Genomic DNA, 48,286 nt, shown 5'->3' with positions numbered 1-48,286 from the left:
TGGTCGCATCAACGCCGGCCATTGGCTCATCAAGAAAATAAACATCAGCCTTCTGAACCAGGGCGCGAGCGAGAAAAACCCGCTGCTGCTGGCCACCGGATAGCTGACTGATTTGACGATCCGCTAACGCGCGCATCCCCACCATATCGAGCGCCTCAAGCGACTCTTCGCGTTCCTTGCGTCCGGGCCGTTTAAACCACCCCAGCCGACCATATAGGCCCATCGTCACTACATCGAGTGCGGTGGTCGGAAAATCCCAGTCAACGCTTGAACGCTGGGGCACATAGCCCACGCGCTTGCGCTGCGACTTATACGACTTTCCATCTATAAAGGCCTCCCCGGAAAGCGAAGGCACCAATCCCAGCAGGCTTTTAATCAGTGTGCTTTTGCCCGCACCGTTAGGACCGACAATACCGGCCATAACACCTGATGGAATATCGATATTGATATCCCACAGCACGGGCTGGCTGTGATAGCTAACAGTCAAATCATTAACACTTAACGCGACACGCTCATCACGCACCATAAACGCTCTCCGCAGCTAAACTGTTGCGTGCCTTCACTCGGCTATCTCCCAACGCTCTGCCCATTCAGAAAGCGCGTCTGGCATGGGCGCTAAGGTGCCTCCCAGCGCCTCTACAATATGCCGAGTGTTGGCGTAGATCATGCCGATATAAGTACCGTCTGCGGTATTGGCATCGCCCATTGCATCGGAATACAGCTCGCCGCCGATAGCAACCTCATGCCCGCGCTGGCGAGCTGCATCAATGACCGCTTGAATGGTACGCGGATTAATCGTGCTTTCTACAAAGATAGCGGGGACTTCACGCTCCACCACCACATCGGTCATGCTCCGAATATCTGCGATACCGGTTTCGGTTTCAGTGCTAATCCCCTGAATGCCTTCCACCTCAATACCGTAAGCGCGCCCATAATAGCCAAAGGCATCGTGGGCGGTTACCAAAATGCGCCGACGCTCTGGAATGCTTTCAATACTTTCAGCCACCCACGCGTGCAGCGCGTTCAACTGCTCTTCGTATTTCGTGGCATTGGCTTCGATAGATGCTTGGCACTCAGGCCTTGCCGTCGTAAAAGCGTCGCTGATTGCAGGTATTGTTTGCGCCCAAAGCGAAACGTCCATCCACAAGTGGGGGTCAATGCCGTACACATCTTGAGACGTCATAAGCTCAGCGGGATCAATACCTGAGGGCCCTACCGCTAGCGTCGGTTTACTGTGCGAAAAGTTTTCCAGCACAGCGCCTAACTGGCCTTCCAAGGAATAGCCTGCATAGAGAATTTGCTCTGCTTGTCTCAGCATGGCGACATCGCTGGCATTCGCTTGATACAGATGGGGATCAACGCCAGGGCCCATCATCGCTTCTACTTCAACGCATTGGCCACCCACTTCTTGGGCAACATCGGCAATCATGCCAATAGTTGTCACCACGTTTAGCGGTGACTCATTGGCTGAAATTAAGGGTGCAAAGGACATCATCCCCAGTAAAGCTACTACTCGCTTCATCGCTCTCTTCCCCCAAGAATGTCCAAATCTTATGTTCACAACACATCGATAAAGCTCTCGATGCTGAAACCAGAACGTTGAGGCTAGTCAACAACTCGCAACAAGATAAGCTCAAGCAATTTATATTCACACATGGAAACAAACATAGCAATGGCTAACTTTTGGCAAAGTTGCGCTCTCAGTAAAACGCAACGTCTCTGTGTATACGCCCAACATACCGAGGTGAACTTATTCGCTAAGCTGGCCTCCAAAGCGTACTGTGCACTCAATTGTGCAAGTCAATGATGGAGGCTCTAATGCCACAGATGAATCGCGACCAACGTAATGCTGCATGGCAAGCGGCTAACCAATGGCGTGCTCGCGCAACGCAAACTCAGCCCACCGGTTTAGCCGGCAGTTTAAAGCTGCTCTTTACATGGTTGGCGTTTGGCGCGCTAATGATCGTCGGCGTGGTGCTTGGTCTGTTTTTCTTATTGATTGGCTGGGCGATGATGCCGTTTATGCGCCATAAGATGAAAAAGCGTATGGAGCAAATGCGCGCAGAACAAGCGCAAGACATCGGTGGCGGCTATGCTAACCCACATGCGCCATCACAGCGCCCAGGCCACCAGGACGCATTAGACGGTAGTTATGAAGTAAAAGATGATCGCTAATTAGCCTGTCACTTTAAGCATCTAAGCGTCAGGCATCGCTGTTATTGGTTATCGTGCTTGCAGCGATGCTTTATGACACGGGGCTTATGAGATAGGCCTTATGATACGGGTGCGTATATCCAGGTAAATGCCGCGGCTAACGTTAGCGGCATTACGACCAAACTCCCTAAATTACCAATCAGCACCAGCGAAGCTACCTTTTGCGGTGCCAGCTGGTATTGCTCTGCAACCAAGTAATTCAATACTGCAGGTGGCAACGTTGCAAACACTAGCAGCACGGCCGTTTGCAGCGCATTCAGTGGCAGCAGCCACATTAACGGCAAGGCAATCACTAATCCGGAAAGCGGACACAGCACCGCCCCCAGCATGCCCGTGCGCCAATCGCTAAAGTCGATTTCCAGCAGCCGGACCCCTAATGCAAACAGCATGAGCGGAATACATACCCCGCCCAGCATATGCATGGCCTCTAGCAGCCAGCCCGGCAGCGCTAAATCACCAATATTCACGGCTAAGCCCGCCACACTCGCCAAGACAATCGGCATGCGCAGCATGCGCCACAGCGACGTGCGCGGATTGAGCATGTAAATCCCTATCGAAAAATGCAGCAGCATTTCGACAATAAATACCACGACCGCCGCGGGCAGCGCCTCAGGACCAAAGGCCAGCACCAATAGCGGCACGCCCATATTGCCTGCATTATTAAACATCATCGGAGGCAGGAAGGTTTTGATGTCTAACGATAGCCATTTAGCCAGTGGCCACAGTACCAGCCCCGACCCTAGCACCACCGCAACTGCCGCCGTGGCGAGCCAAGCGTATTCGGCTAGCGGCGCCTGGCGGTCGGCCAGCACGGCAAACACTAGTAGAGGGACGAACAGCTCCATGTTTAGCGTATTGAGGCTGCGAATATCCGGCGTGCGGTAGCGCCCGTAAACAGCGCCACAGCCGGCGATCAAAAACACCGGCAGCAGCGTGCCCAGAATATGCCCAATCATGTGGCTCGCCCTGCCTTGCGCCTTAGCATCATTTATTCTTCCAGATTATGTTGATAGCGACGGCTGGCTAGAGATCGTTAGCCATGGGCGGCTCAAGAAAACGCTGCCAAAGGGCCGTCACTATTTCACGCTGACGGCTAAATTCCTCACCATCGCTACGCGTTTTTTCACCGGTCAGCGCTGCACGATGAGTAGCGCTACGATAGGCAAGGTAGGCTTCTCGAAGGCGCTCTGCTTCATCGAAAGGTAAGTACCCACTCTCTGTCAGACTCTCTAAAATCCGAACATTATCACTGTAGGTCAGCAGCGCCGGAGTTTGGTTAGCAAGCGCTAACACCGCGTACTGGCAAAGAAACTCGATGTCGACCATCCCGCCCGCATCGTGCTTAACATTGAACGTATCGCTGGTGGCTTTACTGCCCAGATGATCGCGCATTTTCTGACGCATTTTGACGACTTCGTCTCGCAACGCGGCGTTATCACGCTGACGAGATAAAATGTCGCCCCGAAGGCTGCCAAATTTTTCGGCGAGTAAACCGCTGCCTGCCACGACCCGTGCGCGCACTAATGCCTGATGCTCCCAGGTCCAGGCATTCTGATGCTGGTAATCGGCAAAGGCTTTCAATGATGTGACCAATAGCCCTGAATTGCCCGAAGGTCGCAGGCGCATATCAACCTCATAAAGACTGCCCGCCGGCGTCACCGCCGTCAGCAGGTGAATAATGCGCTGACCCAGGCGGGTAAAAAACATCGTTGTATCAATGGGCCTGGGGCCGTCAGTCGCACCTTTGCCGTCGCTATCATGCAAAAACACCAGGTCTAAATCGGAGCTGTAGCCCAACTCAATGCCACCCAGCTTGCCGTAGCCAATAATTAAAAACTCGGCCTCACTGGCATTGACCCCCTCAGGCACGCCGTGCTTACGCGTAATGTGCTTCCACGCCATCGCCAGCACCGCGTCAAGAATCACTTCGGCAATAAAGGTTAAGTAATCACTCACTTTCATCAAATGCCGAGTACCCGCAACATCGGAGGCGGCGACGTGCAGCGTTTTGGCATGCTTAAAGACCCGCAGCGCCTCCAGCTGCGCCTCTTCATCATCTTCGGGCAAGCGGTTCAGCGTTTGGCGCAGCTCGTCCGCCAAGCGTGCCTTATCGGCAGGCGTATATAGCGTCTCTGGCGTCAACAGCTCGTCGAGCAAAATGGGGTAGCGCGACAGCTGTTCGGCAATCCAGGGGCTGGCAGCGCACAGGTGCATAAGGTTCTCAAGCGCATGCGGATTTTCGCGCAATAGCGCAAGGTAAGCGGTACGCCGTAAGACGGCTTCAATTAACGGCTGCACGCGCACAAGGGCCGTGTCCGGCGCATCGTTACTCGCCACGGCATCCAGTAAGAGCGGCATTAGTGCGTCCAGCCGCTCAAAGCCAATCCGCTGCATGCTTTGTACTTGGCGCGAGTGATACAGGCTCTGCAGCCGCTTAAGGGCTTTTTCGGGTTCGTGAAAACCTGCCTCGGTAAGATGCGCGATGGCCTCGTCTGCGTCTAACTCGCCGCGCCACATTAGCCGCCACTGAGCCAAACCCAACTGGCTGGCATCATTTGCCTCGTCGACATCGTCTTCGGGGTCCGCGATCACCGCATCAAAGTGCTGGCGCACCCGTTCACGCACTTCATCAAGCTGCGCCATCAAGCCAGACCAATCTTCATGGCCCATGGCAAAGGCCACCCGCTCACGATCACTATCATCGATAGGCAAGGTCTGTGTCTGGCGATCTTCCAGCGCTTGAAGTGCGTGCTCAATATCGCGTAAAAAAGCGTAATCGGGCAGTAGCTCATCAACCACAGCTTGAGGCAACAAGCCTAGCTCGGGCAATCGGTTGAGCGCGGTTTTCAGCGACGTCACCTGCAGCTCCGTATCGCGACCGCCGCGAATTAGCTGAAAGGCCTGCACTACGAACTCAACCTCGCGAATGCCGCCAGGGCCAAGCTTGATATTGCTCTGCATACCTTTGCGCTTTACTTCGCGATTAATCATCGCTTTCAGCTCGCGCAGCGACTCAATCGCGCCAAAATCCAGATAGCGGCGATACACAAAGGGACGCAGCCCTGCTAGCAGCTCATGCCCTGCATCTACATCGCCCGCCACCGGGCGCGCCTTCAGCATGGCATAACGTTCCCACTCGCGGCCCTGATCTTGATAGTAGCTGGACAGCATCGCAAAACTGCCTACTAGCGGGCCTCCATCGCCTAGTGGCCGCAGGCGCATATCAACGCGGAAGGCAAAACCATCGGCAGTCATAGCATCCAGCGCGGCAATTAGCTTTTGGCCCAGCTTAGTAAAATACTCCTGATGTTCTAACGGTTTCCGCCCGCCCTGGGTTTCGCCTTTTTCGGGAAAAGCAAAGATAAGATCGATATCAGAGGAAAGATTAAGCTCCCTGGCCCCCAGCTTGCCCATCCCTAAAATAACCAGCCGCTGGGGCGTCCCGTCTTTGCGTGGAGCGGGCGTGCCCCAGCGTGTGGCGTAAAACTGCTCAAGCCAGGTTAGCGCAGCTTCAAGGCATAGCTCGGCAAGCCCAGACACCGCCGCGGCGGTATCCCACATGGAGTGGTTGGGCACTCGGTTAAGATCACGCCAGATAATGCCCAGCATACGCTGACGGCGAAAACGGCGTATTACTCGCTGCATACCTTCTTCGTCATCGATCCGCTCAAGCGACTCATTCAGCCAGTTTTCCAGCGCTTCGCGCCCTGGGTTTACGTCTAGCTCGCCGGCGACATCAAGCTCCGTCAGCCAGTGCGGGTATCGGGCAAGGCTATCCACCAAGAAGGTTGAGATCGACAGCACTCTAGCCAGGGCCTCGCGACGGGCTTCAGAAAGGCCCTGCCAGTTACTTGAGGGCAGCTCCTGCTGAGTCATCTCGGCGACATTATCCGCCTGGGCTAGCGCCTCAACCAAGCGCTGCCAAGCAGATTGGGCCACTGTTTGTAACGACGCTGGCAGCGTCGACAACGGTAAAAAATCGTTGTTCACTTGCATGATCACCTCGCTGCCAAGCACGTTTATCGGCGTTGAAAAAGTTCGTCTAGTTAGCTAGTTATTAAACTTGGCCTTCCAACCCCGACTTAGCTATAGAATTTTTCCCAACCTAACAGCCCCCAGGTAAGCCCGGCCATAATCAGCGACAGCATAACCGCCGCAGAGCCAATGTCCTTAGCCCGCCCAGAAAGCTCGTGATGCTCGGTGCCAATGCGATCGACCACGTTTTCAATCGCACTATTGAGCAGCTCTACTATCAGCACCAAAAACAGGCTTCCCACGAGCAGCAGCCAGCTAACAGGGCCCTCACCAATCCACCAGGCAAACGGCAGCATAACCGCCGTGATGCCAACTTCCTGACGAAAAGCCGATTCGTTTCTAAACGCGGCTTTAAGGCCTTTCCATGAATAACGCGTGGAGTGAACCAAATGTGTTAAGCCGGTATGCCCTGGTTTCATACACGTTGCCTCACCTTGTGAGCGTAAAGTTGAATCAGTTCGCTAAAATCATTGCATCTAGATCAAGAGACAGCGGATCCAGCACCTCGGGCCAGCTTAGGTAAGGCGTACTGCCGTTACCGTTGACCAGAACACTAAACACTCCCCAGCGCCCTTGCGCCGTACGAAAGTAACCCGCAGCAGCGCGAACCGCGAAGGGTTGGTTTAGCGTACCTGTTTTTAACATGACATTGTTTTGAAACGTCGCTGAGCCACGTCGAATAAAACGCATCACCCCATTAGCCGGCGATTGAAACGCCGCGACAAAACTTGGAAACAGAGCGCTCTGATGAAACATGTCCTCTAGCATCACGTTCACACCTTGCGCAGACGTCCGGTTTTCCGTCGTTAGCCCACTGCCGCTGTATAGCGTTAACGGCCCGTGCCCAGGCAGGCCCTGAGCGTATGCTGCGACCGCTTGGCCCGCTTGGCGCAGCTGCGCTTGTGGTTTCTCGACTAGATCCAGCGCCAGCACATCAGCCATATAATTATTGGAGTAATTCATGATGCGCAGCAGTATCTCTTGTAACGGCTGACCGTCGATCGCCGCCAATCGCTGGGCCGTGCTGGGCGGCTGGGTGGAGCTAACCCGCCAAGGCTCACGCACTTGAATACCCGCCTGATTGAGCATATTCAGCAATACTTGTGCTGTTTTTTCAGCCGCATCGCCCGCACCGCGATAGATATCCTGGGCGCTGGCATTGGTTGAAATCTGCCCGGTGAGACGCATGATATCGCCGCGTTCGTCCGTCATCCGTTCAGCACTGATCTCTGTGCCGCTGTTCGCCGGGCGAGTCGTCACTTGATTATCAATGGTGATCAACGGTGCCTGGCTGTCGCACAGGCCAACGCGTGCAGGCTCACCGGCAACGGCGGCGGGGGCAACATTAACGCACCAGGTGCCGAAATCAACGCCTGCCGAAGAAAGCGGTGCGCTGTAAGCGTTAGTGACCTGGGTCAGGGCATTGCAGCGGTCAGTGGTAATGCAATCGACAGGCCCAAAGCGCCACTGGCTAACCACCAACGCACCGTCAACGTCGCGAACCCCTGCTAAGTGCAAACGCTGCACCAAGCGCCATAAATTTTCAGTGGTCAGGCCCGGATCTCCCCCGCCCTCAAACACTAAATCACCGCTCAGCACGCCATTATCCACCCGGGCAGAACTCACTAACTGGCTAGTAAAGCGATGCTGTGGACCAAAACGATTCAGCGCCGCCGCGGCTAAATACGTCTTGGTTACCGACGCTGGAGACATCTGACGGTCAGGATTCAAACTGCCTAGCAACGCATTGGCGTTTGAGTCAGCGTCGAGTAGTCGCGCCTCAGCGCTGATCGAGAACCCCTTATCTTCTAATTGCCCTAAGCGATTAAAGTCGGCAAGCAGCGGGGAACTGGCCAGCAGTGCCGCGGTGGTGATGCTAACAACAGAAATACCACGCTGCAGACGCGCAGCTAGGTTAAAAAAATGCGTCATGTTCGCTCCAAATCAACGCGTAAACGCCACAGCGCCTGGCCGCTTTGCGAATACTTAGCTTCAAACGGGGTTAAATAATCACCGTCGGGGAAAATTTCGGCAATGCTCGACTGCTTACCGGTCACCTGAGCCACCGCTGAAGCAAACTCCTCAACGTATATTGGCCAGTTGGAGCGCAACTCAAGGCATCCCCCAAGGGCCAACAGTGTGGGTAAAATAGGATGACCATGCCAGCGCATTTTTAGGTGGCCAGACTTAGGATAAGGATTAGGGTAAAGCAGATAGTGCCGCTCGGGTGCCCAGCCAGCCTGCTGGGCGAGCCGCCAGAAATCCACAAGGTCCGCTCGAACCAGCAGAGCGTTTGCCGGCAGGTCACCGTGATCACGACCCAGCCTATGCTCACTACGATCAATGCCAATCACCGCTCGGGTTGGGAACTGGATCGCCAACTGACGTGTCGATAGCCCTACACCGCAACCTGAATCGAGTATCAGCGGCGTTTGGCGGGCCTGAAACCACTCCGCTGCCAGCGCAAAACTGTGCTTGGTATGGTCGGCAATTGGCTTGCGCAGCGGATACGCTAACGCTCGGCTGACTTGGCGCGCTAGATCGTGGTGGGGGCCAGATTGATTAGAAACCACTGATCGAGAATTATGCTGCATGCCATCTCTCGGCTGAAAAGCCGTGATTCTATCAGTCTAGAACGCTTGCGGCATGACGCCATTGCACGCCCGGTGCTATCATCACGCCTTAATTGCTTATGAAGCGCATGACTCTGGTCATTATACGGTCCGAGTATTGCCAAAAACCGTCATTACCACCATCGCACCACGAGGAACCCGGCTTGTCACACTTACCGGTGATTGTCGGCATGGGTGGCATCAATCCCGCAGGCAGAACATCTGGCCATCAGGCCTTCCGCCGCACCGTGCTTGATGCTCTTCCTGCTGACCAGCAACGCCAGACACTGGAAGGCTTGGCGGCGCTTATGCGTCTTGTTCAGCACTCCGACAAAGGTTGGCTTGATCAGTCTGGCCAGCCCGTAGATGCCCCTGCTGAGTCGCTGCGTGAACAGGTGCTTAACCATACCCTGATCCGCCGCAATGAAGACCCGCGCTTTCTCGACCCGGGGATGCCGTCTAATCGGCAAGCCAGCATGCATCTTGCTGAGCCGATGCGCTTTACGCTGCGTCGACGCCAACTGCCCGATCACCTGCCGGCAGACTGGCAGGTGCGCGACATTGATGCCCGAGAGGTAGAGGTCAGCGTGCCCGCAGGCGTGTTAGAGGTACTGCTACCCGATGCGCAGGTTCCTAAAGTGCGTGCTGCGGCTCAGCTACCCAGCGGGTTTGATCCCGCCAGCCTATACCGCAGCGTGCACCACCCTCGCGGCCTATCACTGGCGGTGTTTGGCGCCAGCGACTGTTTGGGCGCCAGCGGCCTTTCCTGGGAAACGCTGCGACAACAGCTGAGCCCGGATCATATTGCCGTGTATGCCGGAAACTCTATTGGTCAATTGGACGATCAGGGCTGGGGGGGCTTACTGAAGAGCCTTGTGAGCGGCCAGCGCGCTACGTCTAAGCAGATGCCGCTGGGCTATGGCCAAATGCCTGCCGACTTTTTAAACGCCTACGTGCTTGGCAGCGTAGGCGGCACCGGCGCTGCATTAGGCGCCTGCGCGAGCTTCCTTTATAACCTGCGCCTGGGCATTGACGATATTCGCTCCGGACGCCGGCAGGTAGTGATGGTAGGCACCGCCGATGCCCCCATTACGCCAGAAATTATTGAAGGCTTTCGGGCCATGGGTGCGTTGGCTGACGATGCAGGCCTGAAAGCGCTGGATGCTCTGGAGCTGCTCACTGATGCTGACTACCAGCGCGCCTGCCGGCCGTTTGCACGCAACTGCGGCTTTACAATGGCAGAAGCCAGCCAGTTCGTAATGTTAATGGACGATACCTTAGCGATGAATGTCGGCGCCGACATTCTGGGCGCCGTGCCCGATGTATTCGTCAATGCTGACGGCTATAAGCGTTCGATCTCCGCACCGGGCATTGGCAACTACATCACCCTGGGTAAAGCGGCCGCGCTAGTGCGCGACATGCTTGGTGAAAAAGCACTGAAAGAACGCAGTTTTGTGCATGCCCATGGCACCAGCACGCCCAAAAATCGCACCACTGAATCTCATGTCCTGGATGAAATTGCTCGTGCCAACGGGATCAACGATTGGCCCGTGGTCGCCATTAAAGCGTTTATCGGCCACTCGCAAGGTTCAGCTGCAGGCGACCAGCTAGCGAGCGCCTTAGGCAGCTTTGCCCACGGCCTGCTACCGGGAATCCCCACGCTTGACGCGGTGGCCGACGATGTCTATGCCGAGCGGCTACGCTTTTCGCAAACGACACAAGCATTTCATGCCGATGCCGCTTTTATCAATGCCAAAGGCTTCGGGGGCAATAATGCCACCGGCGTGGTGCTTTCCCCTGCGGTGACCGAGCGCCTGCTCACTCAGCGCCATGGTGAAGCTGCAGTGCTCGTCTGGAAAGAGCGTCGCGAGACGACTCGCCTAACCGCGGCGGCCTATCTTGCCCAGGCTGATTCTGGCCACTACGCACCCCGCTATCAATTTGGCGAAGCGGTGCTTGAAGGTTCAGAGCTGGATATCCATGCTGACCGAATTCACATTCCCGGCTACGATCACGCTATCTCGTTAACCAGCGATAATCCGTTTGGCCGGCTTGATGAGGAAACCTCGTCATGAGTATCGGCAATGCCAATATCGCCGTTTACCCAGGCACCTTCGACCCGATCACCAACGGCCATTTCGACCTGATTGAGCGTGGTGCGCAATTGTTCGACAAGGTGGTGATTGCGGTCGCAGAAAGCCCGGGCAAACGCCCCAACCTCACCTTGGCAACGCGTATAGCCTTAGCAAAAACGGTTTGCGAGGCGCTGCCTAACGTTGAGGTGATTGGCTTTTCAAACTTGCTCACCGCCATGATGCACGAACAGGGTGCATCGATCATATTACGCGGCCTGCGCGCGATATCCGATTTTGAGTACGAGCTGCAGCTTGCCAATATGAACCGCGCTCAAAATCCAGAGCTCGAAAGCGTGTTTCTCACGCCCGCGGTAGAAAATTCGTACATCTCTTCGACCATTGTGCGGGAAATTGCCAAGCTCGGCGGCGACATTTCCCCATTAGTTCATCCCCAGGTCGCCGAGGCGCTGCGTAAGCATTACACTAACTAGCCAACGCCATTGTTGAGTAAAACACTCAGGTATTGATCCCCTGAGTGCGCCAGCCATCCGCGAGGTACGCCCATGGCCCTGATGATTACCGACGAGTGCATTAACTGCGACGTCTGCGAGCCCGAATGTCCCAATGACGCTATTTCCCCAGGCGAGGAGATTTACGTCATCAACCCTAGTCTGTGCACCGAGTGCGTCGGTCATTTTGACGAGCCGCAGTGCCAGCAAGTGTGCCCGGTAGACTGTATTCCACTCGACCCTGAGCGCCACGAAAGCCAAGAACAGCTGATGACGAAGTACCGCATCATCACTGCCGCTTAAGCGGCTCAGTCCTTAACATGCGCATTTGGGCCCTCGCCTGGCCAATCATTTTATCTAACATCACCGTCCCACTGCTGGGCCTGGTGGATACCGCCGTGGTTGGACACCTGCCGGACTCTCGCTATTTAGCGGGCGTCACGCTAGGCGCGATGCTATTTAGTTTCCTTTACTGGGGATTTGGCTTTTTGCGTATGGGCACCACAGGGCTGGTTGCTCAAGCCATGGGGCGCGAGAACGACACTGACGTGCAAAACCTGCTGGGCCAGTCGCTGATCATGGCAATCGTGATCGGCGTCCTGCTTATTCTATGTGCGTCCCCACTAATCTCACTAGGGCTATGGCTATTAGACGGTAGCGAAGTGGCCACTCACCTAGCCCGTGAATATGCCCGCATACGCCTTTGGTCGGCACCAGCCGTTCTCGCTAACTATGCGATTTTAGGATGGTTTCTCGGCCAGCAAAATTCACGCGTCACCCTAATGATTTTGCTACTGACCAACAGTGTCAATATCGCACTGGATATCTGGTTTGTGATGGGACTGGGAATGACCAGCAACGGCGTCGCTTGGGCCAGCGTGATTGCTGACTACACGGCCTTTGCGTTCGGTGGCTATTTAGTACTGCGCCAGCTAGCCACGCTGAAAGGTACTTTTTTGCGCGAACGTCTGCTCGCGCTAGCGGCCTACACCGCGCTTTTTCACGTTAATGCCAATCTGTTCGTGCGCACGCTAGGGCTATTATTCGTCATGGCCTTTTTTACCGCTCAGGGCGCGCGCCAAGGCGACACCATACTGGCTGCCAATGCGGTACTCCTGCAATTTATCATGCTGACCAGCTATGCCCTGGATGGCTTTGCCCACGCGGCAGAATCGCTGGTGGGGCGCGCTTACGGCCGCAAAGACTGGCGTGTGTTTGCGCTTACCGTGCGCGCCGCCGCACGTTTTTCGTTTTGGACCGCGGGCACGGCGGCCTGCCTGTTCGCCGTGGGGGGTAATGGGCTGGTGGCCCTGCTTACCGGCCTTGAAGACGTACGCATAACCGCGGCGCAGTACCTGCCGTGGATGGTGGTTATGCCGCTGATTGCGGTGTGGAGCTATCTACTCGACGGCATCTTTATTGGCACCACCGGCGTGCGCGAAATGCGCAACAGTATTTTTATCGGTCTCGCCGCGTACCTACCCGCCTGGTGGCTAACCCAAGGGCTCGGCAACCATGGGCTCTGGCTATCGTTTATGCTGTTTACCCTGGTTCGCTCGGCGGTATTGATCCATTACTATCGCCGTCACTACCATCGCCGCTACCAGCTAAACCGCTGGCGCTAAAACAGGGCAACTAGCGTTAACTAAGCTAACGTGAGATGAAGCGTGGTGCTTCAAGGTGAAAAATACCGCCCTCCCCCGTATATTAGCCACGGAGCAGCCACGCACTTCCTAATAATGAAAAAAGAGAGCATCCCATGCTTAAAATGATATCAAAACCGGCGGTCAAGCTGGTGGAGCGCTATCTGCCTGACCCGTACATTTTCGTTCTGCTGCTGACGCTCATCGCGTCAGTCGCCGCGATTGCTATTGAGCGCCAGTCACCGCTGGCCGTCTTACGGTTTTGGGGTGACGGTTTCTGGGGCCTGCTGACCTTCTCCATGCAGATGCTACTAGTGCTAGTGACAGGCTTTATGCTGGCAAGCTCTCCACCGGTAAAGCGCATTCTGCAAAAAATTGCCGGCACCGCCAAAACGCCCGGTGGCGCTATCATTTTAGTCACGCTGGTCTCATTGGCAGCTAGCTGGATCAACTGGGGATTTGGCCTGGTTGTCGGCGCGCTATTTGCTAAAGAGCTGGCACGTCTGATTCGCGTTGACTACCGGCTATTGGTTGCCAGCGCCTATTCAGGCTTCGTCGTTTGGCACGGCGGCTTAGCGGGCTCGATACCGCTGACGATTGCGACCGAGGGACACTTTGCCGCTGATCAAATTGGCGTCATTGGCACCGGCTCAACGATTTTTGCCTTCTTCAACATCGCAATCGTGATCTGCCTGTTTATCGCGATTCCTCTCGTCAACCGCATGATGCTGCCAGATGAAAAGGATAACGTTTACGTAGATCCTAAAGTGCTCGACGATGAGCCAGAGCCAATGGGGCGTATTACACGGCCGGCTGAAAAGCTCGAAAACAGCATGGCTCTCGCGCTGCTGGTCGGGGTACCTGGGCTACTTTTTTTACTGGATCACTTTTTACTGCGCGGAGGCAGCCTGAACCTTAACGTGGTTAACTTCCTGTTTTTGTTCCTGGCCATTGTGCTACACCGCACGCCACGTAATTTATTGAACAGCCTAAACGAGGCGATTAAAGGCGGCGCAGGTATCGTTATTCAGTTCCCATTTTACGCGGGCATTATGGCGATCATGGTGCAGTCCGGGTTAGCAGAAAGCATGTCCGAATGGCTGGTGTCCTTTGCCACGGCGACAACGCTACCGTTCTGGTCATTTATTAGTGCGGGGATTGTCAACCTATTTGTACCTTCCGGTGGCGGCCAGTGGGCGGTGCAGGCACCGGTCATGCTACCTGCAGCTCAAGCGTTGGGTGCCGATATTTCACGCGTAGCCATGGCCGTTGCTTGGGGCGACGCCTGGACTAACCTGCTGCAGCCTTTCTGGGCATTGCCGGTGCTCGCCATTGCCGGACTGAAGGCGAAAGACATCATGGGCTTCTGCCTGATTCAACTATTTATCACCGGTATTATTATCTCCATCGGACTGGTGTGGTTCTAGCACTTCTCCATTGCCCGCCGCTGAATCATCACTGAGGAGCGGCGGGCAATCCTTAACGTTTCACGATAACCGCAGGAATATCGCATGACCGACGCCGAAATAAGTGCGAATAGCGCCCTGCCCGGGCAGCACGAACTGTCGATGACCGTACTGATGACGCCAGATATGGCTAATTTCAGTGGAAAAGTTCACGGCGGCGCCATTCTTAAAAAACTCGATGAAGTCGCGTTTGCCTGCGCCAGCCGCTATTCGGGCCATTATGTGGTGACACTGTCAGTGGATCAGGTGCTGTTTAAACAGCCGATTCATGTTGGCGAGCTGGTCACCTTTTTAGCCAGCGTCAATCACGTTGGGCGCTCATCAATGGAAATTGGCATCAAGGTCGTGGCTGAGGATATTCGCCATAAGCTTATTCGCCACACCAACAGTTGCTACCTGACCATGGTCGCTGTCGATGCTGATGGCAAACCCGCCAGCGTGCCGCCGCTTAATTTGGCAACCCCGCTGCAGAAACTGCGATTTGAAAAGGCCGCCCTGCGCAAGAAGCTGCGTAAACAGGCAGAAAAAGAAGAGCGCCTGACCCAGCAACAGTATCAGTCGCGAGCTCAGTAAGAGCACTGCATCGCCCAACGACAAGGAGTTCGTATGCCCGCTAGGGAACGCTATCCGCACCTGCCTAAAGCCGTTGAATATGCCCACATCGGTTGGGATTTTCTTATCCTGGCGGCGGTGGTCATCAACCTTGGGCTACTGCTATTTGATTCACTGTTCCTGCTAGGCCCTATCAACCAAGGCATTGCCAGCATCGCACCGAGTTTTCACACCTTCTACGCTGACGTGATACATAGCCGTTTTACGACTATCGATTTAATATTCGTCAGCTTTTTTATCGTTGATGTACTGCTGGGCTGGTCCATCGCGATTGCCGAGCGGCGCTACCACCGGTGGTTCTTTTACCCCTTCGTACATTGGTATGACGTGCTGGGCTGTATTCCTCTGGCCGGCTTCCGCCTGCTGCGGATTCTACGCGTGGTGTCGCTGATCCACCGCCTGCATCGCCTCGGCCTTATTGATGTTACTCGCTGGGATATCACCCTGTTTTTTGCCAAATACTACGATATTTTGCTTGAAGAGCTTTCTGATCGCATTGCCCTTCGCCTATTGACTAATGTGCAACAGCAGATCCGCGGCAGCGATTCGCTGACCGAGCGGATCATTGAGCGTGTGATTATGCCGCGCAAGGCACAGCTAATTCAGGAAATCGTTCAGCGTTTGGAGAGCACTGTCGGTGAGGCTTACCAGCATAATCGTCAATCCATCATGGCGGCGATCAGTGATTTGGTGCATCGAACCCTGCGCGAAAGCCCAGAGATTCAGCGGCTGCACCGGCTGCCGATGGGCCAGCAGGCAACCAGCGCGATGGAAGCCTCTTTAAGCGGCGTTGCCCAGCGTTTAGTCGATGAGCTGATGCTGGGCATTCATTCTGACGAATTCAGGCAGTTAGTAGAACGCACCGCCGACAGCGGCTTTGACACTTGGTTAACGGTCGATGAAGGCAGTAGCCGCGTGACAGAGCAGGTGCTATACGATGTTCTCGAAATGCTAAAAGACCAAGTGCGCCATCAAGGATGGAAAGACCGTTATGAATAATTTATAACGTAGCGGGCGCCAGCGGGCGCTCAGTTAAACAGGCAGCAATAACGCTCAATGCATGGATGAGTTTGCTATGATCTGACGCCGCGCCAATACATAAACGAATCGCTTGTGGCGCTGGCGTGCTCCCGACACAAAATGGCTCTGCGCTGCTGACCTTCACGCCCCGCTGCAGTAATCGTTCACATAACTCCACCGCGCGACGACCCTCCGGCAGCGTGAGCCAAACATTGCTGCTATGTGAACGCCCACTCAGGGTAAAACCTTGTAGCCATTCGGCCGTTAATCGCTGACGTTCAGCTAACTCTTGGGTTTGCCAAGTAAGCAGCTCCTTAGCTGCCTCCTGACTGACCCAGTGACAGGCCACATCAACCATCAATGGGGGGACCATCCAACTCTGCGAGCGGAGCCCCGTCGCAAGTCGCTCATGCAAACACGTCGGCGCTCGTAGCACACCAATACGCAGTCCGCCCGCGAGTACTTTAGCGGTGCTGAAAACGTAAAGCGTGCGCTCCGGCGCAAGCTGATAAAGCGGCGTGCCGCGCTGCTCTACCGGCAAATATTGCACGCCATCTTCAATCAGCCAAATATCATAGCGCCTTGCTAACGCCACCAGCTGTTCGCGACGCGACTCTCTTAAACAGGCACCGGTGGGATTGTTCTGATCCGGTGTCAGGTAAATAGCTCGGGGAGGCTGTCGGGCACACTGAGCCTCAAGAAGATCGATCCGCATTCCCTCATGGTCTTGACCGATTCCAACCAGTTTAAGGTGCGCCTGTTGCGCGGCGCTAATAGCGCCAGGGTACGTTAACGCATCAGCGGCCAACAGCTCGCCCGGCCGCAGTAACGTACTGATCGCTAAGCTGATACCGTGCTGGCCACCTTGAGTAATAAATAGTTCATCGGCACTCAACGGCATTCCCAAGCTATTCAACCAGCTCGCTAGCGCATCACGCTGCTCACGGCGACCTTGGGCCTCTTGATAGGTAACCCCCCGAGCTAATGCGGCCCCTGACTGGCTTAAGGCAACCAGTGCTTCACTCAGCAGCAACTGACGCAACGGATGTGGTGGCGGCAAGCTAAGGCTTAAATCGATCACGCCAGGCGTTTCGTCATTGTGAAATGTCGGACTAAAAGCGCTGGCTTGGGATTCGCTTTTCACATAGGTGCCACTGCCTACCCTGGCCGACACCCACCCATTGCGCTCAGCCTCAGCATAACCGCGCGTCACCGTACCGACGGTCACCCCTAGCGCATCTGCCAACCGGCGCTGAGGCGGCAAACGCTGCCCAGGTAGCAGTGTCCCGGCCTGAATGGAGGATTCGATGGCGCTGGCAATAGCACGATAACGTGGTCCAGAAAACTCACTTAATGAAGGCACCCAGATTGTCATGGTGACAATAAAACCTTTGACGTCATTTTAATCCCCATTATGCTAGCAAAAGCAGTCTTAAGACAACCTTGAAACGCATATTGTATGGATACAAAAAATGAATAGTGAGTGGTTAATTCTGGGCCCTGCCGCACTTTATATGATGTCGATGACGCTAACGCCTGGCCCGAACAACATCATGCTCACTGCGTCTGGGGCTAACTTCGGTTTTCGGCGTACGCTGCCGCATATGTGGGGGATTTTGGGTGGCTGCTTTGTACTGTTCGCGGGTATTGCGCTGGGCTTAGGTGTGTTGTTTGAGCGCTATCCATCGCTCCAGCTCGCCTTGCGCTGGCTCGGCAGCCTGTATTTGCTCTATTTGGCGTGGAAGATTACCACCGCACCGCCACCCAATCTTAAGACCCAGGAACACAGCGTGCCGTTTACATTTTGGCAGGCGGCGACGTTTCAGTTTGCTAACCCTAAAGCGTGGGTGATGGGGCTTGCTTTGATGGCGGGCTTCCTGCCGGAAAGCGGCCCTCCGGTGCTTAACGCCCTGATACTGGCTGGCTTCGCGGAATTGGTGGGCCTACCCTGCATTGCTCTATGGGCCGCCTTTGGCAGTGCCATTGGGCAATGGATCAAAAGCGACCGCGCATGGCGTGCGTTCAATATAACGATGGGCGCACTGACCGCCGCCTGCGTTGTACTGATTTTACGCTAACGCTGCATGTGTCAAAGCGCCGAGCGTCTTAGCCGCAGCGCACATCGGCAATAACATCTTGATCATCAAGATGAATGTTCAAGCGATCAGGACGATGATCCATGGTTGCCATGTCGTTTGGACGTAAGACACGCACCTGGCTGGCGCCGCTTTCGCTTTGCAGCTGGGACACCCCGGCTTCATCGAATGACTCACCTATCGCATAGTTGATAGCCTCTAAATCACAGGTTGAGGCCTGCTCTTGAGCGGCATTGCTGGAAGTGGCCGTTGGCGGGGGCGGTGCGGCATCTACATCATCGTTAGCCGGTGAAATCGGCATTTGAGAACTAACGCACGCCGTTAGCAGCATAGTGAAGGCGCCGATGGCCACCACTTTAGACAGGGTAAAGCGAGGCTTCATCCTTGAGTCTCCAAAACGTAATGAAAAAATGAGCTAATGGACCCGAACGGGCTTGGCGTTAGCCTAGCCCGTGGGAATACTAGCGTTATCTCTAATCCAGACTTAACTCTTTATTCAGCTGCATCTTGGACGGCTTGACCGCCTGCTTGCACATCCTTACCAGCGCCAGAAATAGTGTTACAACCGGACAGAACACCTGCCGTCATCAGCAGCATAAAGCTCATGGCCAATAATTTTTTCATTTACGTTCTCCTGAACGAGTCATTCAAAAATCGAGGGAAACTCCTCTGGCAATGCGACTTACCGCCGGGGAGTTTTTTTAGGGTAACAGCGTTTTCGCGATTGCGCTTGTTTTCCCTACGTCATGCCGTGACTGCTATGCTAATAAACACCTATGATGCTAATAAACACCTATTAAGTAGACGGGAGCCTATTACTTGAACGATTTCACGCTTGATGAACGCCTTACCAACGACACATTCCCCGTGGCGGACCTGCCTCTTTGCCGCGTGCTGCTAATGAATGATGCGCGCTACCCATGGGTCATTCTGGTACCGCGCCACCCAGCGATCGGCGAGATATTTGAACTACCTGCGGCGGATCAACAGCAGCTATGGCGTGAGGCAACCCAGCTAGGCGAAGCAATGAAGGTAGCGATGGGAGGCGACAAACTTAATATTGCCTCGCTTGGCAACGTCGTGAGCCAACTGCACGTGCATGTCGTCATACGTCAGCATGGCGATGCTACCTGGCCTGCGCCTGTTTGGGGCAACGGCACGCCGGAACCTTATGACTTAGAAGGCCAGGCTCACATGCGTGACCAGTTGCTTGCACACATTCAAACGCTAGATGTTTAGCCAGCGCTTACCCGCTAAGAGGGTGGCCAACGCGGGCAGGCGGCTCGTTAAGCAGCGGCCCGCCGGCAGGCTCGACTATTCCCGCAACGCTGAGTGCCCCCCCTAGCAAGACGATGAATGCCCCACCAGCTAAGGCCAGCCAACCAGCGGCTTTTTGAACGCGACGCTCGCTATGCTGCTTAGCCAAACGCCGCTGCGCCCATCCGCGTGCCACAATGCTGGCGACTGCAAGCGCTGAAACGGTGAGGCCCGTGCCAACCGACATCGCGACCACTGACGCAACGCCCACATAGAATTGGCCTAGCAAACTAGCAGCGCCGACCATCAGCACTGCGCCGCTGCAGGGGCGCATACCAATGGCCCCCACCGTCATCAGCGCCGTACGCCAGTCCAATACTTGCTGGGGCTCAATATGATGGGCTCCGCTGCAGCAGTGGCTGTCATGGGCCTCATGATGGTGATCATGCCTATGGCCGTGATTGTGCTGATGGCTGTGACTATGCGCCGCGACGGCTGGCTGATAAGCACGCCGAAGCTGCTTGATGGCTCGCCAACATAGCCATGCACCCAGGGCGGCTACGAGTAGAAAGCTTGCCTGTTCAACCCACACCACGCTGCCCATCGCTTGGCGCGTTACCCAGCCCAAGCCGTACACTAGCACTACCACCAGCATAATGGCGGTCAGTCCCTGAAGTAGGGAGGCTGCAAAAGAGAGCCCTAGCGCACGCTTCACCGCGCCGCCATGAGTGGCTAAATAGGTCGCCAGCACGGCCTTACCATGCCCTGGCCCAGCGGCATGAAAAACACCATAAACAAAGCTAATGCTCAGCAGGCTCACCCATGTCGTCAGCGTAGGAGCGCCTGACAGTTCGGTAATCGCCATCGTGAGCGACCGATGCAAACTTCGCTGCCAGGCCAGCAATTGATAGCTCACGCCCTGTAGCGCACCAGTCCAAACGATAACGGCCAGCGCTGCGCCCACCAGCAGAAAGCAAAGCAGTAAGCCAGCATGGCGTGTGAAGGATCGTGTTAAAGGCCGTGCTAAGGGCATCGTTAGGTCTCGCAGCTAAAAGTTATAAAGTAACATATTGCGACCAATTATCAGCCGATATTTTGTGAAAAACAACACTCTTAGCCACCCGTACAATCAACGCTGCCCGTTTCCGCAAAATAGCGCCCCAACCCTGGCTCACCGCTTTCGCCTTTATCAAGCAATGCGGCTTGCATCACCAGTTCGGGATCGGGGTTAGCGGGCAGAATGCTCAGCTCACAGGAAGGTTCACCCTGAAGGATTAGTGCATCATCGGTGGGCTGATTATCGTCCGCCTCATGCACTACTTCGATGTAGTAGGTGGGGTCAAACACTTGATAGGTAAGGGTTGAATCGGTCAATGATTGAGGTGTTTCCAGCGGCAGAATAAACATGAAAACTAGCCGGCCATCGCGCTCCATAGCGGTATATTCGCTCACCTCACCCAGCGCCTGTTGCTCACCGTTAATGTGTATCTCGGTGAGATAGTGCGCGCCGGAGAGATTGTCGCGAATTTCCTTTCCCAACTGATCAAGCCCCTGTTCAAGGCTTGCATTTTCTACCTGCTGAAGCTCTTCAAAGACAACCAGGCTGTAAAACGGGTCCATTCGCCACGTTTGATATAAACCGCTAGCGACGCCCTGGTCATCTGTCATGACCTGAACGCTCAGATCAATCCAGCCATGCGGGTGCGCGAGGGCCTCCGCACTGACAGCCAAGCCACTCACCCCCATTCCCAATGCCATAGCAGCGTGCGCTAGCCTCATGGCGCAACGCCTAGCTTGCTCTGTAAGGCTACAAGCCATGGATCTAGTACATAGGGAGGCAGCGGCTGATTACCCTGCAGCGCGGAAACACTCACCCTACTACCGCTGCGCTCCTCGATGACCTGCAGCTGCAAACGATATTCAGGCCAACGAGCAAGCGATGCCTCCGCTCGCCCCAGTGAAATGTCCGCATGACGAACGACGTAGCCCTGCTCCACCATGAGTTCTACCGCTTCGCGAAAGGTCTCTTCAGGCGCAGTGGCATAGAAAAGCTCGCGAGTTTCAAGCGGTGCCGTCGTTGCACAGCCTGCCAGCCCGCCCAGCAGACTTACCAGCAGCCAATGGCGAATCATCATAGCGGTGTCCTCGTTACCGGCACGCGTTGTTCAAAACTGGTTTGAAAGCGTCGGCAGAAATCGTCGTTACTGGCGCTATAGGATTCACGTAAATCACCTACGTGATCAAAGCGGCGAATATCTCGGGATATGCGTATATGGGCATCGCTCACCAGCAACGAGACACGCTCCACTTCAACCGGCTGCTGGCCTACCCCGCCGCCAAAACCAATTCCGCCGAGCCCGATACCTACACCGGATCCGCCCCGCCCAAACCCCAATCCGCCAAATACCCGCATTCCCCGCCCATAGCCGTAGGCGTTGTCGTAAGGATCATAATACCCCTGCAGCGCACGCTCACGACTGGCGCTAATCAGACCTAATGTGGTATCGGTGGAGCTTAGTGTAAATCCTTCTTCGATTAGCACATCCACGCTGGCTTTAAGCGCGCCCTCTGCTGAGGTGGGAAAATAACAAGCGGCGGCGGGGGCAGGCTCGGCTTGTGGCAAACGATCAGGAACCGCCTGGCAGCCAGCCAGTGTCAGCAGACAGGTTAAGCTTATCGGTATCGACTTCATGTTAGACCCTCTAACGGACGAGGCCGCTGGTTTACCGCTGATTAGCGCGCTGAGCTCGCCAACAATGGCTGTATTATGATGACAATATTTTGATAAGAACGTTTTGCGGAGTCCGTACCAATGAATATATTGCTTTGCCCTGACAGTTTCAAAGATGCGCTGAGCGCCCAGGCGGCCGCTGAAGCCATGGCCCGGGGTGTAAAACGCGCGGTACCTGATGCACACGTTCAGACCTGCCCCTTGGCTGACGGCGGCGAAGGCAGCCTAGATGCACTGATCGATGCCACCGGCGCAGAACGGCGCCAGTTGAGCGTTCAAGACGCTCTAGGGCGTCCGCGCCAAGCAACGTGGGGCTGGCTAAGCGACCAGCGTACCGCGTTTATCGAACTGGCAGAAGCCAGCGGCTTACAACACCTCATTGCAGAGGAGCGCAACGCCTTAACGACCTCGACGTTTGGCGTCGGTGAGCTGCTACTCGCAGCGCTTGACCAAGGCGCGGAAAAGGCACTATTGCTACTCGGCGGCAGCGCCACCAACGACGGTGGTGCCGGCATGCTGCAGGCGCTGGGTGCTCTGCTGCTCGACCAGCAGGGTAAACCGTTGCCCCCCGGCGGGATGGCGCTTAGCCAGTTAAATCGTTTAGAACTTGAGGGGCTCGACCATCGCCTCGCCAGCCTCACATTAGAAGCGGCGGTTGATGTGGATAATCCGCTGCTGGGGAAACGCGGGGCTAGTGCGGTGTTCGGCCCGCAAAAAGGCGCGTCTTTGCAGCAAGTCGAGCAACTCGATCAAGCGCTTAGCCACTTTGCAGACATCAGTGCGCAAACGCTGGGCTGCGATCATCGGACGCTGCCCGGTGCAGGAGCAGCCGGCGGCATGGGGTTTGCTGCAAAGGCGTTTTTGAACGCCACTCTAAAACCCGGCATTGAAATGATTATGCAGCAGGCCGGCATGGCGGAGCGGCTAGCCCGTGCAGACTTGGTAATTACCGGTGAAGGCCGCCTGGATGGCCAAAGCCTAGCGGGCAAAACACCCATTGGCGTGTCTCGCGCCGCCCAGCGTGCCAATAAACCGGTGATTGTGCTCGCAGGCAGCCTCGGCGATGGCTGGGAAGCCTGCTTTGATGAAGGCGTGACCGCGGCATTTGCGTTAGCCGATGGCCCCATGGCATTAAAAGATGCTCTGCCACGCACCGCCGAGCTGCTTGAGGCACGCTGCGAAAGCCTGCTACGGCTATGGACAGCCTCCCAGCGATAGCGAATGTTTCTCCTCAGGCCTTGAAAAAATCAATGGCTGCCAGCATTTAGTAATCAGTCACAGGCAGCCGACACAGACGTAATGTCGCGGCGCTATGGCAGCGATACATAAAACCTGTTTTGCATCGCGTCCAATACGCTCTATGCTGCATATCACGCATTAATCGCCGCGCAGGCGGCACCGATAGGGAGCAGGATATGACAGATACCAATAGCATCGGCCTACACGAAGGCAGCGCTAGCCAGCTCGCCGAAAAGCTTAATCATCTGCTGGCCAACTATCAGATTTTTTACATGAACGTACGTGGCTATCACTGGAACATCAGGGGCAGTGACTTCTTCGAACTCCACGTCAAATTTGAAGAGTATTACACCGATCTACTGACCAAGGTCGATGAAGTCGCCGAGCGGATTTTGACTCTAGGCCACAAGCCAGTGCACGCCTACAGCGACTACATAAAGCTTTCGAACATTCAGGAAGAAAAGGATGTTCACGACGGCAAAACCTGCGTCAAAGGTGTTCTGAAAGGCTACCAAACGCTCATTGAACTGCAGCGTGAACTGCTGGCCCTAGCGTCGGACGCCGACGATGAAGGCACGGCCTCTCAAGCCGGTGATTACATCCGTGAGCAGGAAAAAACCATTTGGATGCTGAATGCTTACTTGAGTAAATAAGTGGTTAAATAACCGCCTAACAATAGGCACGTCAAACGGCACCCACTAAGGGTGCCGTTTTTATGTTTCTAAGCAAGCAATATTGAGTCAGCGCTTTAGCGACTCACTTTTAACGCCCGTGACACGGCAGGAAACTTTCATGCCCCTCATTGTTTATATTCTTGGGCTAACTATCTTCTCATTGACCACATCGGAATTCATGGTCGCGGGTATGATTCCATCGCTGGCAGCAGCGTTTGATATTTCGCTAGAGCAGGTCGGCTCGCTCATCTCAATGTATGCCTTTGGCATGGTGATTGGTGGGCCACTGCTAACCGCTGTCCTGCTCAAACTTCGTGTGCCCAACAAATCAGCGCTACTTTGGCTGCTAGCGCTTTACGCCGCCGCGCAGTCTATTGCCGCGTCGACCGACAGCTATACGATTATGACATTAGCGCGCATCGTGACAGGCGTGGCGGCGTCAGCCTGTATCGGCACGTCGTTATCCATCTGTGCAGAGGTGGTTGCTGTCGAGGCACGCGGACGCGCTGCTTCAATCGTGTTGGGCGGGTTAATGTTAGCGGCAGCGCTCGGCGTTCCCATCGCCACGCTGATCGATCAGAATGTAGGCTGGCGCGCCAGTTTCTGGCTCGTGGTGGCGCTCACGGCGCTATGTGCCGTTGCCATTAGCATTCGAGTGCCGTTATCGAAATCCTCAGCTCCCATTGGCCTGCTCAGGGAATTGGCCGAGTTTAAGAATGGCCACTTGTGGGCTGCCTATGCCACCAGCGCCTTCATTATCGGCGCGACATTCGCAGCCTTCAGCTACTTCACACCAATCCTGACAGAAGTAACCGGGTTTTCTATAACGGCCATTCCTTGGCTGCTTGGCATGTATGGCGTCGCTAATATCGTCGGCAATGCGGTGGTGGGGCGCTACGCGGATAAGCACACGTATTCGGTAATGGTTTGCGGGCTATTGCTGCTGATCGCGGCACTGGTGGCGTTTTCGCTGCTAGCGCAAAGCGCCACGGCCAGTATTATGATGGTCATTTTGATCGGGCTGGTGGGTGTCACAATGAACCCTGCCATGGTGGCACGAGTGATGAGAACGGCCCGGCCGGGCACGCTGGTCAACACGGTGCATGCATCGATCATCAATATTGGCTTGGGAATGGGCGTTTGGCTAGGTGGTCTCGGCATCAGCGCAGGCTATGGCCTGCTTTCACCGCTTTGGGTCGGCACGCTGCTGGCCATTCTTGGGCTACTTAGCCTGCTGCCCTATGTGGCGCGGCGCGATAGCAATAGCCAGCCATCTCAATCAGCGCTTGGTAAGCAGGCATAGCGGTCTTTAACGATAGCGACATCGGCCTCTAACGTTTCAAGCCCTTGGGATAAACAACACCAGGGGCTTGAAATAGGCCATCTTTATACACGTATCTTTCGCGTTATTTAGCTTCGGCAAGATCCTCGATTAATGCCCGCAGCATCAGCCAGAACTCTTCCACTGAAGCAAGCTCTATCCGCTCATCCGGAGAGTGAGCACCGCGAATCAGCGGCCCAAACGAGATCATATCTAGATGCGGGTACTTGCTGCCCAAAATGCCGCATTCGAGCCCTGCGTGAATGACCTTCACCTCTGGCTCGCGGCCCAGCAGCGCCAAATGGCGTGCGTTGAACATCGCCAACAGTTTGCCCCGTGGATTAGGCGCCCAGCCGGGATAGCCGTTTTCAATTTTCACCCGCGCGCCAATGAGGCCAAACAGCGCATGAAAACGGTCGCCCATGGCAATGACTGCGCTGTCGTGCAGTGAACGCACCAATGCGCAGAGATGTAGCCGGCCGTTTTCTAGGCTTAACACACCAAGATTATTGGAGGTTTCTACCACGCCAGGCACATCGGCACTCATTCGCTCCACCCCACAGGGAGCGGCATGCAGCGCGGCCAGCAGCATTAAGCTAGCATCTAAGGTTAACGGCTCAGCAGCAGGTGTTTCCCTCACACGCTGGGCGCTGATTTTAAGACCACTGTCACCACTTCCCAGTTCTCTCAGCAGAATAGTTTCAAGCCCGGCGATAGCGACCATGGCCGCATCGACTTCATCGCCAGGCAGCGCTACCTGGGCAAACGCTTCGCGGGGGATCGCATTGCGCAAAGTGCCACCGTGATAGCTTATCAGCCGTGCATCAAACGACTCTAGAGAGCGCAATACTCTGATTAATAGACGGTTAGCGTTGCCCAGCGGTTTATGGATATCAATGCCGGAATGGCCACCTTTTAAACCGGTAAGCGCAATGCTAATCACTTGCTCATGATCATTCACGGTAGCGCTGGGTAGCTGAGCATCCACTTCAACGTCAGCCCCGCCAGCACAGCCAATATAGACCTGGCCGCGATCTTCGCTGTCCAGGTTGAGCAGTAGCGAACCCTCTAACCAATTCTCGGCTAGATTCAACGCCCCGCCCATGGAGGTTTCTTCTTCCAGGGTGAACAGGGCTTCCAGCGGCCCATGGCGTAAATCGGGATCTTCTAGCACGGCCAGAATCGCCGCTACGCCCATACCGTTATCAGCACCTAGGGTGGTGCCATCGGCGTGCAGCCAGCCATCGGCAACATAGGTGCTGATTGGGTCGCGAGTAAAGTCATGCGCATGGTCGCTATTCGCTTGCGCCACCATATCCAGGTGGCCCTGAAGCACTACGCCGGGCGCCTGTTCGCAGCCTGGGAAAGCGGCTTTACGTATGCGTAAATTACCAAAGGTGTCACGGTCATGAGCAAAGCCTTGCGCATCGGCCCAAGACTCAAGAATGGCTACAAGCGCCGCTTCATGCCCAGATGGGCGCGGCGTATTACAAAGCGTTCGAAAGTGGCGCCAAACGATAGTGGGCGCCAGTGCTTCAAGATGTGCGTTCATGGTGACTCTTCGTTAAGGCAACCGGCCTACTTTACCGGTTCAATGAGTATATGCACAGCGATGCGTAAGGCTTGAACTGCCTCGCCATGAGCCTTCGCCAGCGGTCGGTTTTGAAATGCCCATGCGGCCAATTGGTAGTGCGCGAGCTGTTGCGACTCCGTTAAAACGCAGCGACTGGCTTCGCGTGCCAGAGCCTGTAGCGCCGGTCGTGCAAGCACAGGATCGCGATGCGCCAAGGCCACATCGTCTATATCTTGCCAATCACGCGCACTCAGCGCCGCGCCAGGCAATGCAGCGAGCAGCAGCGCAACCATTGATGCGGGCAGCGTGTTAAGTTCAAACGCCAATAGGCCTAAAAGCGCTGCCTGGAAGCGCGCGCTAAGATCAACCAACACATCCTCTCCCTGCTCATTCAACGCTTTTGCGACCATCACGGCAAACTCACCGGTCGAGGCCTCGCGGCTAATACCTAAGCGTACCGGGATGAAACCTTGCGCCAGCCAAAATTGCAGCAGCGATGCCTCAGCGCCAAAAGTGGCCCCATACAACGCCAGGCCCTGCTGTCTCGCGGCGTTCATATCTGCCTGTAGGAGCGCTTGCCCCAGCCCTTGGCGACGCCGTTCGGGATGAGTGGCAATACGCACCACCCGGCGCCAGCGAGCGGTCAGCGCCGCGCGGCTACCCGTATGAGTGGCGAGCGACTGAGCTAGCAGGTGCCCCTGCGGACGACGCAGGCCGCGGGCGACCTGGTCAGCAAGGTCCGCCTCAAAACCGCCCTCCTCGCGAGTAACCAATACAGCCTGCGGCTCGCTAGCCTGTTCGATAGTGCGCAGCTCAACACCCGGGCCATCAAGCAATTGACGCAGGTCGTTAGGCGACGTGCGATAGTGCGACTGCACCAGCAGCCCAAACAGTTTTTCCAACCTGGCGTCTTGCTGAGCGAGCGCGGCGCGATCAACGACCGTGGTTATTTCAGCGCTTTGTTGCGCCTGTGCGATAGGCAGCGGTGCTTTTAACAGCAGCAGTCGATTGACCAAATCTTCCAGCGGGTCATTGATACGCCAGCGAATCGGAGCCTTAAGCGTGAGCGCTTTCCACTGTGGCGTCAGCCGGTCTAGCGTGGCCCGAAAGCGCAGCGCGAAGCCGCGCCCAGAACCCTCGTAGCCATGCACCGTGGTCGCAAACGCAATCCGTGGAAAAGCGCCAAGCCACTGGCCCAGTAAAGCAGCAGGAATGGCCGCCGCTTCATCTACTAGCAAGTAGCTGCCATCGCCGCCCTGCTGCTGCGCATTGATCTGCTCGGTTAATACATCCGGCGCTAGATAAAGCAGCTCGCTGCCCTGGGGTAGCACAAAGTGACCCGGGGCAACGCGGCTGCCGCTCGGACAAAGAGCCACCACACGTTCAAACACGCTCTCGACCGAGCTAAGGCGCGGCGCGGTGAGCACGACCGTACGGGGCTTATGAGCGAGCAGCCTAGCGCAGGCAATCCCCAGCGCCGCGCTTTTTCCACGCCCACGGTCAGCGGTCATTACCAGCGGTCGGCGGCGCTTCAGGCCGATTAACTCCCTGACAGCCTGCGCCTGATCGGCCGTCAAGCAGTCGCTATCGCCACTGAGGCAGCCATTATTAGCGTCATTGTGGCTATGCTCATTGCCATGAACGTTACGTGCGGATAAGTGTGGCAAATGCAGCTCGCCGCCCGCATCCCAGCGCACGATCTGATCAGAAGCCTGCAACTGGCGTGCTAATCGCGCAAGATAATGACAGCTGAGACCGTCCCAGCGCAGCGGATGGTCCGTGAAGCGGGCGTAGTCTGGGTCGGGTGCCTGCCCCCATGGCTGTGGCGTGATCAGCATCAGCAAACCACCGGCGATGAGGGTTCCAGACAGCGCTCCCAGCGCCTCAGGGTCAAAGCCGGTGTTATGAGTATCAAGCACGACTAACTGATGCTCAGCCCCCAGTCGCGTGCGTACTTTACGAGGTGAGAGTACCGGCGAAAAAGCAGACGACTCGCATTGGTTCGTCTCTTTGTCGCTACCTACCCACACCGGCGCCTGCCAAGGGTGGGCTTGCCACAGCGCCCGCGCGAGATGCCGACACTGCTGGGTATCGCCGCTTAACCAGACCAGTTGACGCCAATGCCTGTGGGCTAAACGCCGGGCGTGATAAGCCAACGTAGCCACTGTGCGTAGCTGCTGGCCATCTAACGCGCGACTCTCTATCTGTGTTTCTGCGCCCACCGTTATTCCCTTTTCTATTTGCCGCCACCGCTTCCCATAGCGTCACCCCATCAAACCTGTCGCCGAGCCTCTCATGGCGGGGCTCTGACTTACAACTTTGGTTGCATGAATCGGCTCATTTCAACGCAGACTCGCTACTCAGCCCTTGCCAGGGAAACTTAAAAACAAAGGTAATTCATTACTTAACAGATGATTAGCTATTTTCTTAGCACAAGAATCAACCGAAACCTCTTAATTAACTGATATTGCATTGCAGCGGGGTGAGTGTGCTAGTTTAGCGTTGCAGCACTAAAACCTCCTTGTTTACGTAAACGTAACCTTTGCTACGCTGCACTTTCCTGCATCCAGGTAACAAACACTAATAACGCCATACGCCAAACCAGGAAATACATCATGAAAAAAACCACAAAATTTGCCCTCAGCGGCCTTGCTGCTGGTATCGCTTTCGCTGTTTTCACCACCACCGCCCAAGCACAAGAAGAGTGGACGATGACCTCTACCTGGCCGGAAAACCTTGATTTGATCAAGATTGACCAGCACTGGGCCGAACTGGTCAATCAGCTGGCTGGTGACGAACTGCAAATCAACTTCCGCGCGGGCGGTACATTAATGCCCGGCACCGAAGTATTTGATGCCACTGAAACAGGCAGCATTGAAGCGGCGGGCGACTGGCCGGGCTACTGGGCAGGCTTAAACCCAGCTTTCTCGCCGCTGGCGACGACGACCAGTCTGTTTAATGGCGTTGATTACCTTAACTGGATTCAGCAGTGGGGCGGCCGTGCGTTATACGAAGAGATCTACGGCCAGTTCAATATGATCTATCTGCCCTACGGCATTACTAACAACGAATCCGGCTTTATGGGCCGCACGCCAATCGAAAGTATCGCTGATCTTGAAGGCAAACGCCTGCGCCTGTCGGGTCGCGATCAGGGCCGCGTATTAGAAGAGCTGGGCGGTTCACAAGTCACGCTTGCCGGTGGAGAAGTGTATCAAGCCATCGAGCGCGGCGTCATTGATGCTGGCGAGTTCTCGACCCCGGGCGTTGATTTCAAGGCTGGTTTCGCAGAAGTCGCTGACTACTGGGCAACGCCAGGCTGGCACCAGTCCGCTAGCGTGTTTGGCGTAATGATCAATAAAGATGCCTGGGATGCACTCTCAGAGGACACGCAAGAGAAACTGCGCATTGCTGCAGATGCCACCATGGCATGGTCACTTGCTTGGTCTGAGCGCCAGTCAACCGAAGCCACGCAGAAATTTATTGATGCGGGCGTGACGATTAACCAGTTCTCTGAAGAAGATTTGGCACGCATTCAAGAAATCACCAACAACGTTATTCTACGCGGCGCTTGTGAGAATGCTGACCATGCCAAAGTGTATCAATCAATGATTGCTTACCTTGAGCACTACGCCACTTGGCGCGACGTATCGGCGCCCTTCAACATGAGCCGAGTGATGGACAATCTCCCGTCATTGGAAGAAATCGAAGCTTGCCTATAAGGCGCTTATGCACCGCCTCGGTTTTGCTGAGGCGGTTTTTTTGTGCTGACTGCGGGGATCTTCCATGAATGCGATTGCCAAGGCGATCGATGCCATCAACGAGGCGTTTGGGCGCATCATCGCACCGCTGATTGCCATCATTACCCTCATCGTTCTTTACGATATTGCCTCACGCTTTTTGTTTGGCCGGCCCAGCGACTGGGCGTTTGACGTTACCAAGATGCTGTTTGGTGCCCACTTTATGCTGATGGCAGCCTATGGCTTACGCCACCATGCGCATGTTGAAGTCGACGTTTTAAAGCGTCTGCTGTCGCGTAAGAAGCAGGCGGCACTTGAAGTGCTGGGCTATCTAATTTTCTTTGTGCCTTTTATCTGGATGCTGATCACGCTGGGCTGGAGATTCTTTGAACGCGCCTGGAGCCGCGGTGAAACCACGTATGGCATGATCTCAATTCCCGTCTATCCGATCAAAGGGGTGATTGTGGTGGCCGCCGTGCTCATCCTGCTGCAGGCGACTGCCATTGTGCTGCGTGCCATCATGCAGCTTCGCGAGGAGACATCAGCATGAATTTAAGCCCTGAACTACTCACGCTGGTGATGTTTGGCGGCCTGCTGGTCGGGCTATTTATGGGACATCCACTAGCGTTCGTGCTTGGTGGCGTGGCCGTTATTGGCGCTTTTTTGGGCCCGGGTGAGCGCATACTTGGCACTCTAATCAACAATATCTTCGGTAATGCCATGGACAACTATGTGCTGGTGGCAATACCGCTGTTTATTTTGATGGCGAGGTTTTTAAACGACTCGGGCGTCACCGAGAAAATGTTTGACGCCATGCGCCTGCTACTCGCAAACCTACGCGGCGGCTTAGCACTAACCGTGGTCATTGTGTCGGTTCTGCTCGCAGCGACCACCGGGATTGTTGGCGCCTCTATTGCAGTAATGGGCATGATCGCCTTGGTGCCCATGCTTAAGTATGGCTACAACAAAGAACTTAGCGCGGGCGTTATTATGGCCAGCGGCTGCTTGGGCATATTGATTCCGCCTAGCATCATGCTGATTTTAATGGCGAGCTACTCACCGGTCTCGGTGGGCGCACTGTTCGCGGGCGCGCTAATCCCTGGTTTATTACTGGGGGTGATGTATGCACTTTACGTGCTGATCATCTGCTATTTTAAGCCGCACTATGGCCCCAAAGTACCGGCAGAAGAGCGCGCAGCAGTCAGCACAAAACAGCTACTTATAATGTTGGCAAAGTACGTGGTACCACCGATGTCATTAATTCTTGGGGTGCTAGGCGCTCTCTTTACCGGCATTGCCACAGCCACCGAGGCGTCGGCAATCGGTGTATTTATCGCCTTCATTCTGTTTTTGATCTTCGGTGATCGCAAAATATCCACCTGCTTTTGGACCATGGTGGAAGCCGGCAAAACCACCACCATGGTGATGCTGGTGCTGGTGGGTGCCACCGCCTTTACGGGTGTGTTCTCCCGCGGTGGCGGCATGACAGTGATCAGCGATTTAGTCATGGCGATGCCTGGCGGCACCGTTGGCGCGCTCATTCTTATGCTGTTACTGGTATTTATTTTGGGCATGTTCTTGGACTGGACTGGGATTGTGCTGCTGAGCTTCCCGATCATGCTACCCATTGTCGATGCAATGGGCGTGGATATGCTGTGGTTTGTGGTCATGGTGGCAGTCATACTCCAGACCTCGTTCCTCACTCCGCCCTTTGGCTACGCGCTGTTCTATTTAAAAGGCGTCGCACCGCCCGGGGTAGAAATCGTCGATCTGTATAAAGCAGTTGTGCCCTTCGTCGCGCTGATTCTCCTGGCCTGTTTACTCATGTCATTCTTCCCTTGGCTGATTACCGGGCTGCCTAGCATGATGCTGAGCTACTAGCCTGCCCGTTAACAAACGTGCATTTAAGAGCCCGCTTCGGCGGGCTTTATTGCGTCAAGGGTAGTTGGGAACGCTGCAGCCGCTAACGGCTAGTGCTACTATTCCCAGCCGTCAGTGATTCGCATTAGGCGACTGCTGGACTAATACTGCTATTGCAAGGAGTGTGCGCTTGTTCAGATCCGGCTATCGCGGGCTATTCGCTTTTTCCTCTTCGCTTAGCCATCGCGCCACTCCTTGGTCGATAGCACTGATCGCCGTTGCCTTCGTCGTTGCGCTGCCGGTACTGGTAGTGTTTGCTCATATTGTGATGCCCACCGATGGCGTTTGGCAGCACTTAGCCAGCACCGTGCTAGGCCGCTATCTCAACAACACTTTTTGGCTGGTGGTAACGGTCGGTCTGGGCACGTTAATTATCGGCACAGGCACTGCATGGCTGGTGGTTATGTGCCGCTTCCCCGGCAAGCGCTGGTTTGAATGGGCGCTGCTGCTGCCTCTGGCCGTACCCACCTATGTCATTGCCTACGCCTACACCGATTTTTTGCAGTTTGCGGGCCCCTTGCAAAGCATGCTGCGCGACATGTTTGGCTGGGGATATGGCGACTACTACTTTCCCAACGTACGCTCGCTAGGCGGTGCGGCGACGGTGATTACGCTGGTGCTTTACCCTTACGTCTACCTATTGGCGCGCGCCTCTTTCTTAGAGCAATCGGTATGCGTACTGGATGTAGGTCGTACACTAGGGCGCGGCCCGTGGAAGCTGTTTGCGACCGTCGCGGTTCCGTTAGCACGCCCGGCGCTAGTGGGCGGGGTATCACTGGTACTAATGGAAACGCTGAATGAATTCGGGGCAGTCCAATTCTTTGGAGTCGATACCTTTACCACCGGTATTTACCGCACCTGGTTTGGCATGGGCGAGCAGGTTGCCGCGGCTCAATTAGCGGCCTGTTTACTGACGTTTGTGATTATCCTGGTACTGCTGGAGCGCTGGTCGCGGGGCAAGCGGCGCTATTTTCATACCACCAATCGCTATCAGCAACTGCCCGAATACGCGCTGCGCGGCTGGGGAGCCCTGGGAGCGACGCTGGCATGTCTGCTGCCCGTACTGGTTGGCTTTTTACTGCCCAGCGGTATTTTGCTGAATTTAGCGTTAAACGGGGGTGATTCTCAGTGGAGCACACGTTTTATCGGCTACGCCTGGAATAGCTTAGGCCTGGCGACAGTGGCCGCGCTTATCGCCGTGGGCTTAGCCGTTGTGTTGAGCTATGGCGTGCGCATGCACGACACGGCGTTTGCACGCGTGGCGTCCCGGGTGGCCTCGATGGGCTACGCGATTCCTGGCTCCGTCATTGCCGTGGGTATTTTGATTCCCTTTACCTGGCTAGATAACGCTCTTAATACGTGGCTTCACAGCCACTACGGCTACATCATCGGCTTAGTATTTAGCGGGTCGGCGTTTATCTTGCTTTACGCCTACGTGGTGCGCTTTTTAGCCGTTTCCTTCAATGCGGTTGAAGCGAGCCTGGGCAAGGTCACGCCTAGCATGGATGCAGCCTCACGCACCCTTGGCCAAACGGCTGGCGGCACGCTGCGGCATATCCATACACCAATGATGCGCAGCAGCCTGCTGGCGGCAGGCATTTTAGTCTTCGTGGATGTAATGAAGGAGCTGCCCGCGACGATTATTCTGCGCCCCTTCAACTTTGATACGCTGGCAGTCAGGGCACATAATCTAGCATCCGACGAGCGACTTGCCGAAGCATCGACGTCGTCGTTGGCGATTGTGGTGGTGGGTATCCTGCCGGTTATCCTGCTCAGCATGGCTATGCGCCGCTCACGCCCTGGCGCTAAGCACTGATTGCGATGCTTTAAGCCTTGAGCGGGAAAACAAATACTTGAGAAAGATCGAGGTGAATGTCCACCGGCTGCCCCTCCGCGGGTAGAAAAACCCCAGGTACTCTGGCGTGAAGGTGCGCCTCAAGGCCGCTGTCATCATGCGCGCACAAGTGCAAGAGACTCGTTCGCCCCAGCAGTTTCGACATCACCACATGGCTATGGCGATGTGCTTCAACGGGCAGATTTCGCTCAACAATGTGCAGCGCCTCGGGGCGTATCATGATCTGCACATCGCTGCCTTCAGTTAACCCATTGGCAGGCACCCGACCTACCGGAGTGCTCACGAAGCTATTGTGCACTCTGCCCTGCAGCTCATTCACATCACCAAAAAAGGTCACCACAAACGGATCTTGAGGCATGCAATAAAGCGCTTGCGGTGTCCCCGTCTGCACAATCTGACCATCGCGCATCAAGGCGATACGGTCTGCCATAAACATGGCCTCTTCGGGGTCATGGGTCACCAGCAACGTGGCCGCGCCCACTTTTTTCAATACATGCAGCGTATCGTCGCGAATACGGTCTCTTAGCCGCGCATCTAAACTTGAAAATGGCTCATCCAATAGCATTAGGCGAGGCGATGGTGCCAGCGCCCTTGCCAGCGCTACCCGCTGCTGCTGCCCGCCGGAAAGCATGTGCGGATAGACATCAACATACTTCGCCATACCCAGCTGTTCGAGTAGCTGCGTGGCACGCTCACGGCGCTGTCGAGACGCCAAATGTTTCAGCCCAAAGGTCACGTTCTCCAGCACGCTGAGGTGTGGAAACAGCGCCGAGTCCTGAAACGCCAAGCCTACATTGCGCTTTTCCGGCGGCAAATGACGCTGGCCCGGCATAGCAATATAGGTATCGTCTAAAGTGACGCTGCCCTCTTGCAGTACTTCAAGCCCCGCAGCAATACGTAGCAACGTGGTTTTCCCGCACCCAGAAGGACCTAAAAGGCATACCACTTCACCCGGCGCGACGCTCAGGTCAACGCCTTTCACAACCGTATGGCCATCGTAAGCATGGCGCACATTGTGAAGGGTTAACGCTGTTGCGTTAGACGCGGGCTGGGTTACCTTCAGAGTTGCGGTCATAAATCATCGCTTTACAGGTGAGCACGTCGCGCCGATAAATGCCTAAACGCGGATTCAATACATTTGAAAGTTATTTGCATTCTATTTTTAATCACAACCAGATGCACGCTTCCGCTTTAATCAAGGCGTGACTGGCATTTCTCTTGACGGCGTTCGCTAGAAGCGCTTCAATGCAGCTCGACGCTAATGAAACTTATTATCATAAACATTTGGGATTCTTGGTGATGCAAAAAGTACGCCTAACGGCTTCCGTAGCCGCCATCATGGCTGGCTCTGCCTTTGCGAGTAGCGCTCTTGCTGACGCGGTCAACATTTACTCCGCTCGTCATTACGATTCTGATGAAATTCTTTATAAGGCGTTCACTGATGAGACCGGCATTGACGTAAACGTGCTGGAAGGTGACTCCGATCAGTTGATGGAGCGCATGCAGCGCGAAGGCATTGCCAGCCCTGCTGACGTAATGCTGACGGTGGATGCCGGCCGCCTATGGCGCGCCGAGGAAGATGGACTTTTCCAAAGCGTTGATTCTGACGTGCTCAATGAGCGTATCCCAGCGTCAATGCGTGATCCTGAAGGCTTATGGTTTGGTTTTAGCCAGCGTGCACGGGTGATTTTATACAACCGTGAAAACTTCGACCCCAGCCAGCTGGAAAGCTACGAAGACCTTGCTGACCCACAGTTTGCAGGCCAAGTGTGCATCCGCTCTTCAAACAATATTTACAACCAATCTCTGCTTGCCTCAATGATTGAGCACCACGGCGAAGAAGGTGCGCAAGAGTGGGCGCAGGGCGTTGTGAATAATATGGCGCGTACGCCCGAAGGCGGCGATACCGATCAGATTCTAGGCGTGGCCAGCGGCGAATGTACCTTAGCCGTGGCTAACCACTATTACTATGTGCGCCTGCTTCACTCCGATGACGAGGCAGAGCGCGATGCAGCCCGTAAAGTAGGGGTTATATTCCCTAATCAAAACGATCGCGGAACGCACATTAACGTGGGTGGCGCGGGCCTAGTGGCCAATGCCCAGAATCCTGAAAATGGCATTCGATTCTTAGAATTCCTCGCCTCTGATACTGCTCAGGAAGTACTTGCCGAGCGGAACTATGAGTTCCCGGTAGTGGCCGGCGTTAAAAAAGATCCGGTGCTCGAATCATGGGGCGACTTCAAAAAAGATGACCTGAACATGAGCGTGCTGGGTGAAAACAACCCAGAAGCCATCCGCATTTTTGATCGCGTCGGCTGGGGTTAAACGCTAAGCATAACGTTTTTGCCCCCCCCCCCCCGCAGCCTAGGCTGCGGGGGGGTTGCGTTTAACGTCACATACGCATCACCTTAGTGTGCCTCATCCCAGTTAGCGCCGCTTGCGGCTTCCACAATCAGCGCCACTTTTAGCTTGGCGGCACCCTGCATACGCGCTTGAACCTGCTCGATAAACGTATCGACCTGCTGCTCAGCCACCTCAAACACCAGCTCATCGTGCACCTGCATCACCATCAGCGCATCAAACTCGCCTTTCGCTAACCACGCATCCACATCAATCATGGCCTGCTTGATAATATCGGCGGCTGTGCCCTGCATCGGCGCATTAATCGCGGTGCGCTCAGCGCCTTGGCGGCGATTACGGTTCTGTGAATGAATCTCCGGTAGATACAGCCGCCGACCCAGTACGGTTTCAACAAAGCCATCTTCAGCCGCCTGGGCGCGAATGCGCTCCATGTAACGCGCCACGCCAGGATAACGGTCGAAGTAGCGATCAATGTAGGTTTGGGCCTGATTGCGATCAATGTGCAGCTGGCGCGAAAGCCCCCAGGCACTCATCCCATAGATCAGCCCGAAGTTGATCGCCTTGGCGCTGCGTCGCTGGTCACCGGATACTTTCTCAAGCGAGATACCGAAAACTTCCGCCGCCGTGGCGGTGTGGATATCGCTCCCTTCAGCAAATGCTGCCAGCAACCCTTTATCTTCTGAAAGGTGCGCCATAATGCGCAGCTCAATTTGCGAGTAGTCGGCGGCCACAATGCGATAGCCGGGCCGGGCAATGAACGCCTGGCGGATTTTGCGACCTTCTTCGGTACGAATGGGGATATTTTGTAAATTGGGGTCTGACGATGATAACCGCCCTGTCGCGGTAACCGCCTGATGATAGCTAGTATGTACTCGCCCGGTGGCTTTATTGAGCAGGCGAGGCAGCTTATCCGTGTAGGTGGATTTAAGCTTCGCCAAGCCTCGGTGTTGCATGATGACCTTGGGTAGCGGGTAATCCAGCGCCAGCTCCTCCAACACACCTTCAGCAGTCGAAGGTGCCCCTTTGGGTGTTTTCTTAAGCACCGGAATTTTCTGCTCTTCAAACAGAATCTGCCCCAGCTGCTTGGGGGAGCCCAGGTTAAATTCACGCCCGGCGAGCGCAAATGCTTCGCGCTCTAACTCACCAATACGCTGCTCTAGCTGCTGGCTCTGTTGGTACAGACGCTCAGCATCCACGGCAACCCCGTTACGCTCGATGCGTGAAAGCACCTTGATCAGCGGCAGTTCAATATGATCCAGCACCTCTGCCAAGCGCCCTTCGCTTTCAACCTGGGGGCGCAGCGTTTCCTGCAGCCGCAGGGTGATATCGACATCTTCGCAGGCGTAAGGCGCGGCCTGCTCCAAGGCAATTTGGTTAAAGGTCAGCTGTTTAGCGCCTTTACCGGCAATCTCTTCAAACGAGATGGTCTTTTCACCTAAATACTTCAGCGCCAGCGAATCCATATCATGGCGCGTGGCGGTGGAGTTGAGCACATAGGAAGCCAGCATGGTGTCGGAAAAAGGGCCTGCCACAGAGATGGCGTAGTTGGCCAATACCGAAATATCGTACTTGAGGTTTTGGCCAATTTTGGTCTTTTCCGGGTCTTCCAGCAGCGGTTTTAGCGCCGCCAATACCGCTTTTCGATCAAGCTGTTGGGGGGCATCCAGATAGTCATGGGCAAGCGGAATATAGGCTGCCTCACCCGCTGCCAGTGCCAGCCCAACGCCAACAATTTCCGCATCCATATAGTTGAGGCTGGTGGTTTCCAGATCAAAACAGAAGCACTCTGCATTTTGCAGCCGCTCAAGCCAGCGCTCGAAGTCTGCCTGCTCCAGAATGATGTGATCTTCACGCACAGATGCTTGCACAGACGCGCGTGACACCTCGGGCTCGCTATCCACTTCCCCCGCACTAGCGGGCACAGGTTCGCCACCTTTAACGTCATCCACACCCTCGTCTTTTCCGTCCAGCAATTCACCTAGCCATTGGCGGAACTCCATCTCTTTATATAGCGCAACCAGCGCTTCGCGGTCAGGATGGGCAATATCCAAATCATCCAAGCCCACCGGCAAATCGCAGTCGATTTTAATGGTGGCCAACTGATAGGAGAGGAACGCTTGATCGCGATGCTCTTCAAGCTTCTTGGGCAGGGTTTTCGCGCCCCGGAAGGTAAGCGTTTTGACGCGCTCCAAATCGCCATAGATAGTCTCAAGCCCGCCCCCCATGCCTTGCAGTAGCCCAATCGCTGTCTTTTCGCCCACACCGGGTACGCCGGGGATGTTATCGACCTTGTCACCCATCAGGGCGAGAAAATCGATAATCAGCGCAGGGGGCAAACCGAACTTCTCTTCTACCCCTGCCTCGTCCAGGGTTTCATCCTTCATGGTATTCACCAGCGTGATATGGGCATTCACTAACTGCGCCATGTCCTTATCGCCCGTGGAGATCACCGCATCGCGCCCGGCCTGAGTGGCATAGTGAGCTAAGGTACCAATCACATCGTCTGCTTCCACGCCTTCAATGCACAGTAGCGGCAAGCCCAACGCCTTCACACAGGCGTGCAACGGGGCAATTTGACTGCGCAGGTCATCAGGCATTGGTGGTCGATGAGCCTTATAGTCGCTGTACATATCATCGCGGAAGGTTTTACCCGGGGCATCAAACACCACTGCCATGGGGCTTTGCGGATAATCTTTGATCAGCCGCTTGAGCATGTTCAACACGCCTTTCACCGCCCCGGTAGGCTGACCACTAGAGGTCGTTAGCGGCGGCAGCGCATGAAATGCACGGTAAAGATACGAGGAGCCATCTACAAGGACGATCGGAGCGCGAGCCATAACCAAGTTCCATTATTGAAAAAAGTGCTAACAAAATGCGTTAAAAAGAATTGCTAAAAGAATTCCCCCCATAATACGCGTTGCACAGACTACCTGCAGAGCCAATCCACCTCATCTCTATTTATAACGGTTACAACAACGCTGCCAACTGAGCTTTCAAGCCGCTACAATAATGGGCTTAGCAACCTGGGCGAGACTCTCATGGCTGTATTTACCCCGCTTAGCGACGCACAGGTCGCCGCGTTTTTAGAAAAATTTGATGTTGGTAGCTTCGTTTCCTTACAGGGCGTGGCAGGCGGCACTGAAAACTCGACGTTTTTTGTGACCACCGAGCGCCGCGAACTGGTGCTCACTCTGTTCGAACAGGGTGAGCATGAAGAGCTGCCATTTTTTGTCGAACTGTTGGATTATTTAGACGAACACCGTTTACCGGTGCCTGGTACGATTCATGATCGTGAAGGCATTGCCCTTCATTGCCTTGAAGGCAAACCGGCCCTGTTATTTCCGCGCCTGCCTGGCCGCCATCCAGAAGCGCCTAATCTAGCCCAATGCCAAGCCTTGGGCGATACATTGGGTCGCCTGCATGTGGTGTCAAAGCACTTTCACGGTCACCGCCCGAACCCGCGCGACCTGACTTGGTTACAGGTGATGCACCACAAGGTGCTGAGCTATTTAAGCCCTGCGGATCAAACGTTGATGAAAAATGAAGTCGACGATTTTGAGAGCGCCTTTATTCAGCACGATGAGCTGCCTCAAGGCGCCCTGCATGGTGATCTATTTCGCGACAATACGCTCTTTGAGGGTGACCAGCTTGGCGGTATCATTGATTTTTACAACGGTTGTACCGGTGACTTGCTGTTTGACCTTGCGATAGTGATCAATGACTGGGCCTCTAACGAGGATGGTACGCTCAACGCAGAGCGCTACAATGCCTTATTGAACGCCTATCAAGCGCGCCGCCCGTTAACCTCAGCGGAGCGAGAACTATGGCCTACCATGCTACGTATGACAGCGCTGCGCTATTGGCTGTCGCGCTTACTGGTGGTCTACGTTGACCCACCAGCCCACGATTTGACGCCTCATGATCCCGAGCGTTTTCGTACTATTTTACATGCGCGCATTGCCCATGGCGCACTGCCGCTGCCTGAGGTTTCTGGATGAGTGTGATGGCCACTACTAGCCCTGCGCTGCGCGCTCGGCGCACCTGGAATATCGATCAATGGGGCAGCGGCTATTTTGATGTCGACGACGCTGGCCAAGCCCTCGTACGCCCGCTGGGTAGCGATGCAGAAGGCCCCGCCCTGCCATTGAGTGGACTGGTTCGCCAACTGCAAAGTGCCGGGCTGCGCCTGCCGGTGCTGGTGCGCTTTAGCGATATTCTTCACGATCGCGTTGAGCAGCTTTGCGGCGCGTTTGACTCTGCGATGAGCGATTGCGAGTACCAGGGCGGCTATACCGCGGTTTACCCTATTAAAGTGAACCAACAGCGTCGTGTGGTCGAAGAAATTTTAGCCACCGCCGAGCGCGGTAACGGCCGCGTGGGGCTGGAGGCAGGCAGCAAACCAGAGCTTCTAGCCGTACTGGCGCTTTCCGACGGTGGCTCCTCGCTGATTGTCTGCAACGGCTACAAAGATCGCGAATATGTACGTTTAGCGCTGCTGGGTGAAAAGCTTGGCCATAAGGTTTATCTCGTGGTCGAAAAGCTTTCTGAGCTGCAGCTGATTTTAGAAGAGGCACGTGAGCTGGAGGTGACGCCCCGTATCGGGCTGCGCGCACGCCTAGCCTCCGTTGGCAAAGGAAAATGGCAGAACACCGGCGGTGAAAAGTCAAAATTTGGACTGACCGCCAGCCAGATTCTTGACGTCGTAGACACCTTACGCCATCAGGATGCGCTGGAAAGCCTGCAGCTAGTGCACTTTCATCTGGGCTCTCAGATCGCCAATATTCGTGATATTCAACGCGGATTGCGCGAGTGCGCGCGCTTCTACCAAAACCTGATGGAACTAGGTTCGCCCATCGACACCGTGGACGTCGGCGGCGGCTTAGGCATCGACTACGAAGGCACGCGCTCGCGCAGCTTCTGCTCGGCCAACTACTCGATGCGCGAATACGCGCGTAACGTGGTGAGTGCTTTTGCTCAGCTCTGCCAAGAGTCGGGGCTGCCACAGCCTCATCTGATCAGTGAATCCGGCCGTGCGCTAACCGCCCACCACGCGGTGCTTATCACCAATGTCATTGGTGAAGAGCGTATAGACGACACGCTACCGGAGCGTCATGTCTCAGAGGAAAGCCAAGAAGATCCTCAAGTAGAGCTACTGTGGCGAGTGTTCGAGCAGTTAGCGACCACTCAAGAGCCGCGCATGCTGGTCGAAGCATGGCATGACCTGCTGCAAGCCGTGAGTGAACTGCAGGATCGCTTTGTGATGGGGCTAAGCAATATCACCGCTCGCGCTGACGGCGAACGCGTTTACATGGCGGCCTGCGCGCGGCTGCGTACCCAGCTTGATACCCGCAATCGCGCCCATCGCGAAATCATGGATGAGCTGGCGGAAAAGCTCGCCGACAAGCTGTTTGTTAACTTCTCGCTTTTCCAGTCGGTACCTGATGTTTGGGGCATTGAGCAGATTTTCCCGGTGCTCCCCCTCAGCGGGCTGGACCAAGCGCCCACTCGCCGAGCCGTCATTCAAGATATCACCTGCGATTCCGACGGCCGAATCGACAGCTACGTTGACGGCCAGGGGGTAGAAAGCACGCTGCCACTGCCAGAGTGGACGTCGGATGACGAGCGCTGGCTTGGCTTCTTCTTGGTGGGTGCCTACCAGGAAATTCTCGGCGACCTGCATAACCTGTTTGGCGACACCGACTCTGTCGATGCCGCGCTCAATGCAGACGGCGAATGGATGCTTTCGAACCCGCAGGCAGGTGACTCGGTCGCAGACGTGCTGGCGTACGTAAACTTCAATGCCAATGTGCTCAAGCAAAAGCTAACCGACCAGCTCGCAGCTAGCGGCTTTTCTGCCGATGAGCAGGCGCACTTTGCGGCGAGCTTAAGCGAAGGCCTTGAGGGATACACCTATCTTGAATAGATCGCTGTAAATAAGCGGTTTACAACGTTCCAAACGAGCAACGCCACCCTAATCCAGGGTGGCGTTGCTATTCAATCACTGATTACTCAACGACGCTGGTTTCGATTTCCAAACCACCGGTCAACGTAAAGCGCAACGATGAGCCACGCACCAACTCACCGACGCCTGACGGCGTGCCGGTCAAAATGATATCGCCTGGCTCTAGGGTAAAGTGACGGCTCATTTCTGCAACCAGCGTGGGAACGGCGAAAATCATATCGGCGCCTTCACCGTGCTGGCGTTCTTCCCCGTCAATTTCAAGCGTAAATCGCAGCGCGTTCCAGTTGGGAACGCGGCTTAGCGGCAAAAAAGGCGACAGCGGGCAAGCGCCATCGAAGGCCTTGGCAATTTCCCAAGGATGCCCCTTCTCTTTAAGCTTTGCCTGAACATCACGCAGCGTCAGGTCCATCGCCAAACCAATCCCCACGATGGCGCGCTCGGCTTCATCTTGAGTAGCATGGGTTAACGTTTCGCCTACCAGCAGCGCAAGCTCTGCTTCATAATGGACGTCGCCACGTGAAAAAGGCGGATCTAGCGGCTTGGTTAAATCCACCACGCTGGTCGACGGCTTAATAAACAGCAGAGGCTCAGTGGGAATAGGATTATCTAATTCTTTCGCGTGTGCGGCATAATTACGGCCGATGCAGATGACTTTGCCCAGCGCGTGGGGAAATTCCTGACCATCTGTAAACTGTAGAACAAAACTCATGGCGGGTATTCTCCTTCTCATTATGCGTGTCGCTTTCGTAACGACAGGCGCAACAGTTTACCCCACCTATACTAAGGTTCCACACCCTTCAGCCATGAATTTATCCTCCCTACGACTATTATCGATGTTGCTGCGCCTGCTTACTCGGGTTGTGGGCCAGAAAATCCGGGCGCTGCTTAGCCGCCGCATAAGGTTCACCACAGCAATTATCGGGACGATTAAACACAAAGAACACGTTGCTACGCGGGTCTGGCGACAGATTAGCATTCGAGGCATGCAGAGTATTACAGTCGAAAAGTAATAAGCCACCAGCTTTAGCCTTGGGTGCTTCAATACCGTGTTCAGCCACTAACTCAGTGAGCGCTTCAGGGCTCGCCCCCCACTTCCTGGGCTTTCAGTGAGCTTTTATGGTTATCTTCCGGCGTCTCCCCCTGGCATGGCAAAAACTTATTGTGTGAGCCAGGGATCAGCATCAATGGACCGTTGAACTCATGGCTGTCGGTCAGAATCAGCGATGCACTAACCACATGCATCGCGGGCATGCCATCTTCAGAGTGCCACGTCTCGAAATCGGAGTGCCAGTTAAAGCCTTTACCGGCAAACCCCGGTTTATAATTGATTCGAGACTGATGCACATAAGGGTCGTCGCCAATAATTTGGCGCGCTGCGCTCGCGGCCCACTCATCGCTCGCCAGCTTACCTAAGCGCTCAGACAGGAAATGTACCGCAAACAGTGAACAAATTTCCTGGCTCGCTGGCTCAGTAATGAAGTCCTCATTACGATAGTCATCGTTACTCATTAGCACCTGCATTTTCCGACGCAGTTCATCAAGCTCAGTACCTTCAATGAGATTAGGGATGAATAAAAAACCTTTACGCTCGAACTCATCAAGCTGTGCCTGACTTAAGGGGCCAGGCAACTGGTGCCCCTTAACGACCGCATCTTGGCGCGGCTGCAGCGCTTCTCGGGCATATAAGCCAAGCGCGACGGGTAAGGATCTTGTGCCTGTGTGCGTTCAGCCTGTTTGCCGTGAACATTAGGTGTATCGGCCATTTCGCTATAGAGCTTATGGGCGGTTACAGAATTTAGCGGTGTGCTTTTGACTGTCATCTAATCCACTCCTTGTATGATTAGGTTACAGATCGAACTCTTTACATATTTATAAATGCACAATTAAGATACTGTACAGAGGGCAGCCTAGTTGACTAAAGTTTCCTCGCAAGGAGCGGTTACCGGTTTGATAATGTAGGTTACATGAAAAAAACTGAAGGATGCTTTTTTAAGCAACATCCAGACTATTAAGCGCTACTGAAGTAATTTTATTTAACGAAAATGGTAATAACCTTTGTAAATAATTGAACAAGGAATAACACATTGAAACACCCATTAGCGCGTTACTGGTTGACCAGCACGCTACTAATAACGGCAGGCTGCACAGCTGCGATGAATACCCAACTACCTGCCACAATGCCTAATGAATCGTTGATCAATACGTATTGGAAGCTTGCCACGTTAGGCGACCAGTCTGTCGTGACGCGAGAGAATGTCCGTGAAGCCCACCTGGTTCTTCACCAAGATGCTTCGCGTCTGGCGGGTGCTACCGGCTGCAATACGCTGATGGGCAGTTACCATCTTGAGAATAAGCACATCACATTCAGCCAAATCGCCACCACCATGATGGCCTGCCCCGCACAGCAAATGGAAACCGAGCACGCTTTATTGGTCGCTCTCAGGCAGGTTGTGGAGTGGGAGGTGAATGGAAATAAGTTGATACTATTCGGAGATAGTGACGAACAGCTTGCCAGCTTTGAAGCAGTTCATCTTTTTTAACAACAACTTCATTACATTAGAGACAATATAATCATATTAAAAACAAGCCTATTAACATGATGGACATGGATAAAAGAGGTGCCTTATAGAAGTCTTAAATACAAAAAAGCCATTTTTTTCAGATAGCACTTTTGAATTCTCTAATGCTTTTCTTTTATCCATTTTAAGTGTTGGACACTAGGAACCGAACTCAGGAGCTATTGATTACGAATAAAGATATTTATCAAATTAATCAAGCAGCTATAGAGATTACAACAAAGCGGTGAACCCCGTTTTTTGAAGCATGGCTTTCCTGGCGATTTATTCGCACCGACATATGGACGACAGCTTCCCCACTGACGCTATTCTCATTTGGCTTAAATGTTGCGACGAATCAACCACCATCATTAATAATCGCCAACACGACAATTGCTTGTAGCTACTTCTCCTTATTTATTGATGTATTCGAGATAAACAGCCAAATTTTTGGCATAGAAGAAGATAGGATCAACAAACCCGAGAGACCGCTACCTGCAGGCGCCATTACACTAAAACAGGGGAAAAACGCGCCGTTATCATCTCTGCGCCTTTCATCGCTTATGCCTTTCTACTCAATGTAGAGCGATGGGCACTGCTATGATTTGGCCTCGCTTGGCTCTATAGCTATACTGGCTGTCGTAGGCATTGGTGACTCAAGTGTTTATTGGTCAGTATTGGCATACAAACCCAGCTTCCAGCCGCCATCATCGCAGGCGTGCCTCTGCTAGATATTGGAGTGTGGCTACTTAACATATTTATAATGATGACATTGCTCATCGGGATTCAGGATTTCCGCGATGTTGAAGGGGACAGAAGAGTTGGCAGGATAACGCTACCCATTCGGATCGGTGCCCGCAGACCACGCCTAAGCATTGCTCAGGTCTGTCTTGTCTATCTTCTTATAGCCCACGTCGCGATATTTAATCGTCCACCTGGCGCTCCACTCCCACTCGCGAGTCTTGGTTTCGAGCTGACTAGCGCTGCCCTCCTTTTGTGAATCGTTGTCCGTATGTTCAGAAGAAACCCATCGCGCGATCACGATCACCTGTCGTTCCGGCTAGTGGAATACTGGTACACCGTTATTTGTGCATCCTTCATAACCTACTCATTCTAAGGAAACTCCATGGAACAAGTCGTGCTGTTGAATGAAAGCCTTGCCCCCTGTGGCGTAATGCCTAAAAGCAAAGTACATACCACGAATACGCCCTTACACTTGGCGTTTTCCTGCTACCTGCTGAATGACAAGAACGAGCTACTGATGACCCGTAGATCACTAAACAAGAAAGCATGGCCGGGGGTGTGGAGTAACTCATTTTGTGGCCACCCATTGCCAGATGAATCGCTATCTTCAGCGGTGCATCGGCGTGGCCAATGGGAACTAGGCATAGACGCTCAAGATATTCAGCTTATCGACAACTCTTTCAGATATGAAGCGACAGATACAAACGGCATAAAAGAGAATGAGTATTGCCCTGTTTTTATTGCAAAAACCAGTACAACACCCGTACTCAATCCTGATGAAGCAATGGACTACCAGTGGGTTCATTACAGGCTGGTACTGGAACTCGTAGCGCATGCGCCAAGACTAATCAGCCCATGGATGTCCATGCAGTTAAAGAACAGTCATTTACAGTTATACATACGTTAGATGCACAATGAGTCGGCGCGTGGATTATGCAGGCGTTTCATCCTCGGCAATCCTCCCGCCCAGTCGCGGCGCGGCTGTGTCGGACGCAATGGTGAATCGCCCCGAGTATTCTAGCGTGAGGCTTCGACGTGTCCGGAAATCTGGGGCACTCCAAATCTTAAATTACTGCCCGGGACTAGTTGACCACTACAGTCTATCAGTGACTTACTGATCGTCTTTTCCGTTTCCTGAAGGAAATCCTTGTGACACTCCTGGGTCAAGTCCGGGGTTATGCTCGCCGGCTGATCTCGCTAAAAAAGTAGCAAATCCAAAATAAACTTAACTATAAATCATCCTAATTAGATAAAATATCCTTATGACACAACGCCTTATCAAGTCACATTTTTCATCTTCCCTTCACCCTAGCTTCTGCACTCCCTTAGCTAATTTCTGGCCTTGGCCGATGCATTGGCGTGATGTTCACCTTGTCGCATACCGCTTTGCCCCCCAGGATTTCAGTGTGCAAGACCCGGAAGCGTGCAACATAACAATGCCACCGACGTTGCAGTCGGCTGCCCGAAAGCGTCAAGCCGAATTCCTCGCTGGAAGGCTCTGTGCTCGCGGGGCGCTGCATAAATTCGACCCATCGCTTGCCGCACCTGGTATCGATATTGATGGTGCCCCATTCTGGCCGGGCAGCTACGTAGGCTCCATTAGTCACAGCAATGGGTACGCGGCGGCGATAGCCGCCCCGCGGCAACGTTATATGGGGATAGGAATCGATATAGAGAGGAAACTGACCCTATTGGAAGCTTCAGAAATCAGTTATGAAATTTTAACCACCAGCGAACGACGACACCTGGGGAAGAGCAAAACAGATAGCTCAGAAGCTTTTATTGCATCAGCATTTTCTCTCAAAGAAAGTCTTTTCAAGGCGCTCTATCCATCAATAAAACAGCGGCTTGACTTCAAGGAGATGGAAATCACACACTGGGACCGAAGCGGTCAGGCCAGCTTACGCGTCAACCCCGGCCAGGGGCTTCAGTGGCTGTCCCCTTATCGATTTGATGCCTATTTTAATTGGGTCAATGACCTGATTTTTAGCGTCGTTGCCATTGAAAAAATTCCGAGTGCGCCATCCTGAATATCTCAGATTTTTGAGGGCATATTGCAACGAAATATCTCACTC

General features: G+C 54.5%; 43 protein-coding genes and 1 pseudogene. 24 read left to right on the top strand and 20 right to left on the bottom strand.

Annotated features, from left to right (window positions below):
• On the bottom strand, window positions 1–526 hold a 526-nt coding region (locus ACTH5D_RS06135), incomplete at its 3' end, for a metal ABC transporter ATP-binding protein (protein ID WP_441669296.1).
• A gap of 33 nt (window positions 527–559) precedes the next feature.
• The gene (locus ACTH5D_RS06130) at window positions 560–1,522 is read right to left on the bottom strand and encodes a metal ABC transporter solute-binding protein, Zn/Mn family (protein WP_096278142.1); all 963 of its coding nucleotides are present in this window, start codon (window positions 1,520–1,522) and stop codon (window positions 560–562) included.
• Window positions 1,523–1,818: 296 nt separating this feature from the next.
• On the opposite strand from ACTH5D_RS06130, the gene ACTH5D_RS06125 reads away from it, so the two are divergent.
• A complete protein-coding gene (locus ACTH5D_RS06125) occupies window positions 1,819–2,175 on the top strand; it encodes a hypothetical protein (RefSeq protein WP_096278140.1) in 357 nt (118 codons plus the stop codon).
• A gap of 98 nt (window positions 2,176–2,273) precedes the next feature.
• On the opposite strand, the gene ACTH5D_RS06120 is transcribed toward ACTH5D_RS06125, so the two are convergent.
• The 5 genes from ACTH5D_RS06120 to trmB form a co-directional block, all read right to left on the bottom strand.
• Window positions 2,274–3,170 carry an AEC family transporter gene (locus ACTH5D_RS06120; protein ID WP_096278138.1) on the bottom strand — a complete coding sequence of 299 codons (897 nt, stop codon included), beginning with the start codon at window positions 3,168–3,170 and terminating at the stop codon, window positions 2,274–2,276.
• 67 nt (window positions 3,171–3,237) lie between these two features.
• Entirely contained in the window at window positions 3,238–6,210 is a 2,973-nt protein-coding gene (gene glnE / locus ACTH5D_RS06115; RefSeq protein WP_441669293.1) for a bifunctional [glutamate--ammonia ligase]-adenylyl-L-tyrosine phosphorylase/[glutamate--ammonia-ligase] adenylyltransferase, read from the bottom strand.
• A gap of 86 nt (window positions 6,211–6,296) precedes the next feature.
• Entirely contained in the window at window positions 6,297–6,668 is a 372-nt protein-coding gene (locus ACTH5D_RS06110; protein ID WP_096278136.1) for a diacylglycerol kinase, read from the bottom strand.
• Window positions 6,669–6,702: 34 nt separating this feature from the next.
• Window positions 6,703–8,181, bottom strand: a complete 1,479-nt coding sequence (dacB, locus tag ACTH5D_RS06105) for a D-alanyl-D-alanine carboxypeptidase/D-alanyl-D-alanine endopeptidase (RefSeq protein ID WP_441669291.1) — start codon at window positions 8,179–8,181, stop codon at window positions 6,703–6,705.
• Complete coding sequence (gene trmB, locus ACTH5D_RS06100) at window positions 8,178–8,843, bottom strand: tRNA (guanine(46)-N(7))-methyltransferase TrmB (protein ID WP_441669289.1); 666 nt, start codon at window positions 8,841–8,843, stop codon at window positions 8,178–8,180. Before trmB ends, dacB begins: the two co-directional genes overlap by 4 nt.
• 209 nt (window positions 8,844–9,052) lie before the next feature.
• Here trmB and ACTH5D_RS06095 point away from each other — a divergent pair, with 209 nt between their 5' ends.
• The 7 genes from ACTH5D_RS06095 to ACTH5D_RS06065 all read left to right on the top strand — a co-directional run bounded on the left by ACTH5D_RS06095 (window position 9,053) and on the right by ACTH5D_RS06065 (window position 16,165).
• The gene (locus tag ACTH5D_RS06095) at window positions 9,053–10,936 is read left to right on the top strand and encodes a beta-ketoacyl synthase (RefSeq protein WP_441669298.1); all 1,884 of its coding nucleotides are present in this window, start codon (window positions 9,053–9,055) and stop codon (window positions 10,934–10,936) included.
• Window positions 10,933–11,427 carry a pantetheine-phosphate adenylyltransferase gene (gene coaD, locus ACTH5D_RS06090; RefSeq protein WP_441669287.1) on the top strand — a complete coding sequence of 165 codons (495 nt, stop codon included), beginning with the start codon at window positions 10,933–10,935 and terminating at the stop codon, window positions 11,425–11,427. Before ACTH5D_RS06095 ends, coaD begins: the two co-directional genes overlap by 4 nt.
• Before the next feature lie 72 nt (window positions 11,428–11,499).
• Window positions 11,500–11,748, top strand: a complete 249-nt coding sequence (locus ACTH5D_RS06085) for a YfhL family 4Fe-4S dicluster ferredoxin (protein ID WP_235040289.1) — start codon at window positions 11,500–11,502, stop codon at window positions 11,746–11,748.
• 17 nt (window positions 11,749–11,765) lie between these two features.
• Window positions 11,766–13,070: an MATE family efflux transporter gene (locus tag ACTH5D_RS06080; RefSeq protein WP_441669285.1), complete on the top strand. Its 1,305-nt coding sequence runs from the start codon at window positions 11,766–11,768 to the stop codon at window positions 13,068–13,070.
• Between the two features lie 134 nt (window positions 13,071–13,204).
• The gene (locus tag ACTH5D_RS06075; protein ID WP_441669283.1) at window positions 13,205–14,515 is read left to right on the top strand and encodes a short-chain fatty acid transporter; all 1,311 of its coding nucleotides are present in this window, start codon (window positions 13,205–13,207) and stop codon (window positions 14,513–14,515) included.
• 84 nt (window positions 14,516–14,599) lie between these two features.
• Complete coding sequence (locus ACTH5D_RS06070; RefSeq protein ID WP_441669281.1) at window positions 14,600–15,127, top strand: acyl-CoA thioesterase; 528 nt, start codon at window positions 14,600–14,602, stop codon at window positions 15,125–15,127.
• A gap of 33 nt (window positions 15,128–15,160) precedes the next feature.
• Window positions 15,161–16,165, top strand: coding sequence for an ion transporter (locus ACTH5D_RS06065; RefSeq protein ID WP_441669279.1), 1,005 nt, complete (start codon window positions 15,161–15,163; stop codon window positions 16,163–16,165).
• Window position 16,166: 1 nt separating this feature from the next.
• Here ACTH5D_RS06065 and ACTH5D_RS06060 read toward each other — a convergent pair whose 3' ends face one another.
• A complete protein-coding gene (locus tag ACTH5D_RS06060; RefSeq protein WP_441669277.1) occupies window positions 16,167–17,561 on the bottom strand; it encodes an aminotransferase-like domain-containing protein in 1,395 nt (464 codons plus the stop codon).
• A 97-nt stretch (window positions 17,562–17,658) separates the two neighbouring features.
• On the opposite strand from ACTH5D_RS06060, the gene ACTH5D_RS06055 reads away from it, so the two are divergent.
• Window positions 17,659–18,264: a LysE family translocator gene (locus tag ACTH5D_RS06055; protein ID WP_441669275.1), complete on the top strand. Its 606-nt coding sequence runs from the start codon at window positions 17,659–17,661 to the stop codon at window positions 18,262–18,264.
• Window positions 18,265–18,292: 28 nt separating this feature from the next.
• Here the strand turns inward: ACTH5D_RS06055 and ACTH5D_RS06050 are convergent, their stop codons facing one another.
• Both ACTH5D_RS06050 and ACTH5D_RS06045 read right to left on the bottom strand, forming a co-directional pair.
• A complete protein-coding gene (locus ACTH5D_RS06050) occupies window positions 18,293–18,664 on the bottom strand; it encodes an I78 family peptidase inhibitor (RefSeq protein WP_441669273.1) in 372 nt (123 codons plus the stop codon).
• Between the two features lie 110 nt (window positions 18,665–18,774).
• Complete coding sequence (locus tag ACTH5D_RS06045; RefSeq protein WP_441669271.1) at window positions 18,775–18,906, bottom strand: entericidin A/B family lipoprotein; 132 nt, start codon at window positions 18,904–18,906, stop codon at window positions 18,775–18,777.
• Between the two features lie 195 nt (window positions 18,907–19,101).
• Between ACTH5D_RS06045 and ACTH5D_RS06040 the strand changes: the two genes are divergently transcribed.
• Entirely contained in the window at window positions 19,102–19,521 is a 420-nt protein-coding gene (locus tag ACTH5D_RS06040) for an HIT domain-containing protein (protein WP_441669269.1), read from the top strand.
• A 7-nt stretch (window positions 19,522–19,528) separates the two neighbouring features.
• Here ACTH5D_RS06040 and ACTH5D_RS06035 read toward each other — a convergent pair whose 3' ends face one another.
• The 4 genes from ACTH5D_RS06035 to ACTH5D_RS06020 form a co-directional block, all read right to left on the bottom strand.
• On the bottom strand, window positions 19,529–20,572 hold the full coding sequence (locus ACTH5D_RS06035; protein ID WP_441669267.1) for a nickel/cobalt transporter: 1,044 nt from the start codon (window positions 20,570–20,572) through the stop codon (window positions 19,529–19,531).
• Between the two features lie 80 nt (window positions 20,573–20,652).
• Window positions 20,653–21,318 carry a DUF1007 family protein gene (locus ACTH5D_RS06030; protein WP_441669265.1) on the bottom strand — a complete coding sequence of 222 codons (666 nt, stop codon included), beginning with the start codon at window positions 21,316–21,318 and terminating at the stop codon, window positions 20,653–20,655.
• The gene (locus tag ACTH5D_RS06025; RefSeq protein ID WP_441669263.1) at window positions 21,315–21,674 is read right to left on the bottom strand and encodes a hypothetical protein; all 360 of its coding nucleotides are present in this window, start codon (window positions 21,672–21,674) and stop codon (window positions 21,315–21,317) included. Before ACTH5D_RS06025 ends, ACTH5D_RS06030 begins: the two co-directional genes overlap by 4 nt.
• Window positions 21,671–22,231, bottom strand: a complete 561-nt coding sequence (locus ACTH5D_RS06020) for a hypothetical protein (RefSeq protein WP_096278103.1) — start codon at window positions 22,229–22,231, stop codon at window positions 21,671–21,673. Before ACTH5D_RS06020 ends, ACTH5D_RS06025 begins: the two co-directional genes overlap by 4 nt.
• A gap of 120 nt (window positions 22,232–22,351) precedes the next feature.
• Here ACTH5D_RS06020 and ACTH5D_RS06015 point away from each other — a divergent pair, with 120 nt between their 5' ends.
• The 3 genes from ACTH5D_RS06015 to ACTH5D_RS06005 all read left to right on the top strand — a co-directional run bounded on the left by ACTH5D_RS06015 (window position 22,352) and on the right by ACTH5D_RS06005 (window position 25,486).
• Window positions 22,352–23,488, top strand: a complete 1,137-nt coding sequence (locus ACTH5D_RS06015) for a glycerate kinase (RefSeq protein WP_441669261.1) — start codon at window positions 22,352–22,354, stop codon at window positions 23,486–23,488.
• A gap of 197 nt (window positions 23,489–23,685) precedes the next feature.
• Window positions 23,686–24,162: a Dps family protein gene (locus ACTH5D_RS06010; protein ID WP_096278099.1), complete on the top strand. Its 477-nt coding sequence runs from the start codon at window positions 23,686–23,688 to the stop codon at window positions 24,160–24,162.
• Window positions 24,163–24,301: 139 nt separating this feature from the next.
• Window positions 24,302–25,486: an MFS transporter gene (locus ACTH5D_RS06005; RefSeq protein WP_441669259.1), complete on the top strand. Its 1,185-nt coding sequence runs from the start codon at window positions 24,302–24,304 to the stop codon at window positions 25,484–25,486.
• A gap of 103 nt (window positions 25,487–25,589) precedes the next feature.
• Here the strand turns inward: ACTH5D_RS06005 and pepD are convergent, their stop codons facing one another.
• Both pepD and ACTH5D_RS05995 read right to left on the bottom strand, forming a co-directional pair.
• Window positions 25,590–27,056 (bottom strand): beta-Ala-His dipeptidase, encoded by a 1,467-nt coding sequence (gene pepD, locus ACTH5D_RS06000; RefSeq protein WP_441669257.1) that lies wholly within the window; start codon window positions 27,054–27,056, stop codon window positions 25,590–25,592.
• 26 nt (window positions 27,057–27,082) lie between these two features.
• Window positions 27,083–29,299: a tRNA(Met) cytidine acetyltransferase TmcA gene (locus ACTH5D_RS05995; protein ID WP_441669255.1), complete on the bottom strand. Its 2,217-nt coding sequence runs from the start codon at window positions 29,297–29,299 to the stop codon at window positions 27,083–27,085.
• A 393-nt stretch (window positions 29,300–29,692) separates the two neighbouring features.
• Here ACTH5D_RS05995 and dctP point away from each other — a divergent pair, with 393 nt between their 5' ends.
• From dctP to ACTH5D_RS05975, 4 genes are all read left to right on the top strand, one after another.
• On the top strand, window positions 29,693–30,796 hold the full coding sequence (gene dctP / locus ACTH5D_RS05990; RefSeq protein WP_441669253.1) for a TRAP transporter substrate-binding protein DctP: 1,104 nt from the start codon (window positions 29,693–29,695) through the stop codon (window positions 30,794–30,796).
• A 64-nt stretch (window positions 30,797–30,860) separates the two neighbouring features.
• The gene (locus ACTH5D_RS05985; protein ID WP_441669251.1) at window positions 30,861–31,364 is read left to right on the top strand and encodes a TRAP transporter small permease subunit; all 504 of its coding nucleotides are present in this window, start codon (window positions 30,861–30,863) and stop codon (window positions 31,362–31,364) included.
• Complete coding sequence (locus ACTH5D_RS05980) at window positions 31,361–32,695, top strand: TRAP transporter large permease (RefSeq protein WP_441669249.1); 1,335 nt, start codon at window positions 31,361–31,363, stop codon at window positions 32,693–32,695. Before ACTH5D_RS05985 ends, ACTH5D_RS05980 begins: the two co-directional genes overlap by 4 nt.
• Before the next feature lie 169 nt (window positions 32,696–32,864).
• Complete coding sequence (locus ACTH5D_RS05975) at window positions 32,865–34,550, top strand: ABC transporter permease (protein WP_441669247.1); 1,686 nt, start codon at window positions 32,865–32,867, stop codon at window positions 34,548–34,550.
• A 10-nt stretch (window positions 34,551–34,560) separates the two neighbouring features.
• On the opposite strand, the gene ACTH5D_RS05970 is transcribed toward ACTH5D_RS05975, so the two are convergent.
• Window positions 34,561–35,664 (bottom strand): ABC transporter ATP-binding protein, encoded by a 1,104-nt coding sequence (locus tag ACTH5D_RS05970; RefSeq protein ID WP_441669245.1) that lies wholly within the window; start codon window positions 35,662–35,664, stop codon window positions 34,561–34,563.
• Window positions 35,665–35,888: 224 nt separating this feature from the next.
• Between ACTH5D_RS05970 and ACTH5D_RS05965 the strand changes: the two genes are divergently transcribed.
• Complete coding sequence (locus ACTH5D_RS05965) at window positions 35,889–36,914, top strand: Fe(3+) ABC transporter substrate-binding protein (protein ID WP_441669243.1); 1,026 nt, start codon at window positions 35,889–35,891, stop codon at window positions 36,912–36,914.
• Between the two features lie 83 nt (window positions 36,915–36,997).
• Here the strand turns inward: ACTH5D_RS05965 and polA are convergent, their stop codons facing one another.
• Window positions 36,998–39,787, bottom strand: a complete 2,790-nt coding sequence (gene polA / locus ACTH5D_RS05960) for a DNA polymerase I (protein ID WP_441669241.1) — start codon at window positions 39,785–39,787, stop codon at window positions 36,998–37,000.
• A gap of 201 nt (window positions 39,788–39,988) precedes the next feature.
• On the opposite strand from polA, the gene ACTH5D_RS05955 reads away from it, so the two are divergent.
• Both ACTH5D_RS05955 and speA read left to right on the top strand, forming a co-directional pair.
• Entirely contained in the window at window positions 39,989–40,948 is a 960-nt protein-coding gene (locus ACTH5D_RS05955) for a homoserine kinase (protein WP_441669239.1), read from the top strand.
• Entirely contained in the window at window positions 40,945–42,873 is a 1,929-nt protein-coding gene (speA, locus tag ACTH5D_RS05950; protein WP_441669237.1) for a biosynthetic arginine decarboxylase, read from the top strand. Before ACTH5D_RS05955 ends, speA begins: the two co-directional genes overlap by 4 nt.
• A gap of 82 nt (window positions 42,874–42,955) precedes the next feature.
• Here the strand turns inward: speA and ACTH5D_RS05945 are convergent, their stop codons facing one another.
• Together ACTH5D_RS05945 and ACTH5D_RS05940 are read right to left on the bottom strand one after the other, a co-directional pair.
• The gene (locus ACTH5D_RS05945) at window positions 42,956–43,621 is read right to left on the bottom strand and encodes a fumarylacetoacetate hydrolase family protein (RefSeq protein ID WP_441669235.1); all 666 of its coding nucleotides are present in this window, start codon (window positions 43,619–43,621) and stop codon (window positions 42,956–42,958) included.
• Window positions 43,622–43,739: 118 nt separating this feature from the next.
• Window positions 43,740–44,732 (bottom strand): annotated as a pseudogene (locus tag ACTH5D_RS05940) (phytanoyl-CoA dioxygenase family protein).
• Between the two features lie 264 nt (window positions 44,733–44,996).
• On the opposite strand from ACTH5D_RS05940, the gene ACTH5D_RS05935 reads away from it, so the two are divergent.
• The 4 genes from ACTH5D_RS05935 to ACTH5D_RS05920 all read left to right on the top strand — a co-directional run bounded on the left by ACTH5D_RS05935 (window position 44,997) and on the right by ACTH5D_RS05920 (window position 48,241).
• Complete coding sequence (locus tag ACTH5D_RS05935; RefSeq protein ID WP_441669233.1) at window positions 44,997–45,452, top strand: META domain-containing protein; 456 nt, start codon at window positions 44,997–44,999, stop codon at window positions 45,450–45,452.
• A 682-nt stretch (window positions 45,453–46,134) separates the two neighbouring features.
• On the top strand, window positions 46,135–46,467 hold the full coding sequence (locus tag ACTH5D_RS05930) for a UbiA family prenyltransferase (protein WP_441669231.1): 333 nt from the start codon (window positions 46,135–46,137) through the stop codon (window positions 46,465–46,467).
• Between the two features lie 126 nt (window positions 46,468–46,593).
• Window positions 46,594–47,118, top strand: a complete 525-nt coding sequence (gene idi / locus ACTH5D_RS05925) for an isopentenyl-diphosphate Delta-isomerase (RefSeq protein ID WP_096278068.1) — start codon at window positions 46,594–46,596, stop codon at window positions 47,116–47,118.
• Window positions 47,119–47,617: 499 nt separating this feature from the next.
• The gene (locus tag ACTH5D_RS05920; protein ID WP_441669229.1) at window positions 47,618–48,241 is read left to right on the top strand and encodes a 4'-phosphopantetheinyl transferase family protein; all 624 of its coding nucleotides are present in this window, start codon (window positions 47,618–47,620) and stop codon (window positions 48,239–48,241) included.
• Window positions 48,242–48,286: the final 45 nt, after the last annotated feature.

Source organism: Halomonas sp. (genome assembly GCF_052095695.1).
Classification (GTDB): domain Bacteria; phylum Pseudomonadota; class Gammaproteobacteria; order Pseudomonadales; family Halomonadaceae; genus Vreelandella.
The sequence above is the reverse complement of the archived record's forward strand: the minus strand, read 5'-3'. Positions and strand labels throughout refer to the sequence as shown.

Excerpts from the sequence above, each read along its gene's own strand:
- ACTH5D_RS06130 (WP_096278142.1), bottom strand. The coding sequence starts at position 1,522 with ATGAAGCGAGTAGTAGCTTTACTGGGGATGATGTCCTTTGCACCCTTA.
- ACTH5D_RS06125 (WP_096278140.1), top strand. The coding sequence starts at position 1,819 with ATGCCACAGATGAATCGCGACCAACGTAATGCTGCATGGCAAGCGGCT.
- ACTH5D_RS06120 (WP_096278138.1), bottom strand. The coding sequence starts at position 3,170 with ATGATTGGGCATATTCTGGGCACGCTGCTGCCGGTGTTTTTGATCGCC.
- glnE (WP_441669293.1), bottom strand. The coding sequence starts at position 6,210 with ATGCAAGTGAACAACGATTTTTTACCGTTGTCGACGCTGCCAGCGTCG.
- ACTH5D_RS06110 (WP_096278136.1), bottom strand. The coding sequence starts at position 6,668 with ATGAAACCAGGGCATACCGGCTTAACACATTTGGTTCACTCCACGCGT.
- dacB (WP_441669291.1), bottom strand. The coding sequence starts at position 8,181 with ATGACGCATTTTTTTAACCTAGCTGCGCGTCTGCAGCGTGGTATTTCT.
- trmB (WP_441669289.1), bottom strand. The coding sequence starts at position 8,843 with ATGCAGCATAATTCTCGATCAGTGGTTTCTAATCAATCTGGCCCCCAC.
- ACTH5D_RS06095 (WP_441669298.1), top strand. The coding sequence starts at position 9,053 with ATGGGTGGCATCAATCCCGCAGGCAGAACATCTGGCCATCAGGCCTTC.
- coaD (WP_441669287.1), top strand. The coding sequence starts at position 10,933 with ATGAGTATCGGCAATGCCAATATCGCCGTTTACCCAGGCACCTTCGAC.
- ACTH5D_RS06085 (WP_235040289.1), top strand. The coding sequence starts at position 11,500 with ATGGCCCTGATGATTACCGACGAGTGCATTAACTGCGACGTCTGCGAG.
- ACTH5D_RS06080 (WP_441669285.1), top strand. The coding sequence starts at position 11,766 with ATGCGCATTTGGGCCCTCGCCTGGCCAATCATTTTATCTAACATCACC.
- ACTH5D_RS06075 (WP_441669283.1), top strand. The coding sequence starts at position 13,205 with ATGCTTAAAATGATATCAAAACCGGCGGTCAAGCTGGTGGAGCGCTAT.
- ACTH5D_RS06070 (WP_441669281.1), top strand. The coding sequence starts at position 14,600 with ATGACCGACGCCGAAATAAGTGCGAATAGCGCCCTGCCCGGGCAGCAC.
- ACTH5D_RS06065 (WP_441669279.1), top strand. The coding sequence starts at position 15,161 with ATGCCCGCTAGGGAACGCTATCCGCACCTGCCTAAAGCCGTTGAATAT.
- ACTH5D_RS06060 (WP_441669277.1), bottom strand. The coding sequence starts at position 17,561 with ATGACAATCTGGGTGCCTTCATTAAGTGAGTTTTCTGGACCACGTTAT.
- ACTH5D_RS06055 (WP_441669275.1), top strand. The coding sequence starts at position 17,659 with ATGAATAGTGAGTGGTTAATTCTGGGCCCTGCCGCACTTTATATGATG.
- ACTH5D_RS06050 (WP_441669273.1), bottom strand. The coding sequence starts at position 18,664 with ATGAAGCCTCGCTTTACCCTGTCTAAAGTGGTGGCCATCGGCGCCTTC.
- ACTH5D_RS06045 (WP_441669271.1), bottom strand. The coding sequence starts at position 18,906 with ATGAAAAAATTATTGGCCATGAGCTTTATGCTGCTGATGACGGCAGGT.
- ACTH5D_RS06035 (WP_441669267.1), bottom strand. The coding sequence starts at position 20,572 with ATGCCCTTAGCACGGCCTTTAACACGATCCTTCACACGCCATGCTGGC.
- ACTH5D_RS06030 (WP_441669265.1), bottom strand. The coding sequence starts at position 21,318 with ATGAGGCTAGCGCACGCTGCTATGGCATTGGGAATGGGGGTGAGTGGC.
- ACTH5D_RS06025 (WP_441669263.1), bottom strand. The coding sequence starts at position 21,674 with ATGATGATTCGCCATTGGCTGCTGGTAAGTCTGCTGGGCGGGCTGGCA.
- ACTH5D_RS06020 (WP_096278103.1), bottom strand. The coding sequence starts at position 22,231 with ATGAAGTCGATACCGATAAGCTTAACCTGTCTGCTGACACTGGCTGGC.
- ACTH5D_RS06015 (WP_441669261.1), top strand. The coding sequence starts at position 22,352 with ATGAATATATTGCTTTGCCCTGACAGTTTCAAAGATGCGCTGAGCGCC.
- ACTH5D_RS06010 (WP_096278099.1), top strand. The coding sequence starts at position 23,686 with ATGACAGATACCAATAGCATCGGCCTACACGAAGGCAGCGCTAGCCAG.
- ACTH5D_RS06005 (WP_441669259.1), top strand. The coding sequence starts at position 24,302 with ATGCCCCTCATTGTTTATATTCTTGGGCTAACTATCTTCTCATTGACC.
- pepD (WP_441669257.1), bottom strand. The coding sequence starts at position 27,056 with ATGAACGCACATCTTGAAGCACTGGCGCCCACTATCGTTTGGCGCCAC.
- dctP (WP_441669253.1), top strand. The coding sequence starts at position 29,693 with ATGAAAAAAACCACAAAATTTGCCCTCAGCGGCCTTGCTGCTGGTATC.
- ACTH5D_RS05985 (WP_441669251.1), top strand. The coding sequence starts at position 30,861 with ATGAATGCGATTGCCAAGGCGATCGATGCCATCAACGAGGCGTTTGGG.
- ACTH5D_RS05980 (WP_441669249.1), top strand. The coding sequence starts at position 31,361 with ATGAATTTAAGCCCTGAACTACTCACGCTGGTGATGTTTGGCGGCCTG.
- ACTH5D_RS05970 (WP_441669245.1), bottom strand. The coding sequence starts at position 35,664 with ATGACCGCAACTCTGAAGGTAACCCAGCCCGCGTCTAACGCAACAGCG.
- ACTH5D_RS05965 (WP_441669243.1), top strand. The coding sequence starts at position 35,889 with ATGCAAAAAGTACGCCTAACGGCTTCCGTAGCCGCCATCATGGCTGGC.
- polA (WP_441669241.1), bottom strand. The coding sequence starts at position 39,787 with ATGGCTCGCGCTCCGATCGTCCTTGTAGATGGCTCCTCGTATCTTTAC.
- ACTH5D_RS05955 (WP_441669239.1), top strand. The coding sequence starts at position 39,989 with ATGGCTGTATTTACCCCGCTTAGCGACGCACAGGTCGCCGCGTTTTTA.
- speA (WP_441669237.1), top strand. The coding sequence starts at position 40,945 with ATGAGTGTGATGGCCACTACTAGCCCTGCGCTGCGCGCTCGGCGCACC.
- ACTH5D_RS05945 (WP_441669235.1), bottom strand. The coding sequence starts at position 43,621 with ATGAGTTTTGTTCTACAGTTTACAGATGGTCAGGAATTTCCCCACGCG.
- idi (WP_096278068.1), top strand. The coding sequence starts at position 46,594 with ATGGAACAAGTCGTGCTGTTGAATGAAAGCCTTGCCCCCTGTGGCGTA.